49 protein-coding genes (1 of these 49 cut by a window edge) are annotated in these 57,671 nt (G+C 71.8%); 26 read left to right on the top strand and 23 right to left on the bottom strand.

The genetic code is table 11. The features are described 5' to 3' along the window. Together JHN45_RS08625 and JHN45_RS08620 are read left to right on the top strand one after the other, a co-directional pair. Positions 1-547 carry the 3' portion of a TetR/AcrR family transcriptional regulator gene (locus JHN45_RS08625; RefSeq protein WP_201048579.1) on the top strand. The gene continues 113 nt to the left of window position 1, outside the view, so 547 of the gene's 660 nt are visible here — the last part of the coding sequence; its start codon lies off the left edge, out of view; its stop codon occupies positions 545-547. 229 nt (positions 548-776) lie between these two features. Continuing rightward, the gene (locus JHN45_RS08620; RefSeq protein ID WP_200708866.1) at positions 777-1,958 is read left to right on the top strand and encodes an acyl-CoA dehydrogenase family protein; all 1,182 of its coding nucleotides are present in this window, start codon (positions 777-779) and stop codon (positions 1,956-1,958) included. On the opposite strand, the gene JHN45_RS08615 is transcribed toward JHN45_RS08620, so the two are convergent. Further along, entirely contained in the window at positions 1,912-2,148 is a 237-nt protein-coding gene (locus JHN45_RS08615) for a hypothetical protein (RefSeq protein WP_200708865.1), read from the bottom strand. The genes JHN45_RS08620 and JHN45_RS08615 overlap by 47 nt on opposite strands. Before the next feature lie 142 nt (positions 2,149-2,290). Here JHN45_RS08615 and JHN45_RS08610 point away from each other — a divergent pair, with 142 nt between their 5' ends. Next, complete coding sequence (locus tag JHN45_RS08610; protein WP_200708864.1) at positions 2,291-3,391, top strand: hypothetical protein; 1,101 nt, start codon at positions 2,291-2,293, stop codon at positions 3,389-3,391. 12 nt (positions 3,392-3,403) lie between these two features. Next, entirely contained in the window at positions 3,404-4,498 is a 1,095-nt protein-coding gene (locus JHN45_RS08605) for a phosphotransferase family protein (RefSeq protein WP_200708863.1), read from the top strand. A 10-nt stretch (positions 4,499-4,508) separates the two neighbouring features. Here the strand turns inward: JHN45_RS08605 and JHN45_RS08600 are convergent, their stop codons facing one another. After that, complete coding sequence (locus JHN45_RS08600; RefSeq protein WP_200708862.1) at positions 4,509-4,943, bottom strand: hypothetical protein; 435 nt, start codon at positions 4,941-4,943, stop codon at positions 4,509-4,511. A 269-nt stretch (positions 4,944-5,212) separates the two neighbouring features. On the opposite strand from JHN45_RS08600, the gene JHN45_RS08595 reads away from it, so the two are divergent. The 4 genes from JHN45_RS08595 to fxsA all read left to right on the top strand — a co-directional run bounded on the left by JHN45_RS08595 (position 5,213) and on the right by fxsA (position 9,282). Continuing rightward, positions 5,213-5,653: an Lrp/AsnC family transcriptional regulator gene (locus tag JHN45_RS08595; RefSeq protein ID WP_200708861.1), complete on the top strand. Its 441-nt coding sequence runs from the start codon at positions 5,213-5,215 to the stop codon at positions 5,651-5,653. Positions 5,654-5,700: 47 nt separating this feature from the next. Continuing rightward, positions 5,701-7,302: an amidohydrolase gene (locus JHN45_RS08590; RefSeq protein ID WP_200708860.1), complete on the top strand. Its 1,602-nt coding sequence runs from the start codon at positions 5,701-5,703 to the stop codon at positions 7,300-7,302. Between the two features lie 534 nt (positions 7,303-7,836). Next, complete coding sequence (locus JHN45_RS08585) at positions 7,837-8,649, top strand: polyprenol monophosphomannose synthase (RefSeq protein ID WP_200708859.1); 813 nt, start codon at positions 7,837-7,839, stop codon at positions 8,647-8,649. Between the two features lie 72 nt (positions 8,650-8,721). Beyond that, positions 8,722-9,282 (top strand): FxsA family membrane protein, encoded by a 561-nt coding sequence (fxsA, locus tag JHN45_RS08580; protein WP_200708858.1) that lies wholly within the window; start codon positions 8,722-8,724, stop codon positions 9,280-9,282. Positions 9,283-9,388: 106 nt separating this feature from the next. On the opposite strand, the gene JHN45_RS08575 is transcribed toward fxsA, so the two are convergent. The 4 genes from JHN45_RS08575 to JHN45_RS08560 all read right to left on the bottom strand — a co-directional run bounded on the left by JHN45_RS08575 (position 9,389) and on the right by JHN45_RS08560 (position 12,864). After that, positions 9,389-9,763 carry an RNA polymerase-binding protein RbpA gene (locus JHN45_RS08575; RefSeq protein ID WP_003977404.1) on the bottom strand — a complete coding sequence of 125 codons (375 nt, stop codon included), beginning with the start codon at positions 9,761-9,763 and terminating at the stop codon, positions 9,389-9,391. A gap of 255 nt (positions 9,764-10,018) precedes the next feature. Further along, a complete protein-coding gene (locus tag JHN45_RS08570) occupies positions 10,019-11,368 on the bottom strand; it encodes an MFS transporter (protein ID WP_200708857.1) in 1,350 nt (449 codons plus the stop codon). Between the two features lie 42 nt (positions 11,369-11,410). Then, entirely contained in the window at positions 11,411-12,178 is a 768-nt protein-coding gene (locus JHN45_RS08565) for a glycerophosphodiester phosphodiesterase (protein ID WP_200708856.1), read from the bottom strand. Beyond that, a complete protein-coding gene (locus JHN45_RS08560; protein ID WP_234467503.1) occupies positions 12,175-12,864 on the bottom strand; it encodes a YitT family protein in 690 nt (229 codons plus the stop codon). The genes JHN45_RS08565 and JHN45_RS08560 overlap by 4 nt, the downstream gene beginning before the upstream one ends. Positions 12,865-12,928: 64 nt before the next feature. Here JHN45_RS08560 and JHN45_RS08555 point away from each other — a divergent pair, with 64 nt between their 5' ends. Then, positions 12,929-14,431: a PLP-dependent aminotransferase family protein gene (locus tag JHN45_RS08555; protein ID WP_200708854.1), complete on the top strand. Its 1,503-nt coding sequence runs from the start codon at positions 12,929-12,931 to the stop codon at positions 14,429-14,431. 54 nt (positions 14,432-14,485) lie between these two features. Here the strand turns inward: JHN45_RS08555 and JHN45_RS08550 are convergent, their stop codons facing one another. Then, entirely contained in the window at positions 14,486-16,063 is a 1,578-nt protein-coding gene (locus JHN45_RS08550) for a hypothetical protein (RefSeq protein ID WP_200708853.1), read from the bottom strand. A gap of 34 nt (positions 16,064-16,097) precedes the next feature. After that, positions 16,098-16,292, bottom strand: coding sequence for a hypothetical protein (locus tag JHN45_RS08545; RefSeq protein ID WP_019059657.1), 195 nt, complete (start codon positions 16,290-16,292; stop codon positions 16,098-16,100). Between the two features lie 256 nt (positions 16,293-16,548). Between JHN45_RS08545 and JHN45_RS08540 the strand changes: the two genes are divergently transcribed. The 5 genes from JHN45_RS08540 (at position 16,549) to JHN45_RS08520 (ending at position 21,977) form a co-directional block, all read left to right on the top strand. Beyond that, a complete protein-coding gene (locus tag JHN45_RS08540) occupies positions 16,549-16,941 on the top strand; it encodes an ankyrin repeat domain-containing protein (protein WP_200708852.1) in 393 nt (130 codons plus the stop codon). A 333-nt stretch (positions 16,942-17,274) separates the two neighbouring features. Continuing rightward, positions 17,275-18,693: a HEAT repeat domain-containing protein gene (locus JHN45_RS08535; protein WP_200708851.1), complete on the top strand. Its 1,419-nt coding sequence runs from the start codon at positions 17,275-17,277 to the stop codon at positions 18,691-18,693. Positions 18,694-18,832: 139 nt separating this feature from the next. Then, positions 18,833-19,960: a glycosyltransferase family 1 protein gene (locus tag JHN45_RS08530; protein WP_200708850.1), complete on the top strand. Its 1,128-nt coding sequence runs from the start codon at positions 18,833-18,835 to the stop codon at positions 19,958-19,960. After that, on the top strand, positions 19,957-21,120 hold the full coding sequence (locus JHN45_RS08525; protein WP_200708849.1) for a glycosyltransferase: 1,164 nt from the start codon (positions 19,957-19,959) through the stop codon (positions 21,118-21,120). Before JHN45_RS08530 ends, JHN45_RS08525 begins: the two co-directional genes overlap by 4 nt. Continuing rightward, the gene (locus JHN45_RS08520; RefSeq protein WP_200708848.1) at positions 21,117-21,977 is read left to right on the top strand and encodes an SGNH/GDSL hydrolase family protein; all 861 of its coding nucleotides are present in this window, start codon (positions 21,117-21,119) and stop codon (positions 21,975-21,977) included. The genes JHN45_RS08525 and JHN45_RS08520 overlap by 4 nt, the downstream gene beginning before the upstream one ends. A gap of 15 nt (positions 21,978-21,992) precedes the next feature. Here JHN45_RS08520 and JHN45_RS08515 read toward each other — a convergent pair whose 3' ends face one another. The 5 genes from JHN45_RS08515 to JHN45_RS08495 are packed head-to-tail and all read right to left on the bottom strand — an operon-like array spanning position 21,993 to position 26,375. Continuing rightward, entirely contained in the window at positions 21,993-22,862 is an 870-nt protein-coding gene (locus JHN45_RS08515; protein WP_200708847.1) for a biotin-dependent carboxyltransferase family protein, read from the bottom strand. Further along, a complete protein-coding gene (locus JHN45_RS08510) occupies positions 22,859-23,476 on the bottom strand; it encodes an allophanate hydrolase subunit 1 (RefSeq protein WP_200708846.1) in 618 nt (205 codons plus the stop codon). The genes JHN45_RS08515 and JHN45_RS08510 overlap by 4 nt, the downstream gene beginning before the upstream one ends. Then, entirely contained in the window at positions 23,473-24,225 is a 753-nt protein-coding gene (locus JHN45_RS08505) for a LamB/YcsF family protein (protein ID WP_200708894.1), read from the bottom strand. The genes JHN45_RS08510 and JHN45_RS08505 overlap by 4 nt, the downstream gene beginning before the upstream one ends. A 12-nt stretch (positions 24,226-24,237) precedes the next feature. Continuing rightward, positions 24,238-25,059, bottom strand: a complete 822-nt coding sequence (locus tag JHN45_RS08500; protein ID WP_200708845.1) for a putative hydro-lyase — start codon at positions 25,057-25,059, stop codon at positions 24,238-24,240. Further along, positions 25,056-26,375 (bottom strand): MFS transporter, encoded by a 1,320-nt coding sequence (locus JHN45_RS08495; protein ID WP_200708844.1) that lies wholly within the window; start codon positions 26,373-26,375, stop codon positions 25,056-25,058. The genes JHN45_RS08500 and JHN45_RS08495 overlap by 4 nt, the downstream gene beginning before the upstream one ends. 170 nt (positions 26,376-26,545) lie before the next feature. On the opposite strand from JHN45_RS08495, the gene JHN45_RS08490 reads away from it, so the two are divergent. From JHN45_RS08490 to JHN45_RS08475, 4 genes are all read left to right on the top strand, one after another. Beyond that, complete coding sequence (locus tag JHN45_RS08490) at positions 26,546-27,253, top strand: GntR family transcriptional regulator (protein WP_200708843.1); 708 nt, start codon at positions 26,546-26,548, stop codon at positions 27,251-27,253. Between the two features lie 156 nt (positions 27,254-27,409). Next, a complete protein-coding gene (locus tag JHN45_RS08485; protein ID WP_200708842.1) occupies positions 27,410-28,936 on the top strand; it encodes a hypothetical protein in 1,527 nt (508 codons plus the stop codon). A 77-nt stretch (positions 28,937-29,013) separates the two neighbouring features. Continuing rightward, positions 29,014-29,892: a hypothetical protein gene (locus JHN45_RS08480; RefSeq protein ID WP_200708841.1), complete on the top strand. Its 879-nt coding sequence runs from the start codon at positions 29,014-29,016 to the stop codon at positions 29,890-29,892. A gap of 68 nt (positions 29,893-29,960) precedes the next feature. Further along, positions 29,961-34,646, top strand: a complete 4,686-nt coding sequence (locus tag JHN45_RS08475; RefSeq protein ID WP_200708840.1) for a hypothetical protein — start codon at positions 29,961-29,963, stop codon at positions 34,644-34,646. Positions 34,647-34,653: 7 nt separating this feature from the next. On the opposite strand, the gene JHN45_RS08470 is transcribed toward JHN45_RS08475, so the two are convergent. Continuing rightward, positions 34,654-35,202 (bottom strand): hypothetical protein, encoded by a 549-nt coding sequence (locus JHN45_RS08470; RefSeq protein WP_200708839.1) that lies wholly within the window; start codon positions 35,200-35,202, stop codon positions 34,654-34,656. Between the two features lie 418 nt (positions 35,203-35,620). Here JHN45_RS08470 and JHN45_RS08465 point away from each other — a divergent pair, with 418 nt between their 5' ends. From JHN45_RS08465 to JHN45_RS08450, 4 genes are read left to right on the top strand one after another with little or no spacing between them, the layout of a single operon-like run. Further along, the gene (locus JHN45_RS08465) at positions 35,621-38,455 is read left to right on the top strand and encodes a nitrate- and nitrite sensing domain-containing protein (protein WP_200708838.1); all 2,835 of its coding nucleotides are present in this window, start codon (positions 35,621-35,623) and stop codon (positions 38,453-38,455) included. Further along, positions 38,452-38,886 (top strand): roadblock/LC7 domain-containing protein, encoded by a 435-nt coding sequence (locus JHN45_RS08460; RefSeq protein WP_200708837.1) that lies wholly within the window; start codon positions 38,452-38,454, stop codon positions 38,884-38,886. Before JHN45_RS08465 ends, JHN45_RS08460 begins: the two co-directional genes overlap by 4 nt. 9 nt (positions 38,887-38,895) lie before the next feature. Beyond that, the gene (locus JHN45_RS08455) at positions 38,896-39,291 is read left to right on the top strand and encodes a DUF742 domain-containing protein (protein ID WP_200708836.1); all 396 of its coding nucleotides are present in this window, start codon (positions 38,896-38,898) and stop codon (positions 39,289-39,291) included. Positions 39,292-39,339: 48 nt separating this feature from the next. Beyond that, complete coding sequence (locus JHN45_RS08450) at positions 39,340-39,945, top strand: ATP/GTP-binding protein (protein ID WP_200717378.1); 606 nt, start codon at positions 39,340-39,342, stop codon at positions 39,943-39,945. Positions 39,946-40,057: 112 nt separating this feature from the next. Here JHN45_RS08450 and glpK read toward each other — a convergent pair whose 3' ends face one another. The 5 genes from glpK to JHN45_RS08425 all read right to left on the bottom strand — a co-directional run bounded on the left by glpK (position 40,058) and on the right by JHN45_RS08425 (position 46,067). Continuing rightward, entirely contained in the window at positions 40,058-41,569 is a 1,512-nt protein-coding gene (gene glpK / locus JHN45_RS08445; RefSeq protein ID WP_200717381.1) for a glycerol kinase GlpK, read from the bottom strand. A 70-nt stretch (positions 41,570-41,639) separates the two neighbouring features. After that, on the bottom strand, positions 41,640-42,365 hold the full coding sequence (locus JHN45_RS08440; RefSeq protein WP_200717382.1) for an MIP/aquaporin family protein: 726 nt from the start codon (positions 42,363-42,365) through the stop codon (positions 41,640-41,642). A gap of 337 nt (positions 42,366-42,702) precedes the next feature. Then, positions 42,703-44,355: a GGDEF domain-containing protein gene (locus tag JHN45_RS08435; RefSeq protein WP_200717383.1), complete on the bottom strand. Its 1,653-nt coding sequence runs from the start codon at positions 44,353-44,355 to the stop codon at positions 42,703-42,705. 99 nt (positions 44,356-44,454) lie between these two features. After that, complete coding sequence (locus JHN45_RS08430) at positions 44,455-45,645, bottom strand: lipid-transfer protein (RefSeq protein ID WP_200717384.1); 1,191 nt, start codon at positions 45,643-45,645, stop codon at positions 44,455-44,457. Beyond that, positions 45,642-46,067 carry a Zn-ribbon domain-containing OB-fold protein gene (locus JHN45_RS08425; protein WP_200717385.1) on the bottom strand — a complete coding sequence of 142 codons (426 nt, stop codon included), beginning with the start codon at positions 46,065-46,067 and terminating at the stop codon, positions 45,642-45,644. The genes JHN45_RS08430 and JHN45_RS08425 overlap by 4 nt, the downstream gene beginning before the upstream one ends. Before the next feature lie 235 nt (positions 46,068-46,302). On the opposite strand from JHN45_RS08425, the gene JHN45_RS08420 reads away from it, so the two are divergent. Then, positions 46,303-46,839 carry an NUDIX domain-containing protein gene (locus JHN45_RS08420; protein ID WP_201048578.1) on the top strand — a complete coding sequence of 179 codons (537 nt, stop codon included), beginning with the start codon at positions 46,303-46,305 and terminating at the stop codon, positions 46,837-46,839. Between the two features lie 2 nt (positions 46,840-46,841). Here the strand turns inward: JHN45_RS08420 and JHN45_RS08415 are convergent, their stop codons facing one another. Further along, positions 46,842-49,208, bottom strand: a complete 2,367-nt coding sequence (locus JHN45_RS08415) for a TIM-barrel domain-containing protein (RefSeq protein ID WP_201048577.1) — start codon at positions 49,206-49,208, stop codon at positions 46,842-46,844. Between the two features lie 214 nt (positions 49,209-49,422). On the opposite strand from JHN45_RS08415, the gene JHN45_RS08410 reads away from it, so the two are divergent. Further along, positions 49,423-51,390, top strand: coding sequence for an acetoacetate--CoA ligase (locus tag JHN45_RS08410; RefSeq protein WP_200715880.1), 1,968 nt, complete (start codon positions 49,423-49,425; stop codon positions 51,388-51,390). Between the two features lie 21 nt (positions 51,391-51,411). Here the strand turns inward: JHN45_RS08410 and JHN45_RS08405 are convergent, their stop codons facing one another. Continuing rightward, a complete protein-coding gene (locus tag JHN45_RS08405) occupies positions 51,412-52,737 on the bottom strand; it encodes an aminotransferase class I/II-fold pyridoxal phosphate-dependent enzyme (RefSeq protein WP_307783060.1) in 1,326 nt (441 codons plus the stop codon). A 111-nt stretch (positions 52,738-52,848) separates the two neighbouring features. On the opposite strand from JHN45_RS08405, the gene JHN45_RS08400 reads away from it, so the two are divergent. Both JHN45_RS08400 and JHN45_RS08395 read left to right on the top strand, forming a co-directional pair. Continuing rightward, positions 52,849-54,057: an MFS transporter gene (locus tag JHN45_RS08400; RefSeq protein WP_200715881.1), complete on the top strand. Its 1,209-nt coding sequence runs from the start codon at positions 52,849-52,851 to the stop codon at positions 54,055-54,057. Positions 54,058-54,079: 22 nt separating this feature from the next. Further along, positions 54,080-54,976, top strand: coding sequence for a hypothetical protein (locus JHN45_RS08395; RefSeq protein WP_200715882.1), 897 nt, complete (start codon positions 54,080-54,082; stop codon positions 54,974-54,976). A gap of 71 nt (positions 54,977-55,047) precedes the next feature. On the opposite strand, the gene ptsP is transcribed toward JHN45_RS08395, so the two are convergent. Both ptsP and JHN45_RS08385 read right to left on the bottom strand, forming a co-directional pair. Next, entirely contained in the window at positions 55,048-56,718 is a 1,671-nt protein-coding gene (ptsP, locus tag JHN45_RS08390) for a phosphoenolpyruvate--protein phosphotransferase (protein ID WP_200715883.1), read from the bottom strand. Between the two features lie 79 nt (positions 56,719-56,797). Beyond that, positions 56,798-57,247 carry a PTS glucose transporter subunit IIA gene (locus JHN45_RS08385; protein ID WP_200715884.1) on the bottom strand — a complete coding sequence of 150 codons (450 nt, stop codon included), beginning with the start codon at positions 57,245-57,247 and terminating at the stop codon, positions 56,798-56,800. Positions 57,248-57,671 lie beyond the last annotated feature (424 nt).

The following is a 57,671-nucleotide window of genomic DNA, read 5'->3' as shown; positions in this document are numbered from 1 at the left end:
GTCCTACGACGCGCTGTCCATGGACGACATCGCGCGGCAGGCGCATGTCGCCAAAGGGCTGATCTACTACTACTTCCAGTCCAAGCGCGGCTACTACCTGGCGATCATCAACGACTCCGTGGCCGACCTGGTGACCTTCGCGGCGAGCGGCTTCGAACTGCCCCAACTCGACCGCGTACAGCGCACGATGGACAGCTATCTCCGCTGGGCCGAGCACAACCAGGCCGCCTACCGCACCATCGTCAGCGGCGGCGTCGGCTTCGACACCGAGGTGCACGCCATCCGCGACGGCGTCCGCGCCGCCATCGTCGAGACCATCGCCGCCGGGGCCTACGGCCGCAGCGACATCTCCCGCCTCGCGCGCATGGGCCTGTTCGGCTGGGTGTGCAGCGTCGAGGGCGCGACCCTGGAGTGGATCAGCGGCCCCGACCTGTCCCGCGAGACGATGCGCGAGCTCCTCGTGAAGACCCTCGGCGGCACCCTGCGCGCCATCGAGGAACTGGACCCGACGTATCCGGCGCCGGCCCCCGCCCGCCGGGACGGCTGAACAGGCGCTCCCGACCAGTTCCGGACGACCGGGTTATCCTCGAAGTGAGCGGTCGTTAACTGGTGACGAGAGACCTCCGATCGGGCATACTCACAGCGCAGAGTCGCTGGTCAGCCGCTTCCGAGACCCGGGAGCGGGAGCAGCGGCCGTACCCGTGCGACATCCGGCGAAGGCGCCTCGACCCCAGGCGTACATCCGCCGATGTCCCGACAGGGAGGAGAGCGTCGCCATGCCCGACCGCGCCCCGCAGCCGGTGGACCGGCAACTGCCCACGGACGAGGCCCGGGATCTGATCTCGCTGGTCCGCGACATCGCGCAGCGTGAGATCGCCCCGAGGGCGGCCGAGGAAGAGGACGCCGGACACTTCCCGCGCGAGGTCTTCACCCTGCTCTCCGAGTCCGGACTGCTCGGCCTGCCCTACGACTCCGAGTACGGCGGCGGCGACCAGCCGTACGAGGTCTACCTCCAGGTGCTCGAAGAACTCGCGGCGGCCCGCCTCACCGTCGGCCTCGGCGTCAGCGTCCACTCCCTGTCCTGCCACGCGCTGGCCAACTACGGCACCAAGCAGCAGCAGGTCGAGCACCTGCCCGCGATGCTCGGCGGCGGACTGCTGGGCGCCTACTGCCTCTCCGAGCCGTCCTCCGGCTCCGACGCGGCCTCTCTGCGCACGAAGGCGGTCAGGGAGGGGGACGACTGGGTGATCGACGGCACCAAGGCCTGGATCACCCACGGCGGCATTGCCGACTTCTACACGGTCATGGCCCGCACCGGCGAGGACGGCCCGCGCGGGATCAGCGCCTTCCTGGTGCCCGGTGACGCGCCCGGCCTGAGCGGCGCGGTGCCGGAGAAGAAGATGGGCATGAAGGGCTCGCCCACCGCCCAGGTCCACTTCGACGGCGTCCGGGTCTCCGACGAGCGGCGCCTCGGCGAGGAGGGCCAGGGCTTCGCGATCGCCCTGTCCGCGCTGGACTCCGGACGGCTCGGCATCGCGGCCTGCGCGATCGGCCTGGCGCAGTCGGCGCTGGACGAGGCAGTGGCGTACGCGACCGGACGGCAGCAGTTCGGGCGGCCGATCTCCGACTTCCAGGGGCTGCGCTTCATGCTCGCCGACATGGCCACCCAGATCGAGGCGGGCCGGGCGCTCTACCTCGCGGCGGCCCGGCTGCGCGACGCGGGCCGGCCCTTCGCCAAACAGGCCGCCATGGCCAAGCTGCACTGCACCGACACCGCGATGAAGGCCACCGTCGACGCCGTCCAGGTGCTCGGCGGATACGGCTACACCGCGGACTTCCCGGTCGAACGCTACATGCGCGAGGCCAAGGTCCTGCAGATCGTCGAGGGCACCAACCAGATCCAGCGCATGGTCATCGCCCGCCATCTGGCGGGTCCTGAAGCCCACCGAACTGGCTGAGCCCGACCGGCGGTTCCGCCAGCCGCACCCACTCCGGGTCGTGCCGCCCCGGCAGGGTGCGGCCCCGGTCGGCCCAGGTCCGCATGAGATCACGGTAGATGGGCGGGTCCTGCGGCGGCGGCGCCGACTGGGCGGGCGCGGGGACGAAGATGCGGCGGCGGCGCTCGGCCGACGCATAGGTGGCGGTCATACCCGGGGCAACGTAAAGGCCCGTTGACAGGTCACCGGCGCGGGTATTCGAGCGTGAGTTCACCGGCGTACGGCGCTCGCCTCTGGCTACCGCACACAACCTGACGTACCGTCACCTCCACTGTCCCCAGGGGAGGTTAGCCGTGGCAGACGACCGTCCCGTGCCCCTCGACGAGTACCCCGTGCACCAGGTCCCCCTGTCGATGAAGCACGTCGCGACCGGCGACCGGAACGCCTACGACCGCTGCATCTTCCACGTCCTCGACCACGAGGGCCGCGCCCTGCTCATCCTCGGCCTCGGCGTCTACCCCAACGTCGGCGTGATCGACGCCTACGCCACCCTCCGCACCGGCGACACCCTGCACGCCGTCCGCGCCTCTGACGCCCTCGGCGACGACCGCATGCACCTCGCGGTCGGCCCCCTGAGCATCGAGGTCGAGGAGCCACTGCGCCGACTGCGCCTGCGCTGCGAGGACAACTCCCTGTCGTACGACCTCACTTGGACCGCAGAGTTCCCGGCCCTCTGGGAACCGCACCACGTCCAGTACCGCGGCGACCGGCTCACCCTCGAAGGGCGCCGCTTCGTCCAGGCGGGCGGTGTGGAGGGCGTGATCCGCGCCGGTGACGAGGAGCTCCGGGTCACCGCCGACGGCTGGACCGGTACCCGCGACCGCAGTTGGGGCGTGCGGCCCATCCCCGGCGAGGAGGGCGGCCGGCTCGCCGCGGACCACCCGACCGAGGGCTTCCACTGGATCTGGTGCCCGGTCCGCTTCGAGGACCGCTTCCTCATGGTGATCCTCCAGGAGGACGCCGACGGCCACCGCACCCTGAACGAGGCGACCGTCGTCCGCCCCGGCCACCGCGACCGCCAACTCGGCTGGCCCCAGGCCGAGATCACCTACCGCTCCGGCACCCGCCACCCCGAGCGCGCTCTCATCCACCTCGGGGACACCCGCAAACCGCAGCAGCTGGAGGTCGAGATCCTGACCTCCTCGCCCCTGGCCGTCGGCGCCGGCTATCCACCCGCAGACGACTGGCAGCACGGCAACTGGCGCGGCCGGGACTGGACCGACACGCGCACCTATGACCTCACCCGCCCTGCCCCGCTCGCCGCGTACGGAGTCACCGACCACGCGGCCCGCTTCCGCCTCGACGGCCGCGTGGGCCACGGAATCTTCGAGCACGGCTCCTTCGGCCGCCACGACCCGAGCGGCTTCACCGGCTTCGACTCGGTTGCACCGTAGGGGAGTTGACACATGGCCACGGCACCCCGCCCGCGCACCACCACTCGCGACCCCGAGGAGCTCGCCCACCGCCTCACCGCCTGGCTCGACACCCGCCTGCCCGGCGCCAAGGCCGTCGACATCACGGTCCCCGCGTCGAACGGCATGTCCAGCGAGACCCTGCTCTTCGACATCGAACACCCCGAACCACCCCTGCGTGCCTGCGCGTTGAGACTCGCGGCCGACCCGGCGGCGTACAGCGTCTTCCCGGTCTACGACATGCCGCGCCAGTTCCGCACCATGCGCCTGGTCGCCGACCGCACGGATCTTCCGGTCCCGGAAGTCCGCTGGCTGGAGGAGGACCCGGGCCCGCTCGGCGCCCCGTTCTTCGTCATGGAACGCGTGGCGGGACGCGTACCGCCGGACGTCATGCCCTATACGTACGAGGGCAATTGGCTGCATGCGGCGACCGACGCGGAACGGGAGCACCTGGAGGCCGCCTCGGTCGGACTGATCGCCCGCCTGCACGACCAAGTCCCGCCGCCCGAGGCCGAGTTCCTCGCATTCGCTGGCGAGGGCGACGCCCTGAGCCGGCACGTCGCGTCGCAACGCGCCTACTACGAATGGGTGGTTGACGGACTCGCCCGCTCACCGCTCATCGAGAGCGCCTTCGACCGACTGACCGAACTCTGGCCGGCCGACCCCGGCGGGACGGTCCTCAACTGGGGCGACGCACGCATCGGGAACGTCGTCTACGACGGGTTCGACCCCGTCGCCGTCCTCGACTGGGAGATGGCGGCCCCGGCCCCGCGCGAGGTGGACCTCGGCTGGACCGTCTATCTGCACCGCTTCTTCCAGGACCTCACGGCCGCCTTCGGCCAGCCGGGCCTGCCGGAGTTCTTCCGTCGGGACCGGGTGGAGGCCCGGTACGCCGAACTCACCGGCCACACCCCGCGCGACATGGACTTCTACACCCTGTACGCGGCCCTGCGGCACGCGATCGTGATGCTGCGCGTCGCCTACCGGCAGGTGCACTTCGGGGAGAGCGCCGTCCCGGCGGACCCGGACACACTGATCCTGCACCACGGCAGCCTGCGGGCCATGGTGCAGGGCAGTTACTGGGGTTGAGCGAGAGCGCTCAGGCGGCGCGGCGCATGTCGGGCACCCGCATCGGACGCGAGCTGGGGCCGCCGACGTGCGAGAAGGGCTGCGTCCGCCAGTCGAGCCCCTGAGGGAGCGTCAACAGCAGCGCGGTGTCCTGCTCCTGGAGCTCCATGGTCTCGTCGGCGGAGCGGGCGTCGGCCGCCTCACGACCCGTACCGGCACAGACCGTCAGCCCGAACGGGTTCCACGGAGAGGCGCACAGCGCGTGCTCCGGCAGGACCTCCTCGTCCGCGAGGAGCGCGATGGGCTGCACGCAGTCCGGGCAGATCACCCGGTACATCTCGAAGGTGTCGTACTCGTCGAGTTCGTCGGCCTCGAAGCCGTCGGATTCGACGCCCTCCGGCTCGGACTCGACGACGAGCTGCGGCCGCTTGGGCGCGGTGCGTCCAGGGCGCTGAAGACTCTGCATGGGTTTCTCCCCCTACTGGGCTGGGCCGTGAAGGCGCTGCGGCCTCGACCACAGCAAGCACTTCCCGTCCCGTCTCCGCGGTAATCACGAGAACATCACGGAGACCGTTCGGGGGCTGTGGCGTTCGTCACATGCCGCCCGCAGATGCCCGGGGCGGTGGATTTGTCCCCAGCTGACTCGCGGACCGCACTCCGCCACATCACGAACCGGGTATGACCTGCGCTGCTGAGGTATCGAAGGAGATCAGCGGCCATGTAAGTTCTTGCGCCATGGAGGAGCTGGACCGACAAATCGTGCAGCTGCTCGTCAAGGACGGGCGGATGAGCTACACAGACCTGGGCAAGGCCACGGGCCTGTCCACGTCGGCCGTGCACCAGCGGGTGCGCCGGCTGGAACAGCGTGGCGTCATCCGCGGGTACGCCGCGGTCGTCGACCCGGAGGCGGTGGGCCTGCCCATGACCGCCTTCATCTCGGTGACACCGTTCGACCCCAGCGCACCCGACGACATCGCGGACCGCCTCTCCGGCGTCCCCGAGATCGAGGCCTGCCACAGCGTCGCGGGCGACGAGAACTACATCCTCAAGGTGCGGGTCTCCACCCCGCACGAACTGGAGGAACTGCTCGCCCGGCTGCGCGGCCTGGCCGGCGTCTCGACCCGCACCACGGTGGTCCTCTCGACGCCGTACGAGGCCCGCCCGCCGCGCATCTGACCGACCTGCGTGCGAGGCCTCGCCGGCGAGGCGCGAGACTGTTCCCCATGAGTGAGCGCACCCCCGAACCGGCCACCGTCCTGCTCCGCCGCGGCGAAGTCCACAGCCCCGCCGACCCGTTCGCGACCGCGATGGTCGTGGAGCGCGGCCAGGTCGCCTGGGTCGGCTCCGAGGGCGCCGCCGACGCGTTCGCGGACGGTGTCGACGAGGTCGTCGACCTGGACGGCGCGCTTGTCACCCCGGCGTTCACCGACGCACACGTCCACACCACCGCCACCGGCCTCGCGCTCACCGGCCTCGACCTGTCCGACGCGCCCTCCCTGGAGACGGCCCTGTCCCTCGTCCGGGACTTCGCCGCCGCCCGCCCGGCCGACCGCGTCCTGCTCGGCCACGGCTGGGACGCCGCCCGCTGGCCCGGGGGCCGCCCGCCGACCCGCGCCGAACTCGACACGGCGACCGGCGGACGCCCGCTCTACCTCTCCCGCATCGACGTCCACTCAGCGGTCGTCACCACCGCCCTGCTCGACCTCGTCCCCGGCTTCGAGGCACCGGACGGCCCCCTGACCGCCGACGCCCATCACGCCGTACGAGCCACCGCGCTGGCCGCCATCACCCCGGAGCAGCGCGTCGAGGCCCAGCGCACCGCCCTCGCCCACGCGGCCTCCCTGGGCGTCGGCTCGGTCCACGAGTGCGCCGGACCCGACATCTCCTCCGAGGACGACTTCACGGGCCTGCTGCGGCTCGCCGCCGAGGAACCCGGGCCGCGGGTCGTCGGCTACTGGGCCGAGCAGGACGTGGCCAAGGCGCGGGAACTGGGCGCCGTAGGGGCGGCCGGGGATCTCTTCGTCGACGGTTCCATCGGCTCGCACACCGCCTGTCTGCACCAGCCGTACGCCGACGCCGGGCACACCGGGATCGCCTACCTCGACGCGGACGCCGTCGCCGCCCATGTCGTGGCCTGCACCGAGGCGGGCCTCCAGGCGGGCTTCCACGCCATCGGGGACGCCGCCGTGACCGCCGTGGTCGAGGGCGTCCGCGCAGCCGCCGAGAAGGCCGGCCTGGCCCGCGTCCGCGCCGCCCGGCACCGCGTCGAACACGCCGAGCTGCTCACCCCGGAGACCATCGCGGCCTTCGCCGAACTGGGCCTGACCGCCTCCGTGCAACCCGCCTTCGACGCGCTGTGGGGCGGCCAGGAGGGCATGTACGCCCAACGCCTGGGCACCGAGCGGGCCCGCGCCCTGAACCCCTTCGCGGCCCTGCTGCGGGCCGGTGTCCCGCTCGCCTTCGGCTCCGACAGCCCGGTCACCCCGATCGACCCCTGGGGGACGGTCCGTGCCGCCGCGTTCCACCGGACGGCTGAACACCGCGTCTCCGCGCGGGCCGCGTTCACCGCACATACGCGGGGCGGCTGGCGGGCCGTAGGACGGGACGACGCGGGTGTTCTGGTCCCCGGCGCGCCCGCCGACTACGCCGTCTGGCGGACCGACGCCCTGGTCGTGCAGGCGCCCGACGACCGGGTCGCGCGCTGGTCGACCGACCCGCGCTCCGGCACACCCGGACTGCCCGACCTGACACCGGGCGGCGAGCTTCCCGTCTGCCTGCGCACCGTCGTGGGCGGACGGACGGTGTTCGTACGGCCGGGCGAGTGATCTCCCGGGGTGGCGCGCCCCCGATCCACGCCCGCCGCCCTGTCGCGCGACCTGCGCATCCTCTGCCCTGACCAGCCATTTGAGGGAGAAAGCGCAGATCAGACGGCTGTTGACAGGCGGGCGCAGGGGGCCGGTAGGTTCGTCCGAGTCCACCACCGGACGCCCGACCGGGGAACCTCCGAACAATCGCCGAAGCGCCGCTGGGTCAGGGACGGTGTGCCGCACCGGGGCACCGCCACTGGGAGCCAGGCTCAGCGCCCGCGCCACGGCGAGGGAACGTTCCGGCCGGTCGGCTGGTGTGACCCGGGTGGGGCCCGGACGTTCAGTAGACAACGGCTTTGGTCGACCCGCAGCCGGCGGGTCCCAGGTCGGCCCGAAGGGCGCCGGGCCCCCATCCGCAGCACACCAGTGCCCAAAAGGCACAGTCTTACCCCGTTCTTGTCGAATCGACACCACCGTACGAACGACGTGGCACGTCATCCCAGGCGGCGGCCACTATGGTGGACGCCTGCGTACGGACATGAAGGGGCAGCAGTGAACGACGGCGACGGAGCCCTCGCGGCACAGGCCCAGGGGCGGAAGTTCGGCCCGCTCGGCACGGCCTTGGTGATCATTCCGACCTACAACGAGGCGGAGAACATCAAGGCCATCGTCGGGCGGGTGCGGCAGTCGGTCCCCGAGGCTCATGTCCTCGTGGCCGACGACAACAGCCCCGACGGCACGGGCAAGCTGGCCGACGAGCTGGCGGCCGAGGACGAACAGGTCCAGGTGCTGCACCGCAAGGGCAAGGAGGGCCTCGGCGCCGCCTACCTCGCGGGCTTCCGCTGGGGCATCGACAACGGCTACGGCGTCCTCGTCGAGATGGACGCCGACGGCTCCCACCGGCCCGAGGAGCTGCCCCGGCTGCTCACCGCGCTCAAGGGCGCGGACCTGGTGCTCGGCTCCCGCTGGGTGCCCGGCGGCCGGGTGGTGAACTGGCCCAAGTCCCGCGAGTTCATCTCCCGCGGCGGCAGCCTCTACTCGCGCGTGGCGCTCGACCTGCCGCTGCGCGACATCACGGGCGGCTACCGCGCCTTCCGCAAGGAGACCCTCGAAGGCCTCGGCCTGGACGACGTGGCCTCCCAGGGCTACTGCTTCCAGGTCGACCTGGCCCGCCGCGCCGTCAAGGCCGGCTACCACGTCGTCGAGGTCCCCATCACCTTCGTGGAGCGCGAACACGGCGACTCCAAGATGAGCCGCGACATCCTCGTCGAGGCCCTGTGGCGGGTCACCACGTGGGGCGTGGGGGAGCGGGTCGGCAAGCTCCGCGGCCGGGGCACCTCCGGGAGAAAGCCCTCACAGCCGTAGCCCGGCAACCCCACAGGCCTCGTTGATCGTCCCCTTATCCCGCACTGAGCCGGGCCCAGGCACACTGGACGTATGACGACTGGCGCATCCACCCCTTCCTCCGCCGCCCGACCTCCGCGTTCCCGGCTGCGTAGGTTCCTGCCGCTGGGCATCGTCGCGTGGCTGGTGCTGGAGATCTGGCTGCTGACCGTGGTGGCGGGTGCGTCGAGCGGTCTCACGGTCTTCCTGCTGCTGCTCGCCGGGTTCGTGCTCGGCGCGGTGGTGATCAAGCGGGCGGGCCGGCGGGCCTTCCAGAACCTGAGCCAGGCCGTGCAGCAGGGCACCGCCCCGGCCAGCGGTGGTGGCAGCGGCCTGATGATGCTGGGCGGCCTGCTGCTGATGATCCCGGGTCTGATCTCGGACGCGGCAGGGCTGCTCCTGCTGATCCCGCCGGTCCAGCAGGCGCTGGGGCGCTACGCGGAGCGCACCGTCGAGCGGAAGCTGCGCAAGGCCGCCCCGGGCACCCTGGGGGACGCCTTCCAGCAGGCCCGGATGCACCGCCCGGACGGCAAGGTCGTCCAGGGCGAGGTCATCGTCCGCGACGAGCCGGGCGGCGACGCCCCGCAGGGCCCGCGTCCGCCGCTCACCGGCTGACATCCGGGCAGGCAAAAGCGCGGGCGCCGTACAGGTTCGTACGGCGCCCGCGCTTACTTGCTTGTGCCACTTGCGTGTGCGGTAGAACCGCTCCGCACCTCCGGGACTAGGCCGACTTGCGGCTGTCCCTCGGGTGAACCGCGATATTCATCGCGCCGGAACGGAGAACGGCAAGACGCTCCTCGAGGACCTCTTCGAGTTCCTCGCGGGTGCGCCGCTCCATCAGCATGTCCCAGTGGGTACGCGCGGGCTTGGCCTTCTTTTCCTCAGGGCCGTCGCCGTCGACCAGGAGTGCCTGGGCCCCGCAGACCTTGCACTCCCACTCCGGCGGAATCTCCGCCTCGACCGAGAAGGGCATCTCAAAGCGATGTCCCTTCTCGCATGCGTACTCCACGGCCTGGCGTGGTGCCAGGTCGATACCGCGGTCCGTCTCGTAGCTGGTCACCACGAGGCGCGTGCCGCGAAGAGCTCGCTCACTCATGAATCGTGCCTCCCGGGCTTGTCGCCCACAGGACAGGTGTCGCTGTCGTCGTCATCCGGTCAACGTCCGGTCGGCGGTAAAGATTCCCGTACGGGGTCATGCGTCGCCGTCGTAGCCGCCCCTTGTTGTACCCACCAGCGCCCGGTTTGTCACATCTACTAGCAGATGTCACCTAGCGATTCGTCATCTTTGACGCGCAGTAACGGTACGCCAGGCAGGCCAAACGCGTACACTACCGCCCTTTCGCTTCCAGCGCTAAATCCTCTCGGGAAGAGGATTCCCCGCGTCGCCGATCGCCCGTGCCACCGGAACCCGTGCGAGCAGCACGAATCCCGCGATGAAGAAGGCCACCAGGGAGATGATCGCGTCCCGATAACTTCCGGTCAGCTGGTACGTCACCCCGAACAGAAGTGGGCCCAGCCAGCTCATGCCCCGATCGCTCATCTCGTACGCCGAGAAGTACTCGGCTTCCTTGCCGGGCGGCACCAGATGCGAGAACAGGGACCGGGACAGCGCCTGGCTGCCGCCCAGGACCAGGCCGATCCCGGCGGCCAGCACGAAGAACCAGACGGGCGCGCCGGCGGGCAGGAAGTACCCGGCGGCCAGCGTCGCCGTCCACGCCACCAGCGAGCCGAGAATCGTCCGCTTGGCCCCGTAGGTCCGGGCGAGTCGCCCCATCCCGAGCGCGCCCGCCACCGCCAGCACCTGGACCATCAGCACGGCCGTGATGAGCGTCGACTGGCTCAGGCCCAGCTCCTCGGAGCCGTAGACGGACGCCTGGGAGATCACGGTCTGGATGCCGTCGTTGTAGATCAGGTAGGCGAACAGGAAGGACAGGGTGAGCGGTTTGCCGCGCATGTCCCGGACGGTCGCCGCCAGCTGCCGCCAGCCCTGCGCCGTGGGCGCCTCGGAGGTCGTACGGCCGCGGTCGCGCAGTCGTTTCAGCGGTACGAGGGTGAAGGCGCCCCACCAGATACCGGCCGAGGCGAGACAGATGCGGACGGCCATCGACTCGGACAGGCCGAAGGAGTCGTGGGCGGTGAACAGGACCAGGTTGGCGACGAGGACCAGGGAGCCGGCCGCGTAGCCGAAGGCCCAGCCGCGGGAGGAGACCGCGTCGCGTTCCTCGGGCGGGGCGATCTGCGGGAGGTAGGAGTTGTACACGACCATCGAGACGGCCACGGAGGAGTTGGCGACGATCAGCAGGAAGCCGCCCAGGAGATAGCGGTCGCCGTCCAGGAAGAAGAGGCCCGTGGTGGCGGTCGCGCCCACATAGGCGGCCAGCGCCAGGATGGGCTTCTTGCGGCCCGTACGGTCCGCCGCCGCGCCCGCCAGGGGCATGACGAGGATCGACACGATCACGGACGCGGAGACGGTGTAGGCGAAGAAGGAGCCCGCGCGGACCGGTATCCCCAGGGGATGCACGAACCCGTCCGGGTCCGCCGCCGACTTCGCGACCGAGGTCAGATAGGGGCCCAGGAACACGGTGAGCACGCTTGTCGAGTAGACGGAGCAGGCCCAGTCGTAGAAGTACCAGCCGCGCTGTTCGCGCCGCCGCTCGGCGGCCTCGTCGGCCTCCGGTGACCGCAGGGTGTCGGTACCCACCCGTGCCCTCGCTTCCCCGTGAACGCGTCGCCCCGGGGGGGCTTAGGCCCAGACGCCCCGCTCCACCATGACCTCGCGCAGTGTGTCGATGTGATCGGTCATGATGCCATCGACTCCCAGGTCCAGGAGCCGGTGCATGCGATCGGCCTCGTTGATGGTCCACACGTGGACCTGCACCCCGCGCGCGTGGGCGGCGCTCACGAAGCGGCGGTCAACGACAGGGACGCCCGACTGCTCCTCGGGCACCTGTGCGGCGATCGCCGAGCGGCGTACCGGGAGGGGCGCGCCCCACGAGCGCAGCCGCAGATTCAGTACCCCGCGCGTGCCGAACGACGTGGCCAGGCGCGGCCCGGCCAGGTGCTGGGCGCGGACCACGCGCTTCTCGGAGAAGGAGCCGACACAGACGCGGTTCCAGGAGTCGGTGCGCTCCAGCAGGTCCAGGAGAGGGTGGAGCGCGGGCTCCGCCTTGATGTCGACGTTCCAGCGCACCTCGGGGAAGGTCTCCAGCAGCTCCTCGAAGAGGGGCACCGGTTCCTTGCCCGCCACGCGCGCGTGGCTCACGTCGGACCAGAACAGGTCCGCGATCCGGCCCGCGCCGTCGGTCACCCGGTCGAGGGTCTCGTCGTGGAAGGCGACGAGCTTCCCGTCCGCGGTGGCGTGCACGTCGGTCTCGATGTACCGGTAGCCCAGCTCGACCGCGCGCCGGAACTGGAACACGGTGTTCTCCAGGCCGTCCGCCGCGCCGCCCCGGTGGGCGAAGGGGATGGGGCCGGGATGGTCGAGGTACGGATGACGTATGAGCGTGGTCACCCGGGCAGTATCGCCCGTTCCGGTGACCCGGTGGCTACGACCGTGCTGCCGCCGGATGCCGAGGGGGCGGCGAAGACGCGAAGGAAGAGCTGGGCGAGCGGGCCGATCGCCAGGGCGTAGAGCAGGGTGCCGACGCCCACCGTGCCGCCGAGCGCGAAGCCGGTGGCCACGACGGCGACCTCGATACCCGTGCGGATCAGCCGGATGGAGCGGCCGGTGAGCTTGTGCAGTCCCGTCATCAGGCCGTCGCGCGGGCCCGGTCCGAAGCTCGCGGAGATGTAGAGGCCGGTGGCGACCCCGTTGAGCACGATGCCGGCGATCAGCAGCGGAATCCGTACGGCCAGGCCGTGCGCGTCCGGCACCAGCGCGAGGGTGCCGTCCATGGCCAGGCCGACCACGAACACGTTGGAGACGGTGCCGAGGCCGGGGCGCTGGCGCAGCGGGATCCACAGGAGCAGCACCGCCGCGCCCACGATGATCGAGACGACACCGATCGTCAGGCCGGTGAGTTCGGCGAGGCCCTGGTGCAGCACGTTCCAGGGCTCCAGGCCCAGGCCGGAGACCACGAGGAGCGCCGAGCTGGCGCCGTAGAGCGCGAGTCCGACGTAGAGCTGGACCAACCGTCGGGCGAGACGGTTCCGCGTGGACAAGGGGTGCCCCCTGGTGGTGGTAGTGGCCTGACGCATGACACTCTGTGGCTTGAGAACAACCGTCATCCATGGCCAATTCCGGGAAGGTGGACTGGTTTCCATGGCGCAGTGGACCTCGGCGATGGGCGCCGCGCAGCTGGCCCGGCTGCTCAACTCCCAGCAGGACCGGCCGGCCGGACCCGGCACCCGCCGGCCGCCCGCCTACCGGGCCCTCGCGGACGGCATCCGCCTGCTCGTGCTGGAGGGGCGCGTCCCGGTGGCCGCCCGGCTGCCCGCCGAGCGGGAGTTGGCGCTCGCCCTGTCCGTCAGCCGCACCACGGTCGCCGCGGCCTACGAGGCGCTGCGCGCCGAAGGATTCCTGGAGTCCCGGCGCGGGGCCGGCAGCTGGACCGCCGTACCGGCCGGAAACCCGCTTCCCGCGCGCGGGTTGGAGCCGTTGCCCCCGGAGGCCCTCGGTTCGGTGATCGACCTGGGCTGCGCCTCGCTGCCGGCGCCCGAGCCGTGGCTCACCCGGGCCGTCCAGGGCGCCCTGGAGGAGCTGCCGCCGTACGCCCACACGCACGGCGACTACCCGGCCGGGCTGCCCGCGCTGCGCGCGATGATCGCCGAGCGGTACACCCTGCGTGGGATCCCGACCATGCCCGAGCAGATCATGGTCACCACCGGTGCGATGGGCGCCATCGACGCCATCTGCCATCTCTTCGCGGGGCGTGGCGAGCGGGTCGCCGTCGAGTCGCCGTCCTACGCCAACATCCTCCAGCTGATGCGGGAGGCGGGCGCCCGGCTGGTGCCCGTGGCGATGGCCGAGGGGCTCACCGGCTGGGACATGGACCGCTGGCGGCAGGTGCTGCGGGACGCGGCGCCCCGGCTCGCGTACGTCGTCGCCGACTTCCACAACCCGACCGGTGCCCTCGCCGACGACGACCAGCGGCGGCAGCTCGTGGACGCGGCCCGCTCGGCAGGCACCGTGCTCGTCGCCGACGAGACGATGACCGAGCTGTGGCTGGACGACGACGTCGAAATGCCGCGCCCCGTCTGCGGGTTCGACCCGGCCGGCTCGACCGTCGTCACCGTCGGCTCCGCCAGCAAGGCCTTCTGGGCCGGCATGCGCATCGGCTGGGTGCGCGCGGCCCCGGATGTGATCCGCAGCCTGGTCTCGGCCCGCGCCTACGCCGACCTCGGCACCCCGGTGCTGGAACAGCTCGCCGTCAGCTGGCTGTTCAGCACGGGCGGTTGGGAACAGGCCGTCGACATCCGGCGGGGCCAGGCCCGGGAGAACCGGGACGCGCTGGTCGCGGCGGTACGGCGGGAGCTGCCCGGCTGGGAGTTCGAGGTGCCCAGGGGCGGACTCACGCTGTGGGTCCGCACGGGTGGGCTGTCGGGTTCCCGGCTCGCCGAGATGGGGGAGCGGGTGGGCGTACGCGTCCCGTCCGGGCCGCGCTTCGGCGTCGACGGGGCCTTCGAGGGGTATGTGCGGCTGCCGTTCACCGTGGGCGGCGCGGTGGCCGAGGAGGCGGCGGCACGGCTGGCCGCGGCGGCCCGGCTGGTGGAGAACGGGGTCGGCGGGGGCGGCAGCGAGTCGCCGCGGACGTTCGTGGCGTAGCCGGCGCGAGAGGTGTCCGGGGCCGGCGCGGGCGACCGCACCGGCCCCGAGCCGCTATGAGGTCTCCGCCACCGCGGCCTCCACCACCGCTTCCGTCGCCACCGTCTCCACCGCGTCCGCCGGTGTCGTACGCGGCGGGAGAAGGGCCAGCACCGCCTGGCGGTCCGCGTCGCTCGTCGCGTCGTCGTACGGGTCTGGGGTCGCCGGGACCTGGAGCCGGTGCACCGGGCCGCTGCCCAGGCGTGCGTAGCCGCGGCCGGGCGGCACCTGGGCGATCGGCGTGGTGGGCGGGGGAGCGCCGAGGACCGCCTCCAACTGGGCGGCGGTGGCGGGGCCGAGGACGACACGCGCGCGTGTGTGCTGTCGTACGGCGTCGCTCAGGGCGTCCGCGCTGTCGAACTGGTCGGCCACCACCACCGTCACATGGGCCGCGCGGCCGTGCCGCAGGGGTACCTGGAGCAGGGACTGCGGGTCCTGGCGGCCGTCGGCCGCGGCCAGGTGGGCGAAGGCGCTCGGGCGGTCCAGGATGATCCACAGGGGGCGCCTGGTGTCGTCCGGTGCCGGGTGGCCCGACTGGCGGGCGTGGTTGGCCGCGATCAGTCGGCGTTCCGTCTCCTGAGAGGCCCACTCCAGACTGGCCAGGGTGCCGGTGAGGCCGCACTCGACGGCGAGGACGCCGTCCCGGCCGGTGAGGCACGCGTACTCGCCGGTGCCGCCGCCCTCGACGATCAGGACGTCGCCGTACTGGAGGGCCTGGAGGGCGATGGAGCGCAGCAGGGTGGAGGTGCCGCTGCCGGGCTGGCCCATGACCAGCAGGTTCGGCTCGGTGGAGCGGATGCCGGTGCGCCAGACGACCGGAGGGACATCGCGCTGTTCCGTGCCGTGGGTCAGCGGGAGCGTGCGGTGGACGTGGGTCGGGTCGGTGAAGCCCAGGACGGTCTCGCCGGGGGCGGTGACGAAGCGCTGGGCGGCGATGTCGGTGGGGAGGGGGGCGAGGACGCCGACGGTGAGCTGGTTGCCCTCCTCGTCCCATTCGAAGCGGTACTCACGGCCGCGTCCGGACTTCGCGGTGAGCAGCTGCTCGATCCGCGCGCGGGAGTCGGCCTCGCCGTCGGTGAAGTAGGCCGGGTAGCGGACGGCCAGGTGGGTGATGCGGCCCGCCCCGTCGAACTCGTGGGCGGGGAAGGCCTTCTCCCAGTCTCCGCCGTGGGCGAACAGGGGCGCCGGGTCCTCGGCGATGGAGAAGTAGGGCACCAGCGCCTCGTAGAGGGACTGCAGACGCTTGGTCTGGGACTCGTCGGGCCCTTCGGGCGCCGGCGGGGTGCGGTCGCGGCCGTGCCATGCTGCCGCCGCCATCAGGACGATGACGGCGAGCAGCGGGCCGTACGGCACCAGTGCCACCACCAGGACCACCGAGGCCACCAGGAACAGCAGTGGTCCGCGTTTGTCCTTGGGGGTGTCGGCCCATCTGCGCCGCCCGGCGGATGCCAGCCGGCGCAGACCGCGAGTGATCGTGATCAGCGGATGGAGGACGTCGGTGGCGCTGTCGGCCGCCGTCCGGGCCAGCTCCCGGCTGCGGGCGATCTGTGCGCTGCCGTTGCTCAGGATGCGGGGGAGGGGGCGCCGGGCCACTGCTGTCTCCTGGAGGTGCGTACGGGTGGTTGCGTCAGAACTTGATGCCACCGAGGAGGCTCGCCAGGCTCTCCCCGCCGGCCTTGATGCTCGGCGCGATGGCCGTGCTGGCCATGTAGAAGCCGAAGAGTGCGGCCACCAGGGCGTGCGAGGCCTTGAGTCCGTCCTTCTTGAAGAAGAGGAAGACGATGATGCCGAGAAGGACGACGCCTGACATGGACAGGATCATTTGAGCTCTCCTGGTTCGTGGGGACAGTCACCATGAGTTCTTCCAGGATCACAGGATGTATCCATACGATAAAAGGTGCAAGTGGGTGAAATTCGGCTGATTTCCCTCTGATGGCGGAGCGCATTCGGGCCGTCTGAGCAGGGGTTTCACCTGTGTCGGGCCCTGCGGTGATCTTTGCCTCGGAGAGGGCCGGTCATGTGTCGGCGGAGCCAGTACGCTGGCGATTCACCCGTACTAGTGAGAGGCGGTCAGGCCGATGAGTGAAGCCCCCGACCCCGAGGTCGTGGAGCTCGCGACCAAGATCTTCGATCTGGCCCGCCAGGGCGGGACCGAGGCGCTGGTGGCGTATGTGGACGCGGGTGTTCCGGCCAATCTCACCAATGACCGCGGTGACTCCCTGGTGATGCTCGCCGCGTACCACGGGCACGCCGACGCCGTACGGGCCCTGCTGGCGCGGGGGGCCGAGGCGGACCGGATCAACGACCGGGGGCAGACCCCGCTCGCCGGAGCCGTCTTCAAGGGCGAGCAGGAAGTGATCGAAGTCCTGCTGGAGGCCGGTGCCGATCCGGCCGCGGGCACGCCGTCGGCACTCGACACGGCCCGGATGTTCGCCAAGACCGAGCTGCTGGAGCTGTTCGGCGCGCACTGAAATGTGGTCCGTCATTCACTGGGGCGGGCCTTGTGACCAGGTACGACAAGGAAAACGGGGGAAAACGGGGGAAGGCAGCACGTGGCCGCCCGAAATTTCGGTCGCGGCAGCGAGAACTGCCGGGTCATCATGACGTCGTGAATCACGGACGCGATGGCCGGGCAGGTGTTGCCGCACCGCGCGGGCCGTGAGGGTCCGCTTGGGCCACCGACGAGAGGCAGAGGAAAATGGTCTACAGCAAGCAGGAAACGGCGGGCGCCCCGACGTGTTGTCACGCGGCCAGGTAGTGCACGTCCCCCGGTTGCGTCGACGCTTGATGTGAGGCTGTTTCCCATGTTCGATCCGGTCATAGCGCCCAGCGGTACGCTGCTCGGCCTGCTTCAGCGGGGCCGCGGCGACGGCACACTGCACGCGCTCACCGCACCCCGTGCCGAGGCACTGGCTGCGCTGAACCACTGCGTTCTGCGCGACCCCCGCCACGACTGGCAGGTGGAGAACCGCTCCCTGTACTACGCCCGTCTGTACCTCGATCTGAACGGCGATCTGGACGCCGTCGAGGCCCACCTCTTCGACACCGAGGACGTCCTCGACACCGAGGAGTCCCGCACGGGACTCGCCCTCGCCGTCCTCGGGCACCTCGCCTCCTACGGCAGGCGGGACGCACTCGTACTGCTGCGCCGGTACGCGGCCTCCGGGACCAATTGGGCCTGGGCGCTCGACGAACTCGCGCTCAGGGACGACGACGCGGGCCTGCGCGCCCTCGCCGCCCCCGTGCTGGCGCGTTTCCCGGCCGATCCCGAGGGCGAGGCCGAACTGGCCACCGTCGTGCGCGACGCCTTCGAACCCCGGCCCTGGCGGCTGTGGGCCGAGGACTCACGGGAATCGATCGCCACGCGCGTGCGTGCCGCTCAGGAAGCCGGCTGCTTCGACCGCTGGCAACGCCAGATGCGACCAACCGGGCCCCGTCCGGGGTGGAGCGTGCAAGCGGTGTTCGAATGGGCCCAACAGGGCATCGAACGCGGCTCGGCGCTGCACGTCCCCGCCGCCCGCTGCCTCAGCGCGGTGGCAGGCCCCGAGGACCGGCCCGAGATCGTCGAGGCGGCCAAGGACGGCAGCGAGGGAGCCCGCTGCACCGCCCTCCGGTATCTCGCCGACAGCAACGACCCCGAGGCCCTCCAGCTCATCGAGCGCGCCGTGGCCACCGGCACGGCACCCGTCGTGGAGGCTGCCGTCGACGCCTTCGAACGGATGCGCTCCGTCGCCGCCGTCGACCGGGCCCGCGGCTGGGCCCGACGGCCCGACCCGCTCGGCGCCGCCGCCGGCCGGATGCTCGCCTGCCGGGGCGGAGCCCAGGACAGCGACCTCGTCCTCGGCGCCCTCAGGGAGGCCGTCATGGGCGAAGGACCCGACGCCCCCACCCTGTGGACCCTCGTCGACGGCGCAGGCCGCCTCGGCATCGCCTGTGCCGCACCCGTCCTGCGCCATGTCTACCGGGAAACCGCCTCGTCCCATCTGCGTGGCCGGGCCGCCCGGGCCCTGGCCGCCACCGACCCCTCCTTCCCGACCGGCTTCGCCGTCGAGTGCCTCTGGGACTGCGAGGAGACCACCCGGGAGATCGCCGCCCGGCACGCCGAGACCGGTGACGCCCGGGTCGTGGAACAGCTCCGCAGGCTCGCCGCCGACCCGGCCGAGGAAGCGGAGGTCCAGACAGCGGTTCGGAGCCGGATCGGGCCCGACGCCCCCGCAGTGTGAACACGGGGTGACTCGCGGGTCAGACGGGCATGGACGCCGTCTGACCTGCTCGGGTGTGCAGCGCAACGCTCATGGGACGTTCACCGTTCGCATAGATCCACGTTGACGCGGGCACGTCCAGCGCGGCGACAACACGGGTATGCGTGTCGTCATCGTGACCGAATCCTTTCCCCCCGATGTGAACGGCGTGGCCCACTGCGCGCTCCAGACCGCCCGGCACCTCGTGGATCGCGGTCATCATCCGCTCGTCGTCGCGCCGGCCACCGCGGCCGGTTCCGGGCCCGACGCCCAGTCGCCGTGCCCAGTCATCCGCATCCCCTCCCTACCGCTCCCGGGCTACCCCCAGGTCCGCGTCGCCCTCCCCAGCCGACGCGTCGCCGCGGCCATCACCGAACACCGCGCCGACATCGTGCACCTGGCCAGCCCCTTCATCCTCGGCGTCCGCGGCATGGCCGCCGCCGCCCGGCTCGGCATCCCCGCCGTGGCCGTCTACCAGACCGACCTGGCCGGATACGCCCGCACGTACGTCGGTGCCGGCGAGTCCACCGCCTGGCGGCGCATACGGTCCGTCCACGCCGCCGCCGACCGCACCCTCGCGCCCTCCAGCGCGGCCCTCGGCGACCTGGAGGCACACGGCGTGCCCCGGGTCAGGCTCTGGCCGCGCGGGGTCGACACCGAGCGCTTCCGCCCCGAGTACCGCGACGAGGCACTGCGGCGCGAAATTGCCCCGAACGGCGAACTGATCGTCGGCTACGTCGGCCGGCTCGCCCCCGAGAAGCAGATCGAACTCCTCGCCGGAGTCTGCGGCCTTGAGGGCGTCAAGGTCGTGGTCGTCGGCGACGGACCCAGCCAGCCGCACCTCACCGAGGCGCTGCCGGGCGCGGTCTTCCTCGGACGCCGTACGGGCGACGAGCTCGCCCGTATCTTCGCCTCGTTGGACATATTCGTGCACACCGGACCTTTTGAGACCTTCTGTCAGACCGTCCAGGAAGCCATGGCCAGCGGCGTCCCCGTCGTCGCGCCCGCCGCCGGCGGTCCGCTCGACCTGGTCGCCCACGGGCGCACCGGGTTCCTCTTCCCGCCGCGCGACGAGACCGCCGTGACGAACGCCGTACGGACCCTGGCCGCCGATCCCGCGCTGCGCGCCGAGTACGGCACCGCCGCGCGGGCCATGGTCGAGGGCCGCACCTGGGCGGCCGTCGGCGACCAGCTGATCGCGCACTACGGCGACGTCCTCGCCGCCCGCAAGGTGGTGGTGGCGGCGTGAACACCGCTGCGCTGCGGATCGTCAGGCTCGCCAACTTCGTGGCCCCCTCCTCAGGGGGGCTGCGCACCGCCCTGCGCGAGCTGGGCAAGGGCTTCAAGGAGGCCGGGCACCACCCGGTCCTCATCGTGCCCGGCGAGCGCCATACCGACTGCGAGACCGAGCAGGGCCGGATCATCACCCTGCCCGGGCCGCTGCTGCCCGGCACCGGCGGCTACCGCGTCCTCGCCGACAAGCGGCGCGTGGCCAACCTCCTGGAACAACTCGCCCCCGACCGCCTGGAGGTCTCCGACCGCACGACCCTGCGCTGGACCGGCAAATGGGCCAGGCGGGCCCGCATCCCCGCCGTGATGGTGTCCCACGAGACCGCCGACGGCGTCCTGCGCACCTGGGGCCTGTCGGAGAACATGTCCCGGCGCACCGCCGACGCCCTCAACGTCCGTACGGCGCACACCTACGCGCGCGTGGTGTGCACCACCGAGTTCGCCGAGCGGGAGTTCGTCCGCATCGGCGCCCGCAACGTCGTACGGGCCCCGCTGGGCGTCGACCTGGTGGGACGGACCCCGGCGCTGCGGGACCCGGTGGTGCGCGCGCAGTACGCGCGCGTGGACCAGGTTCTCCTGGTGACCTGCACCAGGCTGTCCGTGGAGAAGAAGCCCGGCACGGCGCTCGACGCCCTGGAGGCGCTGGTACGGCGCGGGCGGCGGGCGGCCCTCGTGGTCGCCGGGGACGGACCGCTGCGGGCCCGGCTCGAACAGCGGGCGCGGGAACGCGGGTTGCCGGTCACCTTCCTCGGGCACGTCTCCGACCGGCGGCTGCTCGGCGCGCTCCAGGCGTCCGCCGACGTGTGCCTGGCACCCGGGCCGGCCGAGACCTTCGGGCTCGCCGCCCTGGAGGCGATGGCCTGCGGCACGCCCGTGGTGGCCAGCGCCTCGTCCGCGCTCCCCGAGGTCATCGGTTCCGCCGGGGCCACGGCCGCGGACAACGGGCGGGCCTTCGCGGACGCCGTGGACATGCTGCTGGAGCGCTCCGAGCCGGAGCGGCGGGAGATCGCACGCGCGCGTGCGGAGTGCTTCGGCTGGGACACGGCGGTCGACGCGTTCCTCGCCGCGCACGACGCGGATGTCCCGGTACGGCGCTTCGTGCCCGGAGGCGTGGCATGAGAACGGTCCGTTTCGTCGCCCTCGGTGACTCGCTCACCGAGGGCGTGGGCGATCCCGTCGGCGAGGCATGGCGCGGTTGGGCCGCCCTGCTCGCCGACGGGCTGGCCGGGCAGCCCGAAGACACCGTGGAGTTCACGAACCTCGCGGTCAGCGGGGCACAGTCGCGGGACGTGCTGGAACGGCAGACCCCGGCCGGGCTCGCCCTGAACCCGGACGTCGTCTCCGTCGTCATAGGCGTCAACGACACCCTGCGCTGCACCTTCGACATCCAGGCCCTGGCCGCCCGGCTCGACGAGGTCTACGCGGCCTTCACGGCACAGGGCGCGGTCCTCCTGACGGCCTGTCTGCCCGACCCGGGCGCCATGCTCGGCCTTCCGGGCGCACTGGCCCGCCCGCTCGCCCGGCGCCAGCGAGCGGTGAACACGGTGGTGCACGCGCTCTCCGAGCGCTACGGCGCCGTGCATCTGCATGCCGCGGAGGGCGAGTGGATCATGGACCGCGCGATCTGGAGCGCGGACCGGCTGCACCCCGGAGAGCGGGGTCACCGCCAACTGGCCCTGCGGTTCCACGCGTTGCTCGCCGAGGAGGGTGTGGCCACGGGGGCCGCGCCCTCGCCCGAGCCCGAGTTCCCCGCCCCCACCAAGTCGGCCAGCCTGTGGTGGCTGGCGACCGCGGGCACCGGCTGGGTGGCCCGCCGCTGCACCGACCTGCTGCCGCAGCTCCTCAGGCTGGCCGCCGACGAGATGCGCCACCGCGCGCGGGGCACCAGCGCCCGGCTCGACCTGAGCGCGTCCCACGCGGTGTCGGCGGCGCTGGCCGCCCTCTCGGTGGGGGAGAAGCAGCCCGACGTCGCATAGGGCGCACAGGGGGCCTCAGCGGCGTCGTACGGCCACGAAACGGACCGGGGTTCCGGGCACCGCCTGCGCGGCGGCCGGGAGGTCCGTCGGGCGGACGACCGCGATCACCGGGTAGCCGCCGGTGGTGGGATGGTCGGCGAGGAAGACCACGGGGCGGCCGTCCGGGGGGACCTGGACGGCGCCCAGGACCATGCCCTCGCTGGGGAGTTCACCGGTCAGGGCACGCTCCAGGGTGGGGCCCTCGGTGCGCAGCCCGATGCGGTTGCTCGCCGACGACACCTGGTACACGCGTGACGTGAACGTCCGTACGGCCTCCGGCGTGAACCAGTCGTCGCGGGGGCCGAGCGTCACCCGGAGGACGAGTTCGACCGGGGGGCGCGGCTGCGGGGCGAAGTCCACGCGCGCGTGGAGGCCGGTCGGGGAACCCAGCGGCAGTATGGCGCCGTTCGTGAGCGGCGCCGGACCGAGCCCGGACAGCAGGTCCGTCGAACGGCTGCCGAGCACCGGCTCCACGGCGACACCGCCGGCGAAGGCGACGTAGGCGCGTACTCCGGAGAAGGCCGTTCCGATGTCCAGGAGGGCCCCGGCGGGCACGTGCACGGGTGCTCCCCAGGCCACGGGCCGTCCGTCGACCGTGACCGGGCAGGGCGCGCCGCCGACCGCCACGAGAATCGTTGAACGAGGCCGTACGGCACAGCCGTTGAGGGTCGTCTCCAGGACGGCCGCCTCGGGCGGATTGCCGACCAGCCGGTTGACGAGCGCCGCCGCGGGCCCGTCGAGCGCCCCGGAACGCGGCACCCCCAGGTGTGCGTGTCCGGGCCGCCCCAGGTCCTGCACGGTGGTCAGGGCCCCGGCCCGGACGACGGCGAGTGCGCGGTCCGTCATACGTCCGCCACCGGGACGAAGCGCACGCGCGTGCCCGGCGACAGCAGCGCGGCAGGCACACGCGTGTGGTCCCACAGGACCGCGTCCGTCGTACCGATCAGCTGCCAACCGCCGGGCGAGGCACGGGGATACACGCCGGTGTACGGGCCCGCCAGGCCCACGGCACCGGCGTGCACAGCCGTGCGCGGGGTGGCCCGGCGCGGGACGTCGTAGCGGGCCGGGAGGCCGGTGAGGTAGCCGAAGCCGGGGGCGAATCCGCAGAACGCGACGCGGAACTCGGTGGCCGCGTGGATACGGCCCACCTCCTCCTCGGGGACCCCCCACAGGGCGGCGACGTCGGCGAGGTCCGGGCCGTCGTAGCGCACCGGCAGGTCGATCACCTCGCCCGCGCGCGGGGGCGCGGGGGGTACGTCGGAGGCGGTCAGTTCGGAGGCCAGCCGGGCCGGGTCGGCGAGGCCGTCGAGGAGGACCGTGCGGGCGGCGGGGACGATCTCGCGGACGGTGAGGAGGCCCTCCGCGCGGCGGCGCAGCAGCTCCGCGTGGACGGCCTCGGCCTCCTCCCCGGAGGCGACCTCGACGAGCAGTGCGTCGTCCCCGACACGCAGCGTCCTCACGCGAAGGCCTCCACCGGGACACCCGACTCCAGGAGCCGTGCGCGCACCCTGCGGGCCAGTTCGACCGCGCCGGGCGTGTCCCCGTGCAGGCACAGGGAGCGGGCCCGCACCTCGATACGCGCCCCGGAGAGCGTTTCGACCGTCCCGGAGCGGGCCAGGCTCAGCGAGCGCTCCACGACGGCCTCGGGGTCGGTGACCACCGCGCCGTCCCGGCCGCGCGGCACGAGCGTGCCCTCGTCGGTGTAGGCACGGTCCGCGAACGCCTCCGGGACGGCCTGCAGGCCCGCCTTGGCGGCCAGGTCGAGGACGACCGAGCCGGGCAGCCCGAGCACGGGCAGTGAGTCGCCGGCCAGGAGCACACCCTCGATCACCGCGGCGGCCTGCTCCGGGTCGTGCACGACCCGGTTGTAGAGCGCGCCGTGCGGCTTGACGTAGGACACGCGCGTGCCCGCCGCCCGGGCGAACACCTCCAAGGCGCCGATCTGGTACGCCACTTCGGCCGCCAGCTCGGCGGACGGCACGTCCATCGCGCGCCGCCCGAAGCCCGCCAGATCCCGGTAGGACACCTGGGCGCCGACCCGCACCCCGCGCTCGGCCGCCAGCTCGCACACCCGCCGCATGGTGACCGGGTCCCCGGCGTGGAAACCGCAGGCCACGTTGGCGCTGGTGACGACGGACAGCAGCTGTTCGTCGTCGGTGAGATGCCAGCGGCCGAAGCCCTCACCGAGGTCGGCGTTCAGATCGATCATCATCTCTCCTGGTCAGGCGACGCGGTACTGCTCGTCGCGGGCGTCGGTGACGAACATCTGGCCCGGCGCGTGGGTGATGGCGAACGGCGGGCGGGACGCCATCACCGCGGCCTGCGGGGTCACTCCGCAGGCCCAGAACACCGGGATGTCGTCCGGCGCGGCGTCCACCGGATCACCGAAGTCCGGGCGGCCGAGGTCGTCGATGCCGAGTCCCGAGGGATCGCCGCAGTGTACGGGGCTGCCGTGCACCGCCGGGAGCAGCGCGGTCACCCGGATCGCCGTCGCCAGGTGCTCCGGGGGCACCGGGCGCATCGACACGACCATCGGGCCGTGCAGCCGCCCGGCGGGGCGGCACGGGCGGCTCGTGACGTACATCGGGACGTTGCGGCCCTGCTCGATGTGCCGGACCGGGACGCCCGCCTCGCTGAGCGACCACTCGAAGGTGAAGCTGCACCCGATCAGGAACGACACCAGATCGTCGCGCCAGTACGCCCGCACGTCCGTCGGCTCGTCCGTCAACTCGCCGTCCCGCCACACCCGGTAGCGCGGCAGATCGGTGCGCAGGTCCGCGCCGTCGGCCAGAACGGTCTCCCAGGAGCCGGCGTCCGTCACGTCGAGCACCGGACACGGCTTCGGGTTGCGCTGGCAGAACAGCAGCATGTCGTACGCCCAGTCGGCGGGCACCGAGATCAGGTTGGCCTGGGTGTGGCCCGCCGCGATCCCGGCCGTGGGGCCCGTCAGCCCGGCCCGGAAGCGTGCCCGGGCGGTACGCGGGCTCCACGCGTGCGCGTGCTCGTCGACGAGGGTCGGGGGACGGTCCTCCGTACGGTTCACGCCAGTTCCTTTCCGCGGGTCTCCGGCAGTCCCAGGAGCGCCAGCGCCGCGATGCCGTAACCGATGGCCCCGAAGACGAGCGCTCCGCCCACACCCCAACTGTCGGCCAGGAAGCCCACCAGCGTCGGGAAGACGGCGCCGACCGCGCGGCCGGTGTTGTACGTGAAGCCCTGTCCCGTGCCGCGCAGCGCGGTCGGGTACAGCTCGCTGAGGTACGAGCCGAAGCCGCTGAAGATCGCCGACATGCAGAACCCGAGCGGGAAACCGAGCACCAGGAGAAGGGTGTTCGCGCCGTTGGGGATGTGCGTGTACACCAGGATGCAGATCGCCGAGAGCAGGGCGAAGAGCCAAATGTTGCGCTTGCGGCCGAGCACGTCGGTGAGATAGCCGCCGGTCAGGTAGCCCAGGAAGGCGCCGGAGATCAGGAAGGTCAGATAGCCGCCGGTGCCGACGACGGACAGGCCGCGCTCCGTCTTGAGGTACGTCGGCACCCAGGTGGCCAGGGTGTAGTAGCCGCCCTGGACACCCGTGGAGAGCAGGCCCGCGAACACCGTCGTGCGCAGCAGGCCCGGCGCCTCGGCCGTGCCCGGCTTGAAGATCGCCGCGAACGAGCCCTTCTGGGCGTTCTGTTCGCGCACGGCCGTCGCCTCCGGGGCGTCGTGCACCCGGCGCCGCATCCAGAGCACCAGCAGCGCGGGCAGCGCGCCGGTCCAGAACATCACCCGCCAGGCCAGGTCGTCGCCGAGGAACGAGAAGACCAGCGTGTAGACGACCGCGGCCAGCGCCCAGCCCACCGCCCAGGAGCTCTGGACCGCGCCGAGCGTACGGCCGCGGTGCTTGGCGCTCGCGTACTCGGCGACCAGGATCGCGCCGACCGCCCACTCGCCGCCGAAACCGAGACCCTGGAGGGCGCGGAACACCAGCAGGGTCTCGTAGTTGGGCGCGAAGCCGCAGGCCACCGTGAAGACGGCGTAGGTGATCACCGTGATCATCAGGGCCTTGACGCGGCCCACCCGGTCGGCGAAGACACCCGCCAGGGCGCCCCCGACCGCGGAGACGACCAGCGTGACCGTGGTGAACAGGCCCGTCTGGCCGCTGTCCAGGCCGAAGTACGCGGCCAGCGCGACCATGCTCAGCGGCAGGGTGAAGTAGTCGTAGGAGTCCAGCGCGTAGCCGCCGAAAGCGCCGGCGAAGGCCCGGCGGCCGTTCGGACCGAGCGCTCGGAACCAGGCCAACGCGCCGTCGTCGGCGGTCAGTTCGTCCGTGTCGGGCTGCGTTCCGGTGTTCAGGGCCTGGGGTGGAGGGGTCGTGCTCATGTGCACCTCGCAGAAGGAGGACGGAGGGTGCTGGGACTGAGCCGGGCCGTGCGGAAGCCGTCGGCGCCGGGGTGAGCGGGTGGCGCCATGTGAAGCAAAGTAGAGGATCGTTGAACGATCCTTCAAGAGGCATGTTGTTTCGTTCTTGTATCTGCGGTTGAATTCCGGGCATGGCAGAGCAGATGGCGGGACTGGCCGACGACCGCGCCCTCCTGGGCCGTACGAGCACCGCGGAACGCGTCTCGGACATCCTCAGGAGCCGTATCGCGGAGGGCTATTTCCCGCCGGGGGCCCGGCTCTCGGAGGACAGCATCGGCGGGGCGCTCGGTGTGTCGCGCAACACACTCCGCGAGGCGTTCCGGCTGCTCACCCATGAGCGGCTGCTCGTCCACGAGTTGAACCGGGGCGTCTTCGTCCGGGTCCTGAGCGTCGAGGACGTCCAGGACATCTACCGCACCCGCCGCCTCGTCGAGTGCGCCGTCGTCCGCGGCCTCGGCGAGCCGCCGTACACCCTCGAAGAACTCGCCGCGGCCGTGACCGAGGGGCAGTTGGCGTCCGTCGAGGATGACTGGAAAGGAGTGGGTACGGCCAATATCCACTTCCACCGGGAACTGGTCTCCCTCGCCGGCAGCGCCCGCACCGACGAGCTGATGCGCAGCGTCTTCGCCGAACTCCGGCTCGCCTTCCACCTCGTGGACGACCCCAGGGCGCTCCACGAGCCCTACCTCCAGCGCAACCGCCTGATCCTCCAGGCGCTCCAGGCGGGCGACGCCGCCGAGGCCGAGAGACTGCTCGCGGTCTACCTCGACGACTCGCTCGAACGGGTCGTCGACGCCTACCGGCAGCGGGTCGGCGAGGACGGCACGGCCCTCGGCTGACGAGGGGGGCGTGGTGAGGGCGCGCGGCTCGAACGAGACGGCGCGGCGTCCGACGGACCTCGGCGCGGCGCCCGGCGGACCCAGCACACGGCTGTGGCGGTAGTCGCTTCTGCGTCGTTTGGGTCGTTGTCAGACCGAGGATCTAGTCTGTGCAGCGTGACTTCGCCTGCATCGACGGACAGTGTTCCGCCCCAGTTCAGCGCGGGGCCGCGCCCCGCACCGGGCCCGGCCGCCGACGAGGGACTGGCGCGGCGACTGCGCGCGCTCGCCTGCACCGCGCCACTGCACGACCTCGACGTGCGCAAGGCCAACCTCGCGGGCGAGTACTCGGTGTACGGCATGGCGGAGGTGGCCCTCGCCGCCATCGACCTGGTCACCCTGAACATGGACTTCGACACGGGCGCGGACCACGACCAGATAGTGGCCAGGCTCATCCCGCGCATCGCCGCCCAGGCCCCGCAGCGCCCCGTCGCCGAGCACGAGCGCGTGGCCCGCTGGGTCCTGGAGAACCTGATCAACGTCGGCAGCGTCGACCGCGGCTTCCGCACGGTCTACGGCACGTTCGCCCAGGACGGCACCTATGTGCGCCGCGACTACGACTTCAAGCTGATCGAAGAGGTCCCCGGCTACGGCGGCAGCGTCTACCTCCGCACGACCGACGAGGCCGTCAACGTCCTCGTGGGCGCCCTCGACACCGACGTCACCAGCGCGCAGATCGCCGCCGAGGTCAAGCTGGAGGTGCTCATCAGCCGCGGCCGGCTCGCCGACGCCCAGCTCGCCGCCGAGCAGGCCCGCTACCGGACCGTGCAGTACTCCGAGACCCTCCGCCGCGCCCTGGACGCCACCCGGCGCAACGTCCGCGCGGTGGACTGGCTCAACGCCGTGCCCGACATGATCGCCGAGGCCCTCGACCACGTGGCCGACCGCTACCGCCACGAGAACGCGATCCTCACCAACATCCGCAAGGCCCGCGACGAGTCCGAGGACCCCGAACAGAAGCGCCGCGCCGCCGAGTTGGTCGACATCGTCAAGGACTGCATCCGACGCCACACACAGCTCCAGTCGCGCCTCCTGGAGGCCGGACCGCTGTTCCGCGCGGAGCAGGACCGGCAGGCCTTCGCCACGCCCATGACGACCTCGGGGATAGACCTCTACGGGCATCTCGTCTCGCCCGTGCTCCCGCTGCCCCTGGAACAGGCGATCCGGGTCACGGACGCGTTCTTCGCGCGCGGGACGGGGCTGCGTACGCCGGTGTCCGTCCGGGTGGGCGACCTCGTCGAGATACTGCTGACGCCGCCTCAGGAGCGGGAGCACCTCGGTGCTGAGATGCCGGAGCCGGATCTCATCGCCACGCCGGACGACAGCCGCTTCAGCGAGGAGCAGTTGGCGGCGGCTATGGAGTTGCTCGATCTGCCGGCGGACGCGCCTCGGAGGTTGTCGGGGCTGCTTGCGGACGCTCGGCGGCAGGATCCCGAACTGCCGTATCTGGTCGCCCTGTTGGCTGTGCACGCGGCCAGTCCGCCGGTCGGCACGGCGTACCGGCAGGGGGAGCCGAAGCTGCTGTTCGCCGTGGACGACGGGGTTGAGCTGGACGATCCCGAGTTCGGTGGGGCCGATCTCATCGTGGGGATGGCCTTGTTGGACACGGTGGGGATGGCTGCGGGGCGGAGTGAGGCGGCGTAAGGCATGAACGACCGAGGAATGAACCACCGTTACGTGAACGACCGTCACATGAACCACCTCAGCAAGGAGCCCCAACCGTGAGCGAGCACGTCGAATGGAGTGAGCCGGCGGTCGCAGCCCCGGCAGTGACCGCTGTCATCACGCCCGCCGACGCCGCCGACGCGGCGCGGCTCGTCGCGTTCGGGCTGCAGCCCAAACTGCAGCCCGCGCGGGACCAGGAGTACGCCGAGCTGCTGCGCCGGTACCGGGAGGACCCGCCGTTCGCGCGGCTCGCCGACGCCGTGGCCGCCGGACTCGGGCTGGTCGTCCTGGAGGTGTCCCCGCGCGCGGGGATGGCCGTGACCGCCGCCGAGGACTCCGTGTTCGCCGTCCGCATGGGCGACTACGCGCGCCGCACCGCCGCCGACTCCGGGGACCGCTTCCTGCACGGGCTCGCGCATCTCTCCGTCGCCGCGATGGCGTTCCCGCGCCCCGAGGATCTCGCCGACGACGGCTACATCGGGCGCGTCACGGTCAACGGGGTCGACGCCTTCGTACGGCAGGCCTGCCGGCGCCTGGAGGAGCGGGCCGACGAGCAGGGCATGAACACCGACCCGGCCACCGACGCGCCCGGCCTGGAGGCCGCCTGGCGGATCTGGGTCAGACGCAGCTCGACCGGTGCCACCAAGGACGCCCGCAGACTCGCCGGTTCGACCACCGGCATCGTCGGCAAGGCCGCCGCGTTCCTCACCGACTCCGGCTTCCTCCAGCGCACGGGCGACGACAACGGCGGCACGTACCGCACGACCGCCCGCTACCAGCTCCAGGTGCGTGACATGGCCGGCAGCGCCGCCATGGCCGAGCTGCTGGAGCTGGGCGTCGTCCCGGTCACCGACGGCACCGCGAGCCTGCTGCCCGCCGAGGACACCGAGGACCTGGAACTGGTGGCCGACGCCGGGCTGCCGTTCCACTCCTGACCCCCCAGCCCCACCAGAAGACCTACGAACCCCCCACACCTGCCGAAGACTTACGACGAGAGTCCGCCATGTACGAACTGTCCCGGGTCCGCCTCTACTCCATCGGTCCCGCCGGTGCGCGCTACGCCGACACCGTGCTTGACCTGCGAGGCGTGGGCAAGCCCGTGCCCGATCCCGCGCCCACCCAGGCGGAGTTCTTCGAGGACGAGCCCGTCGGTCCGCCGCGCCGCCCCGCGCCCGCCGGTGTGCTCTTCCTGGAGAACGGCGGCGGCAAGTCCGTCCTGCTCAAGCTGATCTTCTCGGTGATGCTGCCGGGCCACCGCAACACACTCGGCGGCGCCAGCTCCGGTGTGCTGCGCAAGTTCCTCCTCGCGGACGACTGCGGCCATGTCGCCCTGGAGTGGCAGCACACACTGACCGGCGAGTGCGTGGTGGTCGGCAAGGTCAGCGAGTGGCGGGGGCGTCAAGTCTCCAACGACCCGCGGAAGTTCGCCGAGGCCTGGTACTCTTTCCGGCCCGGTCCCGGACTCAGCCTGGACAACCTCCCCGTCGCCGAGGCCACTTCCGTACGGCCGCCCGTCGAGGGCGCGTCCGGCGCGCAGGGCCGTCGACGCACCATGAAGGGGTTCCGGGACGCCATCACCGAGTCGGGCAAGGCATATCCCCACCTCGAAGTGCACTGGGAGGAGATCCACGACCGGTGGATCGAGCACCTGGGCGACCTGGGCCTCGACCCCGAACTCTTCCGCTACCAGCGGGAGATGAACGCCGACGAGGGCGAGGCCGCCGGCCTCTTCGCGGTCAAGAAGGACTCCGACTTCACCGACCTGCTGCTGCGTGCGGTCACCGACACCCGGGACACCGACGGGCTCGCCGACCTGGTCGGCGGCTTCGGCAACAAGCTGGGGCGACGCGCCGAACTGATCGCCGAACGGGACTTCACGGCAGGGTCCGTGGACCTGCTCGGCCGGATCGTCGAGGCCGCCGAGGGACGGGCACGCGCGCGTGACATCCACGCCGGCGCCGAGCGCCGTACCCGCACCCTGGCACGGCGGTTGTCCGCGCGGGGCGCGCAGGAGCGGGTGCGGGCCGCCGACCTCGCCCAGCGCGTCACCGCCGCCGCGTACTCCGTCACGCACTCCGAGGGGGCGCGCGAGCGCAGCGCGCTGGTCGCCGCCGAACTGGCCTACCGGCACGCCTCGTTGGCGCTCGCCACCACGGAGAAGTCCGCCGCCGCGCAGAAGCGCGAACTCGCCGACGCGCGCACGCTGCACTCCGCCTGGCAGGCCGCCGAGGCCGTACTGCGCCACCGCGCGGCCGCCGACCGCTCCGCGCGCGTGGCCGTCGCCATCCGTGAGGCAGAGCGGGACGCCGCACCGGCGCTCGCCGCCCGCGCCAAGGCCGCCGTCGATCTGGTACGAGCCCTGCACGAGGCCGCGGAGAGCGCCGAGAACCTCGCCAACGAGGGCGAGGAGCGCTCCGCCGCGCTCCAGGAGGTCGGTGAGTCCTCCCACCGGGACGCGACCTCCGCCGCCACCGAGGCACAGCGCGCCCGCAGCGAGATCGGGCATCTGCGCCAGCGCCTGTCCGAGGTCGAGCAGGAGACCGCCGAGGCGGTACGCGCTGGCTGGCTCGACGACAGCGCCCCCGACGCCGACCCGGCCCGCGCGGCCCTCGCGGCGAGCGACGCCGAGAAGACCGCCGTGGCCGCCTGGGACACCGCGCGCGAGGCCTCGCGGCGAGCGGCCGAGCACGCGCGCGAAGCGGCCTCCGCCGAGTCCCGCGCGGAGTTGACGGCGGCCCGCGCGTCCGACGCGGCGGCCGCCGCCGAGCGGACCTACGACGCGGAACGGCGCCTCGCCGAGGGACTGGCGGGGGAGGAGCGGCTGGCGGAACTGCTCAGCCTGCCGAGTGCCGGCGGTTCCGGTGGTGTGCCGGTGCCGCGTGGCGCCAACGAGGCCGCGGCGAGCGGCAGTTCCGCCGCCGACACCCCCTCCGGCATCACCAAGTCCTCCCGCCCCTTCGCCGACGGCTCCCTCACCCCCGAGGAACTCGACCGCTTCGCCGACGAGTTGCGTGAACTGCTCGACGACGGGGTCGCCGCCGGCGAGCGACAGCTCTTCGACCTGCGTACCGCCGCCGCCGACGACTCCCGGATCCTCGGGGCGCTCGGTGACGGTGGACTGCTGCCGCCCGGCCCGGACGTGCTGGCCACCGTCGAGTACCTGGGCGAGCACGGCATCCCGGCCCTGCCCGGCTGGCGCTACCTCGCGCAGGCCGTCGACCCCGTCGACCACGCGCGCGTGCTCGCCGCCCGGCCCGAGCTGGTCGACGGCGTGATCATCACCGACCCGGCCACGCACGCGCGTGCCCGCGAGGCACTCACGGACGCGGCCCTGCTGCCCCGGTCCGCCGTGGCGGTCGGTACGGCCGCCGCCCTGCTGGCCCCGACCCCGGCGCCCGACGCGGGGGACGGTGACGTCTTCCTCGTACCGCCGAACCCGGCCATGCACGACGAGCAGGCCGCCGACGAGGAGCGGCAGGCGCTGCGCGCGCGGGCGACCGAGCGGGACGAGGAGATCCGCACGCTCGCCGCCCGGCTCGGCAAGGACCGGGAGCTGGCGGCACGGCTCGCCTCCTGGCGCACCGGCTGTCCGAGCGGGCGGCTGGTCGAACTGGCGCGGACCGCGCAGGACACGCGCGCGTTCGCCGAAGAGGCCGAGGCCGAACTCGCCGAGGCGCGGACCGTGCGCGCCGAGGCCGACGAAGCCGCCGCCGAGGCCGCCCAGGTCCGCGACGAACGGCAGGAGACCGCGCAGAAGGCCCGGCGTGCCGCCGACGCCCTCGCCGGACTCGCCTTCCGGCTGCGCGAACGCGCCGGCTGGCAGGTCAAACTGCGCGAACTCGCCGACGAGGCAACCGAGTCGGAGGCCCGCGCCCAGTCCTGCCTGGAGCGTGCCCGCGCCGCCGACGAGGACCGCCGCGCCGCCCAGCGCGCCGCCGACGACGCCCGCCGTACGGCCCGTGCGCTACGTGCCGAGCGCTCCGAGATCGCGGGCGCCCCCGACGACGTACCGGCGGACGACGCCGACGCTCCGAAGCCGTCGCTGCCCGCCCTGCGCGAGGCCTATCGCGCCGCCTCCCAGCTCTACGAGAAGGTCGGCGTCGGCGCCGACCTGCGGGCCGAGCAGGCGCGCGCGGAGAGCGACGAGAGCGCTGCGATCGCCGAGTTGGACCGGCTCAGCAACAAGGTCCGCACCCGCGCGGCCCAGCTGTTGGAGTCACCCGACGGCTCCGACGGACCGTCCCGGCAGGCCGCCGCGGCCCGCGCCGAGGAACTGGTGCAACTGCTGGAGACCCGGGTGTCGAACGCGAGCGAGCAGCTCGGTCGGCTGCGCGGCGAGGCCGAACGGCACGCGCCCGAGGACGGCGAGGCACACACCGAGCTGGCCGAGGAACTCGTCCCGCGCGACGCCGAGCACGCCCAGGCACTGCTGCGCACCGCCACGGCCGAAGTCGCCTCCCGCGCCGACGCGTTGGGGCAGGCCCGCGAGGCGCACGCCGAACTCCTCGACGCCCACCGCGCCGCCGAGGACGGGGCCGGCGGCTTCGACGAGACCGCCGCGATGCTGCGTGACCTGCTGCGCGAACACACCTCGGACGAGGACCAGGAGGAACCCGAGCCGTACCCGGGCAGCGTGGAGGAGGCCCGGCACTCCGCCGCCGAGGCCCGCCGCTCGCTGCGCGGCTGCGCCGCCGACCTGTCCGCCGCCGAGGGGGGCGTACGGGAGGCGAGCGATGTGCTCGTGCGGCACGCCAACTCCACGCGCTACGAGCAGGTGCGGACTCCCGCGCGGCAGCAGATCCGTGAGCTGCCGGCGTCCTCCCTGCCCGAGCACGCGCAGAAGTGGGCCGACGCCTTCGCGCCCCGACTCCGGGTCCTCACCGACGAGTTGGCGCAATTGGAGCGCAACCGCGACTCGATCGTGGACCGGCTCCGCGGGCTCGTCGAGTCGGCGCTCGCCACCCTGCGGTCCGCGCAGCGGCTGTCCCGGCTGCCGGAGGGGCTCGGCGAGTGGTCCGGGCAGGAGTTCCTGCGCATCCGCTTCGAGGAGCCCGACCAGGCCACGCTGACCGAGCGGCTCGGCGAGGTCGTCGACGAGGCCACCCGGGCCGCCGTGAAGAAGAACTCCGACATGCGGCGCGACGGAATGTCCCTGCTGCTGAGGGGAGTCGGTGCCGCCCTGGAGCCCAAGGGGGTCGCCGTCGAGATCCTCAAGCCGGACGCCGTACTGCGCGCCGAGCGGGTCCCCGTCGGGCAGATGGGCGACGTCTTCTCCGGCGGCCAGCTGCTCACCGCGGCCATCGCCCTGTACTGCACGATGGCCGCGCTGCGCTCCAACGACCGGGGCCGCGACAAGCACCGGCACGCCGGCACGCTCTTCCTCGACAACCCCATCGGTCGCGCCAACGCCACCTATCTGCTGGAGCTGCAGCGCGCCGTGTCCGACGCGCTCGGTGTCCAACTCCTGTACACCACCGGCCTGTTCGACACGACGGCACTGGCCGAGTTCCCGCTGGTCATCCGGCTGCGCAACGACGCCGACCTGCGGGCCGGCCTCAAATACATCAGCGTGGAGGAACACCTCCGGCCGGGCCTGCCGCAGCAGGCCCCCGCCGGAGAAGGGGAGTCGGTGCACAGCGAGATCACCGCGACCCGGATGTTCAAGCGACCGGCGCCGACCACCCCGTAGGCGAACCTCAGGAGTGGGACTGGGACAGCTGCCCGGTGCCGCCCTTGCGGGCTATCCGCTCCTGAGCCCGCCGGGTGGCCTTCGCCTGGCGCTGGGCCCGACGCCGCTCACGGCGGAGGGCCCGAGCCGTGCTGCTGGGCTCCGAGACCACGCCGTTGCGCTGGTTCCACATCTGGCGGGTCACCCAGACGTCCAGGACGCCCCAGGTGGCCACCACCGTGCTGACCACGCTGCTGATCACCATCGGGAACGCCAGCCAGGACCCGGCCATCGTGCACAGGAAGGCCACCGTCGCCTGGATCAGCGTCACGGCGATGATGAGCACCGCCCGCACCGCCGCCGTACGCACCGGATCGGGCAGCCGACGCCGACGCGCGGGCTCCTCGATCCACAACGGCCTGTAGTACTCCTGCTGTTCGGCTGTCGCGCGGGCCGCACGCGGCCCCTCGAACCCCGCCGCCTTCGGTGCGCCCGAGCGCGCCGGAGCCTCGCCGTCCCCCGTCGACCGCGCCGCCACGCCGTCCTCAAGCACCTCTTGCCGCTCCGCCGTGCCCATCAACGTGTCCTCCCCACCGCCGGTACACCACTCGCCCCGGAGTCCGAAGACTCCGACTCCCCAGTGGGTGCCCGGCCTGCCCTGTTTTACGCCGCCCAGATGCGGATGCGGCTCCTGTGGCCGGTTCCGCACCCATATCCCGTAGAGAAAGACGAACAACATCGCATGAAGATTCCCAAGGAACGAAAAATTCCAGCCAACTGGCCAAGCGGGTCGATCCGGTCAGGTCCGGCGAACCTCGCGGATTCGGGGCGGCAATCTCCCGTAATGCCCTGACACCTCCCCATGTCCGGTCCCAGGTGCGGAAGTTCACGCTCCGGACAGCTCTTCGAGTTACCTGTGTGTCAGTAGTAGGCTCGCGCCGTTTGTTGACGCACATGTGTACCCCCGGCCGGCGGGGGTCCAGCTGGGGGAGGCCATGCGCTTTCGCGGGAAGTCCATCCGCCGGAAGATCGTGGCGCTCCTTCTCGTGCCGCTCTTGTCCCTGACCGCGATCTGGGCGTTCGCCACGGTCCTCACCGGCCGGGCGGCCGGAGACCTGTTCAACGTGTCGTCGGTCGTCGAGAAGATCGGCTATCCCACCGAGGACACCGTCCGCGTCATCCAGCAGGAACGGCGCCAGTCGCTCGTCTATCTCGCCGACCCGCGCGCCGCCGACGGCCTCACCGACCTGAAGCGCAGCCGCACCGCGACCGACGCGGCTGTCGCCAAGATCCGCAAGAACGCCCGGAACCCCGACGTCCGCGACGCGCTGGGCCAGACCACCGACAGCCGCGTCTCCGCCGTACTGGACGCCTTCGACGGCCTCACGTCCCTGCGGCGCAGCGTCGAGGACGGCACCGTCGACCGCGCCCAGGCCCTCGATCTCTACAACCGCCTGGTCGACCCCTGCTACGTGCTGCTGACCAACCTCCATGTCGTCGACAACGTGGAGATGGACAAGCAGTACCGCGCCCTCGTCAACCTGGCACGCGCGCGTGAACTCCTCTCCCGTGAGGACGCGTTGCTCGGCTCCTCCCTGATCGTCGGCAAGCTCACCCGGACCGAGACCCGCACCGTCTCCGACCTCGTGGCCCAGCGCACCCTGATGTACGACGTCAACCTGCCGCTGCTGCCCGCCTCGGAGCGCGACCACTTCGACCGCTTCTGGAAGAACGCGGCCAGCGCCCCGCTGCGTGTGGCCGAACAGGCCGCCGCCTCCTCCGAGTCCGGCGAGCCCCGCAACGTCACCGCGCAGACCTGGAACACCGCGGCCGGTGCCGTGCTGGACAAGCTCGGCACTCTCGACGACCAGGCCAACGACCGCTACCAGGACCGCGTGCGGCCCGTCGCGATGGGCGTCATCCTGAAGGCGGCCGTCGCCGGCGTCCTCGGCCTGATCGCACTGCTCCTCTCGCTCTTCCTGTCCGTGCGGATCGGCCGCGGCCTCATCCGCGACCTGCGTCAACTCCGCCTGGACGCCCACGAGGCGTCCGGTGTCCGGCTGCCCAGCGTGATGCGCCGCCTGTCCGTCGGCGAAGTCGTCGACGTGGAGACCGAGGTCCCGCGCCTGGAGTACGACCGCAACGAGATCGGCGAGGTCGGCCAGGCCCTCAACACCCTGCAGCGCGCCGCCGTCGAAGCCGCCGTGAAACAGGCCGAGTTGCGCTCCGGCGTCTCCGATGTCTTCGTCAACCTCGCCCGGCGCAGCCAGGTCCTGCTGCACAAGCAGCTCACCCTGCTCGACACCATGGAGCGCAGGACCGAGGACACCGACGAACTCGCCGACCTGTTCCGCCTCGACCACCTGACGACCCGTATGCGCCGCCATGCCGAGGGCCTGGTGATCCTCTCCGGGGCGGCCCCTTCCCGGCAGTGGCGCAAGCCGGTCCAGCTGATGGACATCGTCCGCGCGGCCGTCGCCGAGGTCGAGGACTACGAGCGCATCGAGGTCCGCAGGCTGCCGCGGATCGCCGTCACCGGGCCCGCCGTCGCGGACCTCACCCACCTGGTGGCCGAACTCCTGGAGAACGCCACGGTGTTCTCCCCGCCGCACACCGCCGTCCAGGTCCTGGGGGAGCGGGTCGCCAACGGCTTCACCCTGGAGATCCACGACCGCGGCCTCGGCATGGCGGCCGACGCGCTCCTGGACGCCAACCTCCGGCTCGCCGAGACACCCGAGTTCGAGCTCTCCGACACCGACCGGCTCGGCCTGTTCGTGGTCAGCCGCCTCGCCCAGCGGCAGAACGTCCGCGTCTCCCTCCAGCCCTCCCCGTACGGCGGCACCACCGCCGTCGTGTTCATCCCCGACGCCCTGCTGAGCGACGAGGTCCCGGACACCAACGGCATCGGCTTCCGCCTCGACCGGCCCCAGCCGACGAAGGAGGCCGAGTACGAGGAGAGCCACCGCTCCGCGCTCTCCCAGGTGCCCGCGAAGCTTCCCGGCCTGCCGCCCGCCCTCCTGGACGGGCCGGTCGAACTGGAGGCCCCGGTCGACCTGGACGTCCTCGCGGGCTTCCCGAACGGCCTCGACGACGAGGACGGTGAACGCGGAGAGGTCTTCCGTCCGCGCCGCCCGGGCCTCCGGGACGACCTCGCCCCCGTCCGCCCCGTAGAGCCCCGTCAGCAGGTCTCGGAGGCCCACGACGGGCCGCGCGGGGATGCCGACGCCCAACGGAGCGAGCCGCTTCCGCTGCCCCGGCGCCGGACGCCCAAGCTCGTCAGCTCGCACGGACGCCCGGTCGTCGAGCAGCGCTCGCGACGAGACCCGGGGGATTCCGCGGACGGCGCCTTCGACGGTCTCTCCACGGCCCGGGGCCCGGGCGGAGCCGACCCGGAGACCCCGGCACCGCTGCCTGCCCGGCGCCGCGGTGACACGCCGCTACGGCGCCGGACCGACGTACCCGCAGCGTCTTCGGCCTCCCAGGGGCGCGGATCGGGCGAGCCGCCCGAGACTCCCGCCCTGCCCCGACGCACGCGGCGCGCCGAGATCGCGTCCAGCATTCCCGACTCCGGCACCTCACCGGACGCGAACGGGCCCGACCTGGGAGCCTTGCCCAGGCGCGTCCGCCAGGCCAACCTGGCCCCGCAGCTGAAGAAGGACCCCGAACGGCGCACCACGACCCCGGCGGAGGTCGTGGAGCGCGACGCCGACGAGGTACGCAGCCGCATGGCCTCACTCCAACGCGGCTGGCAGCGTGGCCGCGAGGAGAACGCCGAGGGCGACGACGTCCAAGGCGGCACAGCACAAGGAACTAAGGGGGACGGTCGATGACCGCACCAAAGGCGACCGGCCACGACACGAACGACCAACGCGGGCTGAACTGGCTCCTCGACGACCTCGTCGAGCGCGTCGCCAGCATCCGCAAGGCGATCGTGCTCTCCGGCGACGGCCTGCCCACCGGCGTGTCCCAGGATCTGACCCGCGAGGACAGCGAGCACCTGGCGGCTGTCGCCTCCGGCTTCCACAGCCTCGCCAAGGGCGTCGGCCGGCACTTCGAGGCGGGCAGCGTACGGCAGACGGTCGTAGAGCTCGACGAGGCCTTCCTGTTCGTGACGGCGGCCGGTGACGGCAGCTGCCTCGCCGTCCTCGCCGACGCGGACTCGGACGTCGGACAGGTCGCCTACGAGATGACACTGCTCGTGAAGCGGGTCGGTGTGCATCTCGGTGCCGCCCCGCGCACCGATCTGTCCTCCGGCGGGTAGTGAAGTGACATGAGCAGAGACGGTCAGGGAAGAGGCCACTGGTTCGACGACGAGGCCGGACCGGTCGTCCGTCCGTACGCCATGACGCGCGGCCGTACCACCAGTGCGGCACAGCACCGCCTCGACCTGATCGCGGTGGTGGTCGCGGAGTCCCGCGCGGACGACTCCGAAGCGGACCAGGCGCTGTCCCCGGAGCACGTGGACATCGTCGGTCTGTGCCGTGACGCCCCGCAGTCGGTCGCCGAACTCGCCGCCGAACTCGACCTGCCCATCGGCGTGATACGGGTCCTCATCGGAGACCTCGTGGACGAGGAACTCGTCCATGTCTCACGGCCCGTACCCCCGGCCGAACTGGTCGACGAGAGTATTCTCCGCGACGTCATCAGCGGCCTGCGGGCACTGTGAGCCGCGCGGAACCCGACCCGCCCCCCCATCAAGCAGGAGAACAGATCGATGATCTTCGGGCGTTCTGAGCGAGGCAAGCCTCCGGTCGAGCCCGTCACGCTCAAGATCCTGGTGGCCGGCGGCTTCGGCGTGGGCAAGACCACCCTCGTCGGCGCGGTCAGCGAGATCAGGCCGCTGCGCACGGAGGAACTGCTCACCGAGGCAGGGCGTCCGGTCGACGACACCAGTGGTGTGGAGGGCAAGCACACCACCACCGTGGCCATGGACTTCGGCCGCATCACCCTGCGCGAGGACCTGGTGCTCTACCTGTTCGGCACCCCCGGTCAGGAGCGGTTCTGGTTCATGTGGGACGAGCTCTCCGAAGGCTCGCTCGGCGCCGTCGTCCTCGCCGACACCCGCCGCCTGGAGGACTGCTTCGCCGCCCTCGACTACTTCGAGCGGCGCTCCATACCCTTCGTCGTCGGCGTCAACTGCTTCGAGGGCGCCTCCCGTTACCCGGTGGAGACCGTACGGCAGGCCCTGGACCTCGACCAGGACGTACCGCTCATGCTGTGCGACGCGCGCGACCGGTCGTCGGTCAAGGAGGTCCTCATCGAGGTCGTCCAGCACGCGATGGCCTACGGCGCGAAGCGCCGCCAGAGCGTCACCAGCTGAGCCGCGGGAGCGGCCCGTACCTCCGCCGACCGGGGTACGGGCCGCAGCTCGTCGAAGGACGCACGCGCGCGTGCCCCATCAACAGGCACGATCAACACGCACGCGCGTGTGCCTAGTTGTCGCCCTCCTCCAGCCAGCCGAAGCTCTTCTCCACGGCCTTGCGCCAGTTGTGGTACTCGCGGTCCCGCACCGAGGACTCCATGGACGGCGACCACTCGACGTCCTTCTGCCAGTGCGACTTCAGCTCGTCCAGGCCGTTCCACACACCGGTGGCGAGCCCGGCCGCGTAGGCGGCGCCCAGGCAGGTCGTCTCGGAGACCTTGGGGCGGATCACCGGTACGTCGAGCACATCCGCCTGGTGCTGCATCAGCAGGTTGTTCTTGGTCATGCCGCCGTCCACCTTCAGGGTGGTGATCTGCACCCCGGAGTCCTGGAACATGGCGTCCACGACCTCCCGCGTCTGCCAGCTCGTCGCCTCCAGCACCGCGCGCGCGAGGTGCCCCTTGGTGACGTACCGCGTCAGCCCGGTGACGACACCGCGCGCGTCCGAGCGCCAGTAGGGCGCGAACAGCCCGGAGAACGCGGGCACGATGTACGCGCCCCCGTTGTCGTCCACGCTCGCGGCCAGGCTCTCGATCTCGTCGGCGCTGCGGATGATGCCGAGCTGGTCCCGGAACCACTGAACGAGCGCGCCCGTTATGGCTATTGATCCCTCCAGGCAGTAGACCGGCGCCTCGTCACCGATCTTGTAGCCCATCGTCGTGAGGAGCCCGTTCTTCGAAGGCACCGGCCGGTTCCCCGTGTTGAGCAGCAGGAAGCTGCCCGTGCCGTAGGTGTTCTTCGCGGTGCCCACGTCGTAGCAGGCCTGTCCGAAGACGGCGGCCTGCTGGTCGCCCAGGGCCGACGCCACGGGCACGCCCGCGAGTTGGCCGACCGCGGTGCCGTAGACCTCGGCCGAGGACCTGATCTCGGGGAGGATCGCCTCGGGCACGTTCATCGCGGCGAGGATGGACGGGTCCCACTGGAGGGTCTCCAGGTTCATCAGCATGGTGCGCCCGGCGTTCGTCACGTCCGTGACGTGCCGGCCGCCGTCGGTGCCGCCGGTGAGGTTCCAGATCAGCCAGGAGTCGATCGTCCCGAAGGCGATCTCGCCCCGCTCGGCGCGGTCCCTGAGGCCGGGCACGTTGTCGAGCAGCCAGGCCGCCTTGGGCCCGGAGAAGTAGCTGGCGAGCGGCAGCCCGGTCTGCTCGCGGAACCGGTCGGGCCCGTCCGAGCCGCCCAGTTGCTTGCACAGGGCCGCGGTGCGGGTGTCCTGCCACACGATCGCGTTGTGCACGGGTTTGCCGGTGGCGCGGTCCCAGAGGACCGTCGTCTCCCGCTGGTTGGTGATGCCGAGCGCGCTGAGCTGGTCGGCGCGCAGACCGGCCTTGGCGAGCGCCCCGGCGACCACCGCCTGCACCTTGGACCAGATCTCGGTGGCGTCGTGCTCCACCCAGCCCGGCTTGGGGAAGATCTGGCGGTGCTCACGCTGGTCGACGGCGACGATCGCGCCGTCCTGGTTGAAGACGATGCAGCGGCTGGAGGTGGTGCCCTGGTCGATTGCGGCGACGAACTTGTCCGTCATGACGACCCCTTTGTCGTTTCCCTCGGATCCTTCGGAGAGCTGCTCTCGGATGACTGCTCGAAGACCGTTGTCAGAAGGCTGCGTTGAAGATCACTCCGGCGAGCGCCCCGCCGATCAGCGGCCCCACCACCGGAATCCACGCGTAACTCCAGTCCGAAGTGCCCTTGTTGGGGATCGGGAGCAGCGAGTGGACGATGCGGGGACCCAGGTCGCGGGCCGGGTTGATGGCGTACCCGGTGGGCCCGCCGAGCGACAGACCGATGCCGACCACCAGGAACGACACGACCAGCACCGCGGTGCCGGACTCGCCCAGTCCCTTGGTGAGTCCGAAGGCCAGGATCGGCAGGACCAGCGCGACGGTCGCGATGATCTCCGTCATCAGGTTCGCCACGACATTGCGGATCGTGGGCGAGGTGGAGAAGATCCCGAGCGTGGGCTGCGCCATCTCCTCCTCGGCGTTGGCCTGGAACTGCGCGAAGTAGACCAGCCAGCACAGCACCGCGCCGAGCATGGCGCCGACCATCTGGCCCGCGATGTAGAGCGGGACCTTGTCCCACTTCCCGGTGTCGATGGCGATCCCGATCGTGACCGCCGGATTGAGCTGCCCACCGGACAGCGGCGCGGCCGTGTAGGCCCCGGCCATCACGCCGAAACCCCATCCGAAGGCGATGACGATCCAACCGGAGTTCTGTGCCTTGGAGTAGTTCAGTACGACGGCGGCGACCACGCCGGCGCCGAAGAGGATCAGGATCGCGGTGCCGATGACCTCACCGAGGAATATGTCTCCATTGCTCATGGCGGCTCCTAGGCCCGGGCCCGGGACGGTCGGCCCCGGTCCTCCGTGCAGGGTGCGGTTCCCTTGGCGACTTCAGCCGAAGGCAGGGAGGGTCCCGAGCCCCGCCCGGCGTCCGTGACGAGCGTGCCGTCGCAGCCGAGATCGCCCTTGGGGGAGTGGGCCTGAGCGCAGGCGCAGCCCGCGCGGCGCAGTGCCTGGTACGCCGAGAATGTACGGCGATGTCGACCGACACCGGGAAGTGTTCACCGGTGCCCAGGGAGCGTCAAGGTCGCGGACGGCAACGGTGACACCCGCCCTGACGGCCCCTGGAGCCCCGTAGGAAGCTCCTGAGCCGCTCTCAGCGCCCGTGCGACTCCACCGCCGCGTGGTCGGCCTGTACGGGCGTCACAGGCGTGCCACGCAGGATCTCGTACTCGCCGAGCCCTGCCTGGCTCAGCACCCAACTCGTGCCGTGCAGCGACTTCGCCGCCTTCTTCAGCGGCGCCAGACACGCGGCGGCCTGCCGGTGGTCGGCCACACTGCCCGGCACGCACAGCACGGTGGCCAGGGACAGCGTCACCGCCCTGCCGCCCGCCGCCCAGGGCACGTTCAGCACGGCGGCGGCCAACTGCTCCAGCCCTTCGGGATCGGTGAGCACCAGGAAGTCGTCCCCGCCGATGTGCCCCACGCGCGCGTGCCCGGTCGCGGCCCGCTGCAGCGCCTGCCCCACCGAGCGGATCAACTCGTCGCCCGCCGCGAAACCGGCCCCGTCGTTGACCTGCTTGAAGTGGTCGACATCCAGCCAACTCAGCGCGAACGCCCGCCCGTCCGCGATCCGCCGGTCCACCTCACCGGTGATCGCGTCCGAACCGGGCAGCCTCGTCAGCGGATTGAGCCCCGCGGCCTCCTCGACCCGCGTCTCGGCCAACGCCCGCACCAGATCCGCCAGTCGTACGACGCCCACGCACCGCCCGTACCGGTCGACGACGGCCACGTCGTCCGACGTACGGTCCGCGTCGCCGACCGCGACGACGTCCAGGACCTCCCAGGCGGTCGCGTCGACGCCGATCGTCCGCGGCACGTCCCCGAGCTTGGCGGCGGGCCGGTCGGCGTACAGGGCGTGCCCGTAGCGCCCCGACATCGACAGCAGGAAGCGGGACCGGTGCACCGACCGGACCGGCACCCCTTCCCGGTCCACGAGCACCACTCCGGAGACGTCGGGCGAGCCGGTCAGCAGCGCGCGGACCTGGTCGGCGGACGCGGTGTCGGGCAACAGCGCGGCCGGCCGGACGAACTCCCGCACCCACGGCCCGGACGGCGGTGTCGTCGCGAGGCCGGGCGGCCGGGGCGGAACGTATACGTCCGCTGCGGGAACCCGGGTCGCCGGCGCGAACAGCTCGCCCTGAGCCAGCTGCGCGCCGGCCGATCGCGCGGTCGCGCACTGCGCCTCGGTCTCCACCCCCTCCACGCACAGCAGGGCGCCCAACTGCTCGCACAAGGTCCGCATCGCGCGCACCGCGGCGGGCCGCTCCAGCAGCGAGGCGTCGAGCTTCACCAGGTCGGGCGCGAGATCCGTGAGCAGCCGCAGGGGAATGTCACCGTCGCCGACGCCGTCGGCACTGATCCGGAACCCCTGGCCGCGCAGCGCGGACACAGCCTCCAGGAGCGCCCGTCGCGGCACGTGCGTGAAGGGCGGGACGATGTCGACCGTCACCTCCCACGGCAGCCGTCCCGCCTCGCGGACCGCTCTGTGCAGTGCGGTGAGCCCGCCGAGGTCGGCGAGGGTGCCGGCGAACACATTGATGTGCAGCGGCAGCAGCGTCTCCTTGCGGGCGGCGGCGCGGACCGCCAACACGGCCAGCTTGCCGTCGAGTTCGGGATCGCGGCGGGCCTCGGCCAGGATGTCGCCCGTCTCCGGGCGGAGGAGTACTTCCAGGCCCGCGATTCCGCCGGTGGTCAGATTGACCACCGGTTGGAAGGCGAAGCGGAGAGTGTCCGTCCTGGAGCGCACGGCAGCATGATGACGCCACCGGCGTACGCCCAGGCCCAGTTCATAAGACGTTCACGCACCTGGCGGGCCGTTCACACCGCTCGGGCGGCACTCCACCGCTCACCGCACCGCCAGCACCGCCGATCCGTGCCCGAACAACCCCTGGTTCGCGGTGATCCCCACTCGCGCCCCCGCGACCTGCCGGTCACCCGCGTCGCCTCTCAGCTGCCAGGTCAACTCGCAGACCTGGGCGATCGCCTGCGCCGGCACGGCCTCCCCGAAGGAGGCCAGCCCGCCGCTCGCGTTCACCGGTATGCGCCCGCCCAGGGCCGTCGCGCCCTCCCGCAGCAGCTTGGCGCCCCCGCCCTCCGCGCACAGTCCGAGATCCTCGTACCACTGCAACTCCAGGGCGGTGGACAGGTCGTACACCTCGGCCAGGGAGAGATCCTCGGGGCCGATGCCGGCCTCCTCGTAGGCCGCGCGGGCGATCGACGCCCGGAAGGTCTCGTCCGGCGGTGGTGCGCCCGCCGCGGAGTCCGTGGCGATGTCAGGGAGGTCCAGCACCGTGTTGGGGTAGCGGGGCGTCACCGTGGACACCGCGCGGATCCGCACCGGGTCCGCCGCCCCGTGCCGGCGCGCGAACTCCATGCTCGACAGCACCAGGGCGGCCCCGCCGTCCGAGGTGGCGCAGATGTCGAGCAGCCGCAGCGGATCGGCGACCACCGCGGAGGCGGCGACCTCCTCGGCGGAGACCCGCTTGCGGTAGCGCGCGTACGGATTCAGCACTCCCAGGGCGGCGTTCTTCACCTTCACCTGGGCGAAGTCCTCCGGGGTGTCCCCGTAGAGGGCCATCCGCCGGCGCGCGTACAGCCCGAAGTACGTCGGGTTCGTCGCCCCGAGGACCCGGAAGCGGAGCCAGTCCGGATCGTCGTGCCGGTCCCCGCCGGCCGGCCGGAAGAACCCCTTGGGCGCGGCGTCGGCGCCCACGACCAGCACCACGTCCGCGAGCCCCGAAAGGATCTGCGCCCGGGCGGCGTTGACGGCCTGCGCCCCGGACGCGCAGGCCGCGTACACGCTCGTCACCCGGGCACCCTGCCAGCCCAGCGCCTTCGCGAACGTCGCGCCCGCCACATACCCCGGGTATCCGCCACGCACCGTGTCCGCGCCGACGATCGAACCGACGTCCCGCCACTCCAGACCGGCGTCGGCGAGCGCCGCGCGGGCCGCCGCCGTCCCGTACTCGACGAAGCTCCGCCCCCACTTGCCCCAGGGGTGCATGCCCGCGCCGAGCACCGCCACGTCCGCCGTCATGCCCCCACCCCCGTAGGCCGCCAGTGCCAGGTCGTCCAGGTCGTCTCCGTGTCCTCGTCGAGCACACCGGGGACGACCTCCACCTCCATGCCCACCGTCAGATCGGCGACGGTGGTCCCGGGAACCGCCTGTCCCAGCACCACGATCCGCTCGGACTCCAGCTCCACAGCGATCAACGCGTACGGTTCCCACGGAAGTTCCGGATCGCTCACATACGGTGACGGTGGCCGGTACCGGCTGTCCGTGTACGACCAGACACGGCCGCGCCGCGACAGCGGGACCTCCTCCAGGTCGCCGCCCGGGCAGGTCGGATTGCGGCAATGGCCGTCCTCACGCGGGAAGAAGACCGAGGCGCACCCGGAACAGCGCGTGCCGAGCAGCCGGAAGTCGTCCCCGTCCCCGGTGAACCAATCGGTGACCACAGGTGCGCGTGTCCGCGACAACGTCCCTCCACAGCACTGGATCTGACGGAACGTCAGAAGTGTGCCACGGGCAACGGAAAATGAGCAGGCCGTTTCGGTGAACCATCGAGCCACTTACGGCGTCGTGATACCGGGAGGGACGGCCGGGGCCCACGGGGGTGGTTCCGGCCGTTTCCCGTTTACTCGCGCGGCCCCCGGAAAGACGCCCTCCGCTTGATCGGATACAGTCCGCCGGGTGTCCGAAACTCAAGGCTCCGTCCCCAACTCCGCGCCGGACTCCCACTGTTCGAGCTGCGGATCGCCCTACGGAGAGGGCGTCTCCGGCTGGCCCCGCACCTGCCCGGCCTGCGGCACGGTCGCCTACCGCAACCCGCTGCCCGTCGCCGTGGCACTCCAGCCCGTGTACGACACGAAGGGCACCGCCCTGGTCGTCATCACCCGAACCGTCGCCCCCGCGCGCGGAGGCGTCGCCCTGCCGGGCGGTTACGTCGACCACCGCGAGGACTGGCGGGCGGCCCTCGTCCGCGAACTCAGGGAGGAGACGGGCATCGACGCCGCGACCCGCGACGTACGACTCGTCGACGCCATCAGCTCGCCCGACGGCCATCTCCTGCTCTTCGGAGTCCTCCCCGAACGCCCGGTCGAAACCCTGCCCCAGTCCGCCGCCACCGACGAGACGGAGGGCTGGCACCTCCTGCGCAGGCCCGAGGAACTCGCCTTCCCACTCCACTCCGTGGCCGTCAGGGCCTGGTTCGAAGGCCGGTACATCTGAGGTCAGCCCTCACCCAGCCCGCGCACCCGCACCGGGTAGGACGGCGCGCTCACGCCGTCGTCCGACTCCCGCTCCACGACCACCCGCCGGCCCTCCCAGCGGGCGACGTACCGCTCGATCTCCGGCTCGTCCCAGCCGTCGCCCGCGTCCGGCACCACCAGCCCGCCCCCGGTCCGCCCCCGGGCGGGCGCCCACACCTCCAGCTCAAGGCCGCCGTCCGCACCGCGCACCGGCAGCACGGCACCCGCGCGCGCGAACACCGGAATCCGCGACAACGGGGCGTCGACGAGAACCTGGGCCGGCCCCTCGTACGCCCGCTCCGTCTCCGTGTCGTACCAACGCCCCCGCGGCAACTGCACCGCACGCCGGTCCGACCCCGGGGTGAGCACCGGCGCCACCAAGAGGCAGTCGCCCAGCATGAAGGCGTCCTCGCAGTCCCGTAGCGCACGATCCTCCGGAGCACCCCACCACAGGGGCCGCGCATACGGCGCCCCGGTCCGCCGCGCCAGATGCGCCAGCGTCATGAAGTACGGCAGCAGCCGCCGTCTCTCGACGAGCGCCACGCGCGCGTGCTCCAGCACGTCGCCGCCGAACTCCCAGGGCTCGCGACGCCCCGCGCGGGGACTCGCGTGCGTACGGAACAGCGGCAGATACGCGCCCAGTTGGAACCAGCGCAGATACAGCTCGGGCGACGGACTCCCGTCGAAACCGCCCACGTCCGGACCCGAGTACGGCACCCCGCACAGCCCCAGCCCCATCACCAGCGCCAGCGAGGCCCGCAGCCCCGGCCAGCCGGTGGCCACATCACCGGACCAGGTGCCCCCGTAGGCCTGCATCCCGGCCCACCCGGAGCGCGAGAAGAGGAACGGCCGCTCCTGGGGGGCCAATTCACGCAAGGCCTCATAGGCCGCTCTGGCCATGCACAGCGCGTACACGTTGTGCGCCTCACGATGGTCACCGCCCCGCCCCTCCAGGTCGTGCCGGGCCGAACGCGGCAGCGTCGACTCCCCGAAGGCGGCGAACGACGTGGGCTCGTTCATGTCGTGCCAGAAACCCGCGAACCCCTGCGCGAGCCGCTCCTGGTAGAGCCCGCCCCACCACTCACGCACACGCGCGTGCGTGAAGTCCGGGAAAACCGCCTCCCCGGGCCATACGACACCCCGCACCAGCCGCCCCGACGCGTCCCGCACGAAGGCGTCCTCGGTCGTGCCGCTGTCGTAGACGGCGTTCCCGGGCTCGGCCTTCACCGCCGGGTCGACGATCGACACCAGCCGGATGCCGTCCCGCCGCAACTCCTCGGCGAGCACCGGCAGTTTCGGGAACCGCTCGTGGTCGACGGTGAACACCTGGTGCTCGTCGTAGTGGTCGATGTCCAGGTGGACGGCGTCCAGCGGCAGATCACGCTCCTGGTAGCCGGCGACGATCCGCCGTACCTCCTGCTCACTGCCGAAGCCCCACCGCGCGTGATGGTGCCCCAGCGCCCACGCCGGCGGCAGCGCGGGAGCACCGGTCAGCGAGACCCAGGCGTGCAGCACGCGCGCGGGAGTGCCCACGATCACCCAGCAGCGCAGCGGACCGCCGTCCATCCGCAACTCGGACGCCCCCGCCCGGTCGTGCCCGGAACCGGCACCCTCCTCGCCCTCCCGCAGCCTCACCGTGCCGTCCCAGGAGGTGTCGTGGAACACCAGATGCGTGGCCGCGTCCGCCACCACCAACTGCACGGGCATCGTGATGTACAGCGGATCGTCACCCGGCCCGAAGGCACGCCCGGGGTCGGTGTTCCACAGCCGGTACGTCCCGTCGCGCAGCCGGGGTCCCGACGCGCGCCCGCCGAGCCCGAAGAACCGGGCGTCCGCGGCCACCTCCGACCGCTGCATCCAGCGAGCCGTGCCGCCGCCCACCGGCTCCCACCAGCGCGGCGGCAGATCCCGGCGCAGCGTCACACCACCGGGCGTACGCACCTCGACCGCGCCGTGCCGCGACACGGCGACCGTCACCCGCTCCGCCACGACCCGCCAGCCGCCGTCCTTGTCCGGCTCCAGGACGGCCCGGGGGTCCGGCTCGGGGCACCGCCCGGCCAGCGCGTACGAGGGCTCCGGAGCGGCCCCGTCCCAGCCCCAGAAGACCGCCCCGTTCACGGCGACGGTGATGCGCAGTTCGGAACGGCTGAACCGGACGACTCCGCCACCGGGCCCGGGCTCCGCCTCCCGCACCGGCCCGGGCACACGCGCCCGCTCGGCCCCCCGCGCGGGCAACCCGGTGGCGTCGGCACGCTTCCTGCGCCACGCCGCCCGTACGGTACGCAACCCCTGCGCCGCCCCCGTCGAACCGACCACCTTCACCGAACGCACCAGGTCACGACCATCCATGCTGCTCACCCTGCCATTACGGGCCGCGGATAACCGCTTCGTTCAACTTCCGTTCACCCGTGGTGGGACCACATCTTCACGGCGCGGACTATGTGGGGCGTGCCCTGGTGCAGAAGTCGATCACATGGCATCGTCCGTGTCAGCCGCGTCACGCGCACACCCCCGCACGTGCGCGCCCGACGCACACGACGCGCACAGTCCCGGGAGCCGCCCCATGTCGACCGCGAACCCCCTGCCGCTCTGGCAGCCAGATCCGGAACGCATCGCCCAGGCACAGGTCACCAGGTTCCAGGCCTGGGCGGCCGAACACCACGGAGCCCCCGCCGACGGCGGCTACGCGGCACTGCACCGCTGGTCCGTCGCCGAACTGGACACGTTCTGGCAGGCCGTCACCGAGTGGTTCGACGTCCGCTTCTCGACCCCCTACGCGCGCGTGCTCGGCGAACGCTCGATGCCCGGCGCCCACTGGTTCCCCGGAGCGACCCTCAACTACGCCGAGCACGCCCTGCGCGCGAGCGCGACCCGCGCGCACGAACCGGCCCTCCTGTACGTCGACGAGACCCACGAGCCGCGCCCGGTCACCTGGGCGGAGCTGCGCCGCCAGGTCGGGTCCCTGGCCGCCGAACTGCGCACCCTCGGCGTACGCCCCGGAGACCGCGTCAGCGGCTACCTCCCGAACGTCCCGCATGCCGTCGTCGCCCTGCTCGCCACAGCCGCCGTGGGCGGCGTCTGGACGTCCTGCGCCCCCGACTTCGGCGCCCGCAGCGTCCTGGACCGCTTCCAACAGGTCGAACCGGTGGTCCTGTTCACCGTCGACGGCTACCGCTACGGCGGCAAGGAGCACGACCGCCGCGAGACGGTCGCCGAACTCCGCCGCGAACTGCCCACCCTCCGCGCGGTGGTCCACATCCCCCTCCTGGGCACCGACGCCCCCGAAGGCGCCCTGGACTGGTCGTCCCTCACCTCGGCCGACGTGGAACCCGTCTTCGAAGAGGTCCCCTTCGAGCACCCCCTCTGGGTGCTCTACTCCTCGGGCACGACCGGCCTCCCCAAGGCCATCGTCCAGTCCCAGGGCGGCATCCTCGTGGAACACCTCAAACAACTCGGCCTGCACTGCGACCTGGGCCCCGAGGACCGCTTCTTCTGGTACACGTCCACCGGCTGGATGATGTGGAACTTCCTCGTCTCCGGCCTCCTGACGGGCACGACGATCGTCCTCTACGACGGCAGCCCCGGGTACCCCGACACGGCCGCCCAGTGGCGCATCGCCGAACGCACCGGAGCGACCCTCTACGGCACCTCGGCCGCGTACGTCATGGCCTGCCGCAAGGCTGGCGTGCACCCCTCCCGCGACTTCGACCTCTCCCAGGTGCGGTGCGTCGCCACCACCGGATCACCGCTGCCCCCGGACGGCTTCCGCTGGCTGCACGACGAGGTCCGCGACGACCTGTGGATCGCCTCGGTCAGCGGCGGCACGGACGTCTGCTCCTGCTTCGCGGGAGCCGTACCGACCCTCCCGGTGTACATCGGCGAACTCCAGGCCCCCGGCCTCGGCACCGACCTCCAGTCCTGGGACCCGAACGGCGCCCCCTTGGTCGACGAGGTCGGCGAACTCGTCGTCACCAACCCCATGCCGTCCATGCCGATCTACTTCTGGAACGACCCCGAAGGCACCCGCTACCACGACAGCTACTTCGACACCTACCCCGGAGTGTGGCGCCACGGCGACTGGATCACCGTCACCTCCCGGGGCTCCGTCGTCATCCACGGCCGCTCCGACTCCACGCTCAACCGCCAAGGCGTACGCATGGGTTCGGCCGACATCTACGAAGCGGTCGAACGGCTCCCGGAGATCAAGGAGTCCCTCGTCATCGGCATCGAACAGCCCGACGGCGGCTACTGGATGCCCCTCTTCGTGCACCTCGCCCCCGGAGCCGTCCTGGACGACGCCCTCCTGGGCCGCATCAAGCAGACGATCCGCGAACAACTCTCCCCACGCCACGTCCCCGACGAGGTCATCGAGGTCCCCGGAGTCCCGCACACCCTCACCGGAAAGCGCATCGAGGTACCCGTCAAACGCCTCCTCCAGGGCACCCCGTTGGAGAAGGCGGTCAACCCGGGCTCCATCGACAACCTCGACCTGCTGAGCTTCTACGAGGACCTCGCCCGCAAACGCGCCTGATCGCCCTCCCGTAGCGGCCGATCACCCTCCATAGGTGGCCTCGGACTCGCCCTCGCCGAGCACAGCGGCGAAGTCCGAGGCCAGCCGCACCGCGTCGGCCGGTTCGAGTTCGGCGACGGAGATCCGTACCCCCGGCTCGGACGCCAGCCGGAAGCGCGCCCCCGCGGCGACCCACCAGCCGTACGACCGCAGCCCGTTGACCACGGCGGACTCGTCCCGCACCGGCACCCAGAGATTCAACCCGCTCGCCCCGCGCGACATGATCCCCCGCCCGGCCAGCTCCCTGCGGAGGGTCTCCCGGCGCAGTTCGTACGCCTCTTGAGCACGCGTGACCAACGCGCGCGTGGCGTCGTCCGTCATCAGCCCATGGACGGTCTCCTGGAGGAGATGACTCACCCAGCCGGACGTCAGCAGCAACCGCCCGTCGTGGCGCGCCAGCGTGGTCCGATCGCAAGCCGCCGCGGCCCACCTCAGATCGGTACCGAGGAACTTGCTCACCGTCCGCACATGCACCCAGCGCGCCAACCCACCGGAAGCCAGCGACCACAGGGGAGCGCCCGCCACGGCGGACGCGTGATCGTTCTCCACGACGAGCACCTCGGGCCCCTCCCGGAGCACCTCGACCAAGGCGTCGCGACGCGCGGCCGAGAAGCCGCCGCCGTACGGATTCTGTGCCCGGGGGCTGCACACCACGGCACGCACCCCCGCCCGCAGCGCCACGCGCAGCGCATCGGGACGCAGACCCTCGTCGTCCACGGCGACCGGCACGCTCCGCAGCCTCAACGCCGTGACCAGATCCAGCAGATGGTGATATCCGGGATCCTCCATGGCCACCGCGTCCCCGGGCCGCAACTCCACCGACAGCAGGCGCCCGATCAGATCCAGCGCACCGTGCGCGAAGGTCACCTGCTCCACGGGCACACCGTCGCGTCCCAGCCAGTCCCGTACGGCCTCCTCCAACCGCGCCAGCCGAGGCGTCGACCGGTGCGACCGCACACCCGGGGACAGCCGCGAGGGCGGCACCAAGGCGGGCAGGAAGAGCGGGTCGGGGTGCCCGCCGGCCAGATCCCGCAGCCCCTCCGGGACCCGGGGCGGCCGTCGGGACGCCACCGAGGGGGCCTGCGCCACCACGGTCCCGCCCCGCCCGCGCGTGACGACGATGCCCCGCTGCCGCAACTCCTTGTACGCGGTGGCGACCGTGCCCGGACTCACCCCGAGCTCGTCCGCGAGCCGCCGTACCGGAGGCAGCGCGGCGTCCGGCCCCAGCAAACCCTCGGCCACGGACCGCTCGACGGACGCGGCAATCCCCTTGGCCGTCGCACCACTGATCCCATATTGTATTGCCACGTCATCAACTATGTATCAATACATAATGAGATGCAAGGGGGAGCAGTGAGCACGACCCGTCGCGCAGCCGCACGGCCGAAACGCATACCCGGAGGGCGCGACAGTCGCAGAATGCTCGCGATCGCCCTCGTCGACCGCACCGGCAGCGGCCTGTGGGCCTCCGTGTCCGTCCTGTACTTCACCTACGTCTCGCATCTCTCCGTCGCCCAGGTCGGAACCCTCGCTGCGATCGCGGGAGCCATCGGCATCGCCGGCGCACCCCTGGGCGGTCGCCTCGCCGACCGATTCCCGCTCACCCGTGTCCTCACCGCCCTCCAACTCCTGCGCGCTCTCGCCTCCTTCGCCCTGCTCACCACGGACAACTACGTCCTCCTGATCGCCTTCTCGGCCGCCGGCGGCTTCGGCGACCGCGCCGCCAACGTGCTCACCAAGCTCTATGCCACCCGCGTCGCCGGACCGGACCGCATCCGCTACCAGGCCATCAGCCGAACCGTCGCCAACGCGGGCTGGGCCCTGGGCGGTCTCGCCGCAGCGGGCGCACTCGCCCTCGGCACAACCGCCGCCTACCACTGGCTCCTTCTCGGCGACGCCCTCTCCTTCGTCGCCGTCGCGACGCTCACCGTGCGCTGCGGCGAACCCCCGTCACCACAGCGCGTCAGCGCGACATCGAAGGACACGCCACCCGCGAGCAAGCCCCCGAACCCCTGGCGCGACCGCACCTACCTCGCCTACGTCGCGACCGAGACCGTCCTCTTCCTCGACGACGCCGTCTTCAAGGTCGGCCTGCCGCTGTGGATCGCCCACGCCAGCGAGGCGCCGCACGGCCTGGCACCCCTGTTGATGGTCCTCAACAACGTGATGGTCGTGGCCTTCCTGGTCCCCCTGGCCCGCTTCGGCACCACGACGGCAGCCGCCTGCAACCTGCTGATCCCGCTCTCCGCAGCCTTCGCCCTGGGCGGGACCACCCTCGCCCTCTCGGCCACCGGCGGAGCCGTCACCGCGACAGTGCTCCTGACCGCCTCTGCGGCCGCCTTCACCGTGGCGGAGATGGTGCACGCCACCGTCTCGTGGGAACTCTCCGTCGCCCTCGCACCCGGCACCGCGCAAGGCGCCTACCTCGGCGTCCACGGACTGGCCCAGTCGACCCAGCGCAGCATCGGCCCACTCGCGGTCACCGCGGCCATCGCCGCCGGCCCCCTCGGCTGGACCGTCTTCGGTGCTGTCATCGCTCTGACCTGCGGAATCCAGCACCGACTGGTCCGCCGACCACTGGCTCGGACCTCGTTGTCAGTGGCGCCGGTTACTGTGAGTGAGCATTGATCCATCGCGCACAGGGGGAAACATGGCGCACACCGACCACCAGACCATGCGACGCGTTCTGCGCCGCGAAATCGCGGGCACCATCGGCCTGTTGACCGACGAGCAGGACTTCCGCGCCATGCGGCGCTACCGCAGCTTCGCCTTCGACGACCACACCGCCTACCTCCAACAGGTGGAGGCACTCCTCAGGAGCCGAGCCTCCCAAGGCAGCCACACCACCGTGGCCCTCTTCGACCCCCAGGAATACGCCGAGTTCTGCGCCGACAGCGGCCTGGACCCCGACAACCCGTCGAGCCGCACCCGCTTCACCGCCGAACTCGCCACCACCGGCCCCACCCTGCCCTACGACGGCCAACCGCTCGCCGACCTCCTCCCGGCCCTCGTCGACGAGGCCGTCCGCCAGGCGACCTGGGAGTACGTGACCACACTCCTGGCCCGCCTCGGCACCTGCGCCACCTGCGGCGAGGACATCGGCCGCGCGGCCTTCACCCGAGCCTCCGGCCTCCTCGTCCGCATCCTCGACACGGCCCGACCCGGAAACCGACATCTGGTGTGCAGCGTCTCGGGAACACCGGAAACCATCGTCGCCGCCCTCCACGCCGACCAGGACGAGGACGGCGCCACCCACCTGGACGACGTCGAAGCCCTCGAATTCACCAGCATCCTCGCCCTCGGCATCGCCACCCGAAGCCCCGGCGGCCTCGTCATGCGCACCACCAGCCCCGACACCACCGACTGCATCTACGGCTGGCGCCTGCGCGGCGACGGCCTCGAACCCCTGACCGCCGGCGAGGTCTTCGACGCCTACTGCACCGACGTCGAATCCGGAGACCTGATCTCTCCAGAATCAGGCGTCGACTACTGCGTGCCACCCGACCTCGGCGACCTGGAACAGCCCCCGGGAGGACACCACCACTGAACACGCCAGGGGCGCCCCACCTGGTGGTGGGGCGCCCCTGAGCCAGAGCCGACGGACGGCTACCTGCCCGACTACTCGCCGGACAGCACCGCCTGAGCCGCCTGACGTGCCTCCTCGGCACTGTCCGCGGCCCGGGCCGCCAGCGCGGCCCGCTCGCACTGGGCCAGCGTGTACTTGGCCAGCGTCGACCGCACATACGGAATCGAAGCCGCACCCATGGAAAGGGAGGTGACCCCAAGACCGGTCAACACACAAGCCAGCAACGGGTCGGACGCGGCCTCGCCACAGACACCACAGCTCTTGCCCTCGGCCTTCGCCCCCTCGGCGGACATCGCCACCAGGTCGAGCAGCGCGGGCTGCCACGGATCCTGCAGACGGGACACAGCGCCCACCTGTCGGTCGGCGGCGAACGTGTACTGCGCGAGGTCGTTGGTCCCCAGCGACAGGAACTCGACCTCCTGCAGAATCGAGCGCGCCCGCAGCGCGGCCGACGGAATCTCCACCATCGCGCCGAACTTCGCCCGCAGGCCGGCCTCCCGGCACGCGTCCGCGAACGCCTTGGCGTCCGCACGGTCCGCGACCATCGGAGCCATGACCTCAAGGTAGACAGGCAGTCCCTCGGCGGCCTTCGCGAGCGCGGTCAGCTGAGTCCGCAGCACGTCGGGGTGGTCGAGCAACGAACGCAACCCGCGCACACCCAGAGCCGGGTTCGGCTCGTCGGCGGGCGTCAGGAAGTCGAGCGGCTTGTCCGCGCCGGCGTCCAGCACCCGCACGACGACACGCCCCTCGGGGAACGCCTCGAGCACCTGCCGGTAGGCCTCGACCTGCTTCTCCTCGGACGGCGCGTTCTTGCTGTCGTCCAGGAAAAGGAACTCGGTACGGAAGAGCCCCACACCCTCGGCCCCCGCCTCCAGCGCGGCCGGCACATCAGCGGGACCGCCCACGTTGGCGAGCAACGGCACCTTGTGCCCGTCGGAGGTGGCACCCGGCCCCGTCGAAGAGGAAAGAGCGGCCTTGCGCGCGGCAGCCGCGGCCTCCAACTCGGCCTTCTTCTCATCACTCGGGTTCACGAAGATCTCGCCGGTGCTGCCGTCCACGGCGACAACCGTCCCCTCGGCCAACTCACCGGCCCCCGGCAGCGCCACCACAGCGGGCACACCGAGCGCCCGCGCCAGGATCGCGCTGTGACTGGTCGGCCCGCCCTCCTCGGTGACAAAACCGAGCACGAGGGTTGGGTCCAGGAGCGCCGTATCGGCAGGAGCAAGGTCACGAGCGATCAGCACGTACGGCTCGTCGCTGTCCGGCACACCCGGCATCGGCACCCCGAGCAACCGGGCGACGATACGGTTCCGCACATCATCGAGGTCGGCCACCCGACCGGCCAGATAGTCACCGGCACCAGCCAGCAGGGCACGGTAGGCGGCGAAGGCGTCGTAGACGGCCCGCTCGGCCGTGCTGCCGACGGAGATACGGCGATCCACGTCCGTCATCAACTCGGGGTCCTGGGCCATCATGGCCTGGGCCTCGAGTACCGCCTGGGCTTCGCCCCCCGCCAGATTGCCGCGTGCCATCAGGTCGGCCGCCACAGCGTCCACGGCCTGGCGGGCGCGCCCTTGTTCACGCTCCGCGTCCTCCACCGGAATCTGCTTGGCAGGCGGTTCCAGAACCGCCGTCCCCATGTGCCGAACCTCGCCGATCGCCACACCGTGGCTCACACCGACGCCTCGCAGCGTTGTCTCCATCTCACCCGTCTCCGATAGTGCGGCGGGTCCCGCCGCCGCGGTGGTTGTCCTGCACACCGTCATTGCGACGGCACTGACGTCACTCCCAGGAGAAGAGCCTGTCGCCGGCCTTCACATCGCCGTCCTCGCGGAGCTCGGAGAGGGACTCGGCAGCGGCCTCAAGGGCCACGATCGGGCACACCGGGGACTTGCCGGCGGCCTCCACGGCGGCCGGGTTCCAGCGCACGACACTCTGGCCCCGGGTCACGGTGTCGCCCTTGCTGACGAGCAGTTCGAAACCCTCGCCATTGAGCTGCACGGTGTCGATACCGAGATGGGTCAGAACACCATGCCCCTCGCTGTCCACGACGACGAAGGCGTGAGGGTGGAGGGAGACGATGACCCCGTCCACGGGAGAGACGGCCTCGGAAGGCTCACGTACGGGGTCGATGGCGGTGCCGGGGCCGACCATGGCCCCGGAGAAGACGGGATCCGGCACCTCGGTCAGTCCGATGGCGCGTCCTGCGAGCGGGGACGTCACGCTGGTCATGGGAAGCCTCCCAGGGGTGGAAATGTGATGGGGCCGTCACTACCTGTCCCGGACGGCACGCTGAGCAGCAGGGTATGTCATATGTAGTACCGGTTCCGCCCGAGAGGTCGGGATTAGTGGTCTAGACCACACCTCTAATCGATTTGCACCTGCTCCACGGCCGCATGTACAGTCGTACTCCTGCTTGAGGCCGAGCGATGCGACCAAGCGTCTTTGCTTGGCCTGGCAGCACCCAACTTGTCAGATCCTATCCCGGGGTCACCTTCTGCATGCCTGCAGGACGGTGGTCAGGGGGCCGGAAAAACACTGATAGAGTTTGGAACACCGAAGGGAAGCCCGGAGGAAAGCCCGAGAGGGTGAGTACAAAGGAAGCGTCCGTTCCTTGAGAACTCAACAGCGTGCCAAAAATCAACGCCAGATATGT

Source organism: Streptomyces sp. MBT53, from assembly GCF_016654115.1.
Taxonomy (GTDB): Bacteria; Actinomycetota; Actinomycetes; order Streptomycetales; family Streptomycetaceae; genus Streptomyces.
This window is presented reverse-complemented; position numbering and strand designations above follow the sequence as displayed.

Excerpts from the sequence above, each read along its gene's own strand:
- JHN45_RS08620 (WP_200708866.1), top strand. The coding sequence starts at position 777 with ATGCCCGACCGCGCCCCGCAGCCGGTGGACCGGCAACTGCCCACGGAC.
- JHN45_RS08615 (WP_200708865.1), bottom strand. The coding sequence starts at position 2,148 with ATGACCGCCACCTATGCGTCGGCCGAGCGCCGCCGCCGCATCTTCGTC.
- JHN45_RS08605 (WP_200708863.1), top strand. The coding sequence starts at position 3,404 with ATGGCCACGGCACCCCGCCCGCGCACCACCACTCGCGACCCCGAGGAG.
- JHN45_RS08600 (WP_200708862.1), bottom strand. The coding sequence starts at position 4,943 with ATGCAGAGTCTTCAGCGCCCTGGACGCACCGCGCCCAAGCGGCCGCAG.
- JHN45_RS08595 (WP_200708861.1), top strand. The coding sequence starts at position 5,213 with ATGGAGGAGCTGGACCGACAAATCGTGCAGCTGCTCGTCAAGGACGGG.
- JHN45_RS08590 (WP_200708860.1), top strand. The coding sequence starts at position 5,701 with ATGAGTGAGCGCACCCCCGAACCGGCCACCGTCCTGCTCCGCCGCGGC.
- fxsA (WP_200708858.1), top strand. The coding sequence starts at position 8,722 with ATGACGACTGGCGCATCCACCCCTTCCTCCGCCGCCCGACCTCCGCGT.
- JHN45_RS08575 (WP_003977404.1), bottom strand. The coding sequence starts at position 9,763 with ATGAGTGAGCGAGCTCTTCGCGGCACGCGCCTCGTGGTGACCAGCTAC.
- JHN45_RS08560 (WP_234467503.1), bottom strand. The coding sequence starts at position 12,864 with ATGCGTCAGGCCACTACCACCACCAGGGGGCACCCCTTGTCCACGCGG.
- JHN45_RS08555 (WP_200708854.1), top strand. The coding sequence starts at position 12,929 with ATGGCGCAGTGGACCTCGGCGATGGGCGCCGCGCAGCTGGCCCGGCTG.
- JHN45_RS08545 (WP_019059657.1), bottom strand. The coding sequence starts at position 16,292 with ATGATCCTGTCCATGTCAGGCGTCGTCCTTCTCGGCATCATCGTCTTC.
- JHN45_RS08540 (WP_200708852.1), top strand. The coding sequence starts at position 16,549 with ATGAGTGAAGCCCCCGACCCCGAGGTCGTGGAGCTCGCGACCAAGATC.
- JHN45_RS08535 (WP_200708851.1), top strand. The coding sequence starts at position 17,275 with ATGTTCGATCCGGTCATAGCGCCCAGCGGTACGCTGCTCGGCCTGCTT.
- JHN45_RS08530 (WP_200708850.1), top strand. The coding sequence starts at position 18,833 with ATGCGTGTCGTCATCGTGACCGAATCCTTTCCCCCCGATGTGAACGGC.
- JHN45_RS08520 (WP_200708848.1), top strand. The coding sequence starts at position 21,117 with ATGAGAACGGTCCGTTTCGTCGCCCTCGGTGACTCGCTCACCGAGGGC.
- JHN45_RS08515 (WP_200708847.1), bottom strand. The coding sequence starts at position 22,862 with ATGACGGACCGCGCACTCGCCGTCGTCCGGGCCGGGGCCCTGACCACC.
- JHN45_RS08505 (WP_200708894.1), bottom strand. The coding sequence starts at position 24,225 with ATGATCGATCTGAACGCCGACCTCGGTGAGGGCTTCGGCCGCTGGCAT.
- JHN45_RS08495 (WP_200708844.1), bottom strand. The coding sequence starts at position 26,375 with ATGAGCACGACCCCTCCACCCCAGGCCCTGAACACCGGAACGCAGCCC.
- JHN45_RS08490 (WP_200708843.1), top strand. The coding sequence starts at position 26,546 with ATGGCAGAGCAGATGGCGGGACTGGCCGACGACCGCGCCCTCCTGGGC.
- JHN45_RS08475 (WP_200708840.1), top strand. The coding sequence starts at position 29,961 with ATGTACGAACTGTCCCGGGTCCGCCTCTACTCCATCGGTCCCGCCGGT.
- JHN45_RS08470 (WP_200708839.1), bottom strand. The coding sequence starts at position 35,202 with ATGGGCACGGCGGAGCGGCAAGAGGTGCTTGAGGACGGCGTGGCGGCG.
- JHN45_RS08465 (WP_200708838.1), top strand. The coding sequence starts at position 35,621 with ATGCGCTTTCGCGGGAAGTCCATCCGCCGGAAGATCGTGGCGCTCCTT.
- JHN45_RS08460 (WP_200708837.1), top strand. The coding sequence starts at position 38,452 with ATGACCGCACCAAAGGCGACCGGCCACGACACGAACGACCAACGCGGG.
- JHN45_RS08455 (WP_200708836.1), top strand. The coding sequence starts at position 38,896 with ATGAGCAGAGACGGTCAGGGAAGAGGCCACTGGTTCGACGACGAGGCC.
- JHN45_RS08450 (WP_200717378.1), top strand. The coding sequence starts at position 39,340 with ATGATCTTCGGGCGTTCTGAGCGAGGCAAGCCTCCGGTCGAGCCCGTC.
- glpK (WP_200717381.1), bottom strand. The coding sequence starts at position 41,569 with ATGACGGACAAGTTCGTCGCCGCAATCGACCAGGGCACCACCTCCAGC.
- JHN45_RS08440 (WP_200717382.1), bottom strand. The coding sequence starts at position 42,365 with ATGAGCAATGGAGACATATTCCTCGGTGAGGTCATCGGCACCGCGATC.
- JHN45_RS08430 (WP_200717384.1), bottom strand. The coding sequence starts at position 45,645 with ATGACGGCGGACGTGGCGGTGCTCGGCGCGGGCATGCACCCCTGGGGC.
- JHN45_RS08415 (WP_201048577.1), bottom strand. The coding sequence starts at position 49,208 with ATGGATGGTCGTGACCTGGTGCGTTCGGTGAAGGTGGTCGGTTCGACG.
- JHN45_RS08410 (WP_200715880.1), top strand. The coding sequence starts at position 49,423 with ATGTCGACCGCGAACCCCCTGCCGCTCTGGCAGCCAGATCCGGAACGC.
- JHN45_RS08400 (WP_200715881.1), top strand. The coding sequence starts at position 52,849 with ATGCTCGCGATCGCCCTCGTCGACCGCACCGGCAGCGGCCTGTGGGCC.
- JHN45_RS08395 (WP_200715882.1), top strand. The coding sequence starts at position 54,080 with ATGGCGCACACCGACCACCAGACCATGCGACGCGTTCTGCGCCGCGAA.
- ptsP (WP_200715883.1), bottom strand. The coding sequence starts at position 56,718 with ATGGAGACAACGCTGCGAGGCGTCGGTGTGAGCCACGGTGTGGCGATC.
- JHN45_RS08385 (WP_200715884.1), bottom strand. The coding sequence starts at position 57,247 with ATGACCAGCGTGACGTCCCCGCTCGCAGGACGCGCCATCGGACTGACC.